We start from the raw sequence: 57,671 nt of genomic DNA, 5'->3' as shown, positions 1-57,671 counted from the left end.
GTAGGTGAAGCTTTTTTGAGCGATCGCCTGCGAATGAGCAAACTATAGCAGTTCTCGTTTACATAAGGTACATCTGTAGGGGCACGGTACTGTCCTTACACCTCTCAATATAATGTTGTACTGCATCTGAATGGGAACCGCCATAACATAAAATCACCTGGGGATGATATTCATATCATCCCCATTTTTGCTATTTTATTCAGTAAACAGATCAAATTTGTTCAAAAAATTAGATATTCTTCTCGCTCTATAGGAAAATATGGTTCAGTTAAAAAATTTGTATGAGCGATCGCCTCGCTTTGAGACGTTGCAATACAACTTCTCTACACACATAAAATCTCCACAAACAATTCTTAACTGAACCGTATTGCTCTAATGGATCTTAATTTCTGCCCAAGCCATCTGGACTCCTCAACAAAAAAACATTCAGAGTTTGCACTGTCCCATAATCAGCAGGTGATGTGGTTGCTCTCACAGCAGAAATCTGAGAACAAGATTCACCATATCTTCTCTACTGTTCGGCTTTAGATATCGCCACTTGGCAGAAAGCATGACATTTCGTTGTGAGAGACATATAACTCTACTGCGAAACGCCCTACCTCTTCATCCTCTTATTTTGGCAACGGTATTGGCTCAGTAACACTTTTATTTGACTCGATAAGCTTCTACATAGTTTGCTGGAGAATAGTCAAACTCGCCTTTCCACCGCTCAATCAAGCGTTCGGCGAAGGTCTTACCAGAGACAGCAATTTCTTCAATGGGATCGAGGTACTTTAAGACAGTGGGTTGTTCGAGACCTGCATTAACCCGTGCTTGCAACCCTTCTTTAGCCAGCTTGACCATTTCTAAAGCTAGTTCTCTGACTGAATCATTACCATACTTCGCCTCCAATCCCTTATAGCAAACTTCTGCTTGTGCTTTTTGATAGTCCTCAATCGTTCGATTTTGAAACAGTTTCCACAAAGATTCAACAGATGGTTGATGATAAACCAATCCAGTCCAGAAAGCGCACGCACCAGGAACCAGTTCCAAAGGCAGTCCATCCATTGAACGAATTTCGATCGTATTTCGCAAGCGAATATCGGTGTAAATGGATGAAAAGTGAGCGCGCCAGTTATCAAATGTGGGCTTGGTTCCATCTTCAAAGCCATGTTCTAGTACAGATGCAAAAGTGCGTCCGTACATGGGTTGACAGACACCATTAACAACAGCGACCATCATCGGAATTTGAATTGCCCAATCAATATAATCATTAAAAGTCATAGAACCACTAAGGGCTGGGGGAAGACAACCGCAACGTGCCGGGTCCCATCTCAGCCAGTACCTTGACCGATGGGATAATGTACCGTCAGCCACTCCCTCTTCGATGGGAGAGTTAGCGAACAGCGCATTAGACACGGGAACCGCTGCTACTAGCGATCGCATTTTGCGATTCATGTCTTCTTCAGAAACATAATCAAAGGTCACTTGGGTAGATATACATCGTGCCATAACGCACTTTCCCAGAGAATCAATTCCCAAATTGTTGAGATAATCTAGAATCAATCCATAGCGATCGTTCGGTGACCATTTAGTATCTTCGAGCTTGTCAAAGGGCAACATACTGCCAGCAATCAGCACAGCACCTAACTCTCGCGTTACCTCTGCCATCTTCAAGACTTCTTGCTCGGTAGTCCGGACAAGGGTTTCTATATCTCCAATTGGAGGAGATGAGTATTCGATCGTTCCCGCCGCTTCTAAAGAAACTTTAGTCCCGTCTGCTCTTCGCAGACCGAAAATATGACCTCCATCGACAATCGGTATCCACCGATCGGTTTTGAGTAATGCTGACAAGATGGCGGATACTCCCGTAGTCCCCTTATAAGGAATAGAAAGTCCTGTGTCAGGATTGACTACTCCCAATTCCACCTCTATCCCGATTTTCTCGGTTGCTGTTTCGTCTTTAAAAAAGAATGGTAGGAGATCTTGACGAGTTAATAATTGTTCATTGTTCATTACTACTTCCTTGGAGTAAAGGACGATTTACTACTTCTATAACTGTTAATTTCTCAGCTTTTTGACCCGATTGGGCTAGGTAAATGCCCAACAAAACCACGAACAAAGCCAACCAGTTGAGAAGACTTAACTGTTCACCAAAGATCATCCATCCCATAATAGCGGTGAAGATAGGTTCGAGGAGTAAGAACAGAGAAATGAACCCAGAAGAAAACTTTTTGATCTGGTGGGCAAGAATCACTGAAGCGATCGCCTGGCAGAAAACAGCCAGAGAAATCACTGCCAACCAGCCTTGCATGGAAGAGGGAAAAAGTTTATCCTCGGTGAGCAATACCAGGGGAAATGTCCAACAACTCCTGATCAAGCAAGACCATAGGAGTATGCCACTTGCTGGGAACTTAGCTCTGAGTCGTTCTGTTGTCAGCATATTCGTTGCAAAGAACACAGCAGAAAGTAAGGCCCAACCATCACCAACGAGATTATCAGTACCCAATTGCCAATCTTCAAAACCAATTGCGATCGCTCCTCCTATGGCTAGAGTCAAACCAAGCAGAAATCGCTTATCAAAATAATGACCTAATACCAGCCATCCCCCAAAGGCGACGAAAACTGGGGTAAAGTTATGTAGTAGATTCGCATTAGCGACACCAGTTTGAGTCAAAGACCAGACCCAGGCAAGTTGACACAGTTCCGTTGCAGTCGCCGCTACAAATAAAAGTCCTAAATCGCTAAGTGTGTAGTTTTCCTGGGGCGCAACTGATTTCTTAGACAGTTTTAAGCGAAAAACTTCAATTCCTCTCCAAAATCCAAGGACGATAGTAGCTATCCAGAAGCGATTAAAGACGGTAGCATTGGGACCTAAATCTTGTTCGCTCAATTTGATCAAGATTGCCGCTAAGGAAAACATAAATACTGCGATAAATACTAAGATAGCCTCTATCAGAGTTGCAGTTTGCTGCTGTGTTTCTGGTTCGGCCGACTCTAATAAATCATCCATAATTATTTTTCTATGAACTACCTATACCAAATCGATGTTTCTAACTGGTAGCAAGTTTATATTACTCTTCCATCACGCTCATGAGAGAAAGCAATAGGGTTCAGTTAAGCCTACGTAGTGTCAGTATAGCTGTCGCCAGCAGTATTAGTACATAGATTATGAGAATAGCTAAAGTTTTTAGCGACTGACTATCTGTTGCGATGCCTACGACGAGCTTTGCTAACGTAGTAGGTTGGGTTGATTTCATAACTGATTGGCAAACGCGATCGCAAAAAGCATGGTTCATCTGTTCCCAAATACTTTCTCTTTGCTAATATCTAAATTTATTTAATTTAGATAAATACAAATTAAGTAGAACAGCGCAAATAAACAGTCTTATGTAACGAACAATAAAGTTACCTAAAACCCTCTTCACTTCTGTTTTCTGTTTTCTGTTTTCTGCCGTCTGCCTTACCTGAATGATAAATATTCATACAGACTTACTTATCAATGAATATAAAAATAAGTTTACTTATCTTTATATTTTCAAGAAAGATAACTTTTAATTACTCAGTATTAATGTAAAAACCTAAAAATAGCCGGAAAAACTTATAAAATTAATGTTGCTTTAGTTATGATATTTTTATTATATAAGTATTATTACTTAGAAAACACCTGATCAGTCAATTAGATGGCTAGTTGACTTTCAAATTGAAAAAACATATTCTATTCCTCAAGCAAGACTACCAATAACTAGACATTAAAGTCAGTTTTAGCTACTTGTGAACATTGACATAAACTAAAGGAATCAAATCATGAAAAACCGCAAGAAAAATGGACAATATACTGGCTCTTTACTCGGTTAATCAATCAGATTAACTCAATAAAAGTCAGTTTGAGCTTACTTGTAAACATTGACGGAAATTAAAGGAGTCAAATCATGAAAAACCGCAAGAAAAATGGACAATATACTGGTTCTTTACTTGGTTAATCAATCAGATTAACTCAACGAAAAGTCAGTTTGAGCTTACTTGTGAACATTGACGAAAATTAAAGGAGTCAAATCATGAAAAACCGCAAGAAAAATGGACAATATACTGGCTCTTTACTTGGTTAATTAATCAAGTAAACAGAACTTACAAGCATGTAATTTGTGATTCTAAGTGTAATAAAAGAGCATACCATCTTGCAAAGTACTCCAATTATTTCCCTTAGAAAGACAATAAAACATGTATGTAAGTTCTAGCTAATTTAAGTAGAGCTAATTATTCCAGCATATCTTACTTATACCAATTCTCTGTGAAGGTGCATATTATTTTTACCCCTCCTAACCTCTCGCCAGTCGCTACAACTTTGGAAACCAAAGCAACGTGCTGGCTCCTCAAACCATTGGGAAAGTGCCGGAGACGGTGGGTTTCTTTAGTATGTATCTTCATATAGAAAGGGTATTATTGTATTTATATGCTGGAATTGACCTAGAAAAATTGTATTTTCTTGTCACAAAGACTTAAAAATTTTCATAGTTTCATAGTTGCCAACAGTAATCATTCATTAAAATATGCAGGTGATATTATGAAGACAATACCTATCTATCCCAGTCTTTTTCGTCAACTTGGTGAACCCGAAGAAAGTACTTTTTACTTTGTCACTAATTCCCATCTCCTCGATGTATTTAAGATAGAGGAAAACAAAGGTTATAAAGATTTTAAAATGCTTAGTTACGATCCAGGTGATAGCTTCATCAAAATATTAAAAGAACAAATTAATGAACCTGCTCATATTCTTGTTATTACGCCAGATTGTTTATTTGAATCTGTACATCCAGATGATTTAGGTCAGCATCGTAAACTTTTAATTTTTGCCTGCAATTCTGCTCCAACTTCAATAGAAGCTGTTGAACACTTTTTAAGATGTGGCGAAAAAACAGATCCTGAAGAACAGGAAAAGATTTCAAGCCAATTTTTTGAACGGGGTGAAGCTGCTGAGATTTTAAAGCTGGTTGATGAAGAATATGGAACAGTAGCTGAATTTAATCATTTAAGCGATAACTATGGATGGCATGAGCAATTAGGTATGTTAGGTTGGGGAGAACAGCAAATCTTTCCATCAGGAGAAATAGCTTGTTTTCTTGTACCATTAAAAGGTATAAATAAGCTTCCTGAACTTCAATTTGAATTAAATGGAGAAATACCTCTAAAAGGCTTTCCAGTAGTTCACTCAGGGCCTCCATCTTTCCTGCGGGAAGACCAACAAAGAATTTATGAAAAACTTTCTAGTTTCAAGGATCATGCTGTCATTGCAACTATCAAGGATGGCATAATAGTTGGCATGAAAGCAACCCATCCATCTGTCCAACCAGCTTTAGAAATTCTCGAAGCTATGTTCATGGTGGATTCCAGATTTAGACAGATATTTGAGATTGGGTTTGCTATCAACCCATATATTGATATATTACCGCAAAACTCAGCCATGAATGAGGTTTTTGGTGGTGAAAAGGGTTGCGTTCATTTTGGTTTGGGAATGCTGCCTTACACTCAATATCATTTGGATCTCATCTGTCCAAATATTAAAGTGCTGGGCAATAATGATGAACTGCTCCTGGGTGGAAATTGGATCGGTAATCACAAAGATAAACAAAAGCAAACAAGAAAAATGGTGCCTCAAAGAGTAGCACAATGCCCGTGTATTGGATGAGAACTTTGCTCAGAATGATTGTGCGGGAAAATAAGAGGATTGATTAATGTCAAAGATTGCTATACATCCAGGGCGTTTGCAGCAATTTGGTAACACAGAAGAAAACACTTCATTTTGTGTTGTCACCAACTCTAGCTTATTAGACAAGATAAAAATTGATCCAGAAAAAGACTACAAAGACTACAAATTAATCTCCTATGATGCAGGGGATGATTTCTCAAAAATACTGCGCGAGCAAATACCTGAGCCAGCTCATATTCTTGTCATTGCACCAAATTGTTATTTCCGTTCACCAGAGCCAGAACATCTTGGCCCCCACAGAAAGCTCTGTATTATGGCTTGCAATTCTACTCCGACATCAGTGGAAGCAATTGAGCATTTCCTCAGATGTGGTGAAAACACAGACCCTTACGAACAAGAGGAAATTGCCGAGCAATTCTTTACCAAGGGTGAAGACGCAGGTCACTTCAAGTTTGTGGATGAGGAATATCAAACCGTTGCTGTATTTGAGCATTTAGATGATGGGTTACAGTGGCACGAACAAGTAGGGCGACTTGAATGGGGAGAACAACAGTTATTTCCCTCAGGAGAAATCAGTGTGTTGCCTGTAGATGTTTTTGCTCTAAACCTCAATGTCAAACTTAATATCAACGGGAAATTGGCATTTAAAGGGATTCCTGTACTGCACTCAGGTACACCTTCATTTCTACCAGAGGATCAAGAACGAATTTTTCAAGCGCTGTATACAATGCGAGATGATGCTGTGATTGCAACTTTGCAGGATGGCATTATCACTCACATAGAAGCATCTAGTCCATCTGTCCAACCTGCTGTAGATATCTTGCAAGCCATGTATGAAGTGGATTCTAGATACAGAATCATTATCGAGATTGGTTTTGCAGTGAATCACCATTTAAAGCTATTTCCTGGAAATTCGGCGATGAATGAGGTCTACGCTAATACTAATGGAACTGTCCATTTTGGGATGGGACTGATTCCTCACACTCAATATCATTTAGACATCATCTGTCCATCCATAAAAGTGTATTCTCAAAATGACGAATTGGTATTTGGAGGAATACGGTAAATTAGGTTGGAAATTACAGATTATGGATAATTTCCAACAGAACCGTCTAATTGTTATTAAGTTGATTTATGAGTTTTTTGAGATAGTAGTTAACGTATAAAATACAACAATTAATTTGGTATATAACTCCAGAAGAATAAGGTACTTGAACTGCTAACAACCATAATTTTTGTATGGTGCGATCGCATTCCTCGGACGCTTTTATCAAAATCACTTCCGAAAAATCTATTAACTATTGTCAGTAAATTCCAATCTCTTAACAAAAACTAGGTGAAGGCTACTAACTCTTGGATCGTCCGACCTAAATCAAAACATCAATCCCCCTTTCTGCGTCTATTTTGTATTCCTTATGCTGGTGGTAGTGCTTCCATCTTTCACCGTTGGTCAAGCCAATTACCACCAGATATCGAAGTTTGCTCGATACAACTTCCTGGTCGGGAAAAGCGCCTGAAGGAGCCACCATTTACTGAACTATTGCCTCTAATTCAAAGTCTGGCTCCTGTCTTGCTTCCTTATCTAGATATACCCTTCGCCATCTTCGGTCACAGTACGGGAGCTATAGTCAGCTTTGAATTAGTCCGTCAACTCCGCCGCCAAAAAGCACCTAACCCTGTTCATCTGTTTGTTTCAGCTCGTCGCGCTCCCCAATTACCTTCAACGGAATCACCCATTCATCAACTGCCTGAAGCCGCTTTTATAGAAAAATTGCGTCGTTACCAGGGTACACCAGACGCAATACTGAAAAATCCAGAGCTTATGGAAATCTTTTTGCCTACCCTACGAGCCGATTTAGCTATTAATGAAACCTATATCTACAGCAGTGAACCTCCTGTTGACTGTCCTATATCTGCGTTCGGAGGTTTGCAGGATATGGAGGTGAGTCGTGACGACCTCGCTGCTTGGCGTTACCAAACTAATAGCACTTTCAGCCTCCGGATGTTTCCTGGCAATCACTTCTTTCTTCATGGTGAGCATCATGCGCTGCTGTCCTCTATATCCCAAGACTTAAACTCAGCTTTATCTATTTAAATAATGTGACGATCGGAGTCAATTTATTATGTCCAAATCACAATCTCTTACGGAAGCAGAACGGCATCAGTTGTTGGTTGAGTGGAATGACACCAAAGCAGATTATCCCCAGGAGAAATGTATCCATCAGTTGTTTGAGGAACAGGTGGAGCGGACTCCCAATGCATTGGCAACAGTGTTTAAAGACCAACATTTGACTTATCAACAGTTAAATGAAAGAGCAAATCAGTTAGCAAATTACCTGCAAAAACTGGGTGTAAGGCCAGAAGTGTTGGTAGGGATTTGTGTTGATCGCTCCCTAGAAATGATAGTGGGAATCCTTGGCATTCTTAAGGCTGGCGGTGCTTACGTCCCTCTAGATCCAGAATACCCACAAGAACGTTTAGCTTTCATGCTGGAGGATATGCAAGCATCGGTGTTGTTGACTCAGCAGCACTTAGTTGAACATCTTCCCTCACACCAAGCAAAAGTTATCTGTCTGGACACTGACTGGCAAGTCATTGCCACAGAGAGTAAAACCCTACCCTTGAGTTCAGTGCGCTCAGACAATCTGGTTTATGCAATGTACACCTCAGGTTCCACAGGAAAGCCGAAGGGTGTTCTCGTTCAGCATCAAGGATTGTGCAGTGTCATCCTGACATCGGTTGAAGCTTTCGGGATGAATGATAGTGACAGAGTTTTACAGTTTGCCACCTTCAGCTTTGATGTTTCTGTATGGGAAATCTTCTCTGCCTTGGTCAGTGGAGCCACCTTATACTTGATCGATCGGGAGACAATGCTCTCAGATCAGCAGTTGCTTCAACTCATCCGCAACCAGCAGATGACTACAGTCTTCCTTTTACCTTCAGTCCTCAAGCGACTTCCTTCACAAAACTTGCCAGCCTTACGCAGGGTAATTACAGGTGGAGAAGGATTTTCTGAAGATTTTATCACCCGTTGGGCTAAGGGACGCCACTTCTTCTATGTCTATGGGCCGACAGAGGCAACTATCCTTCAGTCTTTTATTGACTGTAGTCAAGTCTGTCCCCAAAAAGCGTTACTCGGTCGGCCAATTGCCAACTTCCAATATTATGTACTAGATACCGAGCTAAAACCTGTACCAGTTGGAGTGATTGGAGAACTCCATATTGGTGGTGTCGGTTTAGCCAGAGGTTATCTGAATCAACCGGAACTCAGCGAACAAAAGTTTATTCCCAATCCCTTTAGTCACGAAGAGGGAGCGCGTCTTTACAAAACTGGTGATTTGGTTCGCTATCAGAGCGATGGTAACTTGGAATTTTTGGGTCGCAGCGATCATCAGCTAAAAATCCGAGGCTTTCGCATTGAACTGGGAGAAATTGAGGTCGCCTTGGCTCAACATCCAGAAGTACGGGAAACTGTGCTTATGGGCCGCGAGGATATACCAGGTGACAAGCGCTTAGTGGCTTATGTAGTTCCTGTTAGCAAGCAAGCTGTAAGTGTCAATCAACTACAAAATTTTTTGCGGCAGAAATTGCCGGAATACATGATTCCATCTGCTTTTGTGATGTTGGATGAGTTACCGTTAATGCCCAATAAAAAGGTCAATCGTCAAGCGCTTCCCGCACCTACTCAAGCAAGACCTGAACTTGAAGAACCCTTTGTGGCTCCTCGTACCCTGGTTGAAGAATTAATAGCTGGGATTTGGGGGGAAATTTTAAATCTGGAAAAGGTTGGTGTTGACGATGACTTCTTTGAGTTGGGAGGACATTCTCTATTAGCTTCCCAAGCGATCGCTCGGATGTGCGAAGCTTTTGAGATGGACATTCCTCAGCGAACTTTGTTTGAAACTCCTACTGTTGCTGACCTGGCTGCGGTAATTACAAAAAAACAAGCTGGAAAAAACTGAAGATTTATTTGATATTTCCACAAATGAGGTCAAATATATGGTTACAACACAAGTTAGTTCCTTCTACCTAACAGACGAAGAAAAGACTTTTTTCAATGAAAACGGCTATGTCGGCCCTTTCAAGGTCTACGAACCTGAGGAGATGAAAGAAATCTGGAAGAGAGCAAGAGTGGATCTTCTGGATACCAGCCGTGCGCCATTCCCAAACAGTAAACTTAATTATGACAGGCACTTAGATGTCTCAGATTTGAGTAAGTTGATTATCCGACCAGAAATTGTCCATCGACTCCAAAGCATTCTCGGGCCAAATGTCCTGTGCTGGCGATCGGAATTTTTTCAAAAGAATAGCGGCGACGGAGGAACTGGTTGGCATCAAGTTGAACTTTATGGTGTTGGTGAGAAAAATCAACCTGAGTTAATGCCGGTCGAGAGATATGAAAATAGACCTATTGAACTGGCAGCGTGGGTTGCAATGACTGATGTCCCAAGGGAAATGGGTCCTCTGAAATTCATCCCAGGTTCACACAAAAAGTGGTATTTCGATGAACTAGGCGATATAACCCATCATCCTGAAAACATTAACAAGGATGGATGGTTTTATGGATACAATTACAACGAATTGAGACTTGACCCCAACTGGGAACCAGACAAGTCAGAAACTGCTGTAGTCGAGATGAAAGCAGGAGAAGTTGTCTTATTTACATCCAAATGCGTGCATGGCTCGTTGCCAAATCAGGCAAGGAAGAGTCGAGTCGGCTATGCCATTCGATATGTTCCTACAAGTGTGATAGTTTACCCAGATGTCACCACGTTTACTGAATTTGGTGAAACTTTAACAACTGAGAAAACAGGTTGTGTTTTGGTTGGAGGAGAAGATAAGTACAAACACAACAATACCAAAACAGAAAATGCTCTTGGTGAGTCATTCGTTCCTCTACTGTAATGGCAAGATGAAGCTGTCCCTCTTCAATGTGAAGAGAGAGAAACTTGAACTTGAGTCAAAGACCGGGAAAGGTTTGTTGAACTCAGGTTAAATTAATACTTAGAATTCCATGTTAGTAAGCTTATAATTTTGGCTCTTCATTACTTCTTATGCTAAATACGTCTGTAAATAAGCTTAAAACCCTTACGGAACAATAATAACAGCCGTTAATCTTAGCGTTTTAGGCTTGATTCGGGAATTGAAGCTATAACTCCTTGTAAGGTTTAATTTTCAAGGCAGGTGACAGACTTTAATTAAAAGTCCAGCATAAGACGTACTGAAGAACCATAATTTTAAAACTATCAAAGTTTCTGAACCTATAAATTCTACAACAAACCTTGTTTTTTCAACTTAGCTAGTGCATCTTCAGCAGCAGCTTTTTCTGCATCTTTTTTATTGCGTCCCTTACCTTCTCCGTAAATTTTTTCATCTACCAATACTTTTGCGATGAATTCTGGCGCATGAGAAGGGCCTCCTATTTGTTCTGTAAAATATTTGGGTGGATTTGGAGTAACGTTGCGTTGTACCCATTCTTGAAAGCGATTTTTTGAGTCTACATTAGAACGAGATACAATTATATGCTTAGGATCTACAGAATCAAATAGTGGTTCTATAATTGCACGAACTGTTTCAATATTGGACTCATTATCTAAATAGTAAGCACCAAGAACTGCTTCAAAAGTACTACTGAGCAAATTAGGATTTTGGTAGCCTCCATCTCGAATAGCGCCTTTTCCTAACCGCATTCTAAAGTCTAAACCTACCTCCTCAGCGAACTTTGCTAATTGCTTTTCATCTACCAGCGCCGAACGCCGCCGGGTTAATTCATCTTCTCCCATTTCTGCATGACGACCATAGAGATATTCGCCACTTAAGAAATTCAGCAAAGCATCACCGAGAAATTCTAGGCGTTCATTGTGTTCGCCTTCTCCGGGGTTTTCATGGACGTAAGAACGGTGGGTAAGCGCACGGCGTAGGAGCTTTTCATTATGGAATATTAGAAGTTTGTGCATTTTATCTTATATTTTGTTGCAGAAATTCACTGTTGGGAGAGTTTACAAGTGTTGTTTTGTTCAGACATGAAAAAACCGCAAATCGCGGTGCTTGGGAAAACCCAGTTTTTTATTCAACTGGGTTTTTCAAAGCTATTTTAGGCAGCCAGTATATCTAACTCAGTTAAAAATAACTGCTGATTTTGCTTTTTGACTTTGCCATCTTTTACAGCAACATCAATAAACTGGCTAAAACTCTTAAATTTCTTGCCATCATCTGTAGAAATAGATAAGTATCCTTGATAGTTAGCACAACGTTGACGCATCAATTTATCAATGTGACCAAATACTGTAGGCTTACCTTGGCTTAAGGCAGTTTTGATAGCTTCAATTAAATACTCTATAGCCTCTTTGTAATTAATCTGAGACAAAATATCTGTGTTTTGAGGTTGATTCTTATTGCTATTGGCAACTAGCTGAGGTAATTCATCTACAAAGTGGAAGTTATCATTACCAACCAGTTTAATCAACTTTGGACTCTCACTACCTCGTTGAGCAAAGACAATGACTTTTTTACCCATAGCTTTGAGAATAGAAATTAATACAGCAAAATCCTTGTCTCCTGAGAATAGGATAATATTCTTTAGATAAGAATTAAAAGCAACTGCCTCATAACAGTCATCTTTAAGTCTTTTGTCTGCACTATTTTTTGAGGTGTCAGGAACATTAACACATCTAAAACCAAGCTCTTTTAGTTTATTTGAGGAAGCAACTTGGTCTTGACGCTGTGAATTGTAATAAATATTTTTGCAAGATACAGTCCCGTTATATTCTGCAAATTGCAGCACTAAACTAGCGAATTTTATGATTGAGGGAACGTTTTGAATATCACAAAAAATGCCAGTATAATCTTTTTTATGGCTTACTTGTTCTTTGGAGGGTAGATGATAGCTTGTCATTTGAGTATGTCCAGAGTTGGTTTAAAGAAACCGGACAGCTTCAAGAAATTACACATCTAGTATCAGCCTAGCTTTATGAAAGAGATTTATACTAAAAAAGTATTTCCCTTTTCATTACTAGGCTCTCTATTTACAAATTTAATTGATTTCTAGTCTAAGAAGGTAAAATCCCTGGCTTACTGCTAAGTATCGGGTTATTCATTCCGCCGAACATTCACGCAAACATATTGTTTTCCTTGCTGATAGTCTAATCAATCAATTGACTTGACATCAGGCTGAATGTTCAGCTGAAGGAATAACGCGATACTTAGCGGTAAGCTAGGGATTCTACGTTCTTAGACAACAATCAATAATTTGCACTTGTCGAATTTTGTTTTAGAGTGCATTTGTTTTGCTGCCGTTGTTATATATCTAACATGAGCTTAATCTGTGTGTCAAGAAGTTTAAAATCACTATAAGCCATAAAACTTACTCCTTAGCCTTATGACTGAATCATATAACAAAGATTAAAAATTCAGCTTTGGCGGAAACACTCTACTCAAATCGAGAAATAAATCAGGAAAACAAGGAAAAGTTATTACCTGAGTGGACAGGAAAATTCGCTTGTTTAAATAACCATATTTACCTTGATTATCCTGATATATTTCACTGTAACATTCCAAATAATTATCGAATAAATTGAATATCCAATAATCAGTAATATAGGACTTACGCAAGAGCTTTCTGAAACTCTTATTTCTCCGTGTCCTCTGCGCCCTCTGTGGTTCGTTTTTTCATGATTTTGCGTAAGTCCTGTAATATAGGAATCATATTTGATTTCTGAAAAAACTAAGAGATAATACTGAGGTGTGTATCTGTCTAAGAACGAACAATGATAAACCAGGATCTACAAGCCGCGATACCTTCGGTAAGCTTCGCTAACGCAGAACTACAAGAATTTATAGATGATCGCCCAGATGCGCGTCAGGCAAGGAAAGCTTTGGCAGTTAAACTGGTTTATCAAGGTTACAAGTATGAAGAAATTCAAACAATTTTAGATGTGTCACTTGGTTCGATAACAAGCTGGAAACAAGCTTACGAAGAATATGGAATTTCGGGGCTGCACCTGAACCACAAGGGAAGAAAAGGCTACTTAACTGCTCAACAATGAGAAGAAATCTTAAGTTGGTTGCAAACTCTCGTAGTGTTGGAGACTTGGCGAACTCGAATATAAATTGGCTTTTGAATACGATCTAACTTATGAATCAAAACGGAGCTATTACGATTTATTTGATGCGGCAGGAATTAGTTGGAAGAAAACTACGAGGATGCTGTTACTGCAAAAAAAAAGAGATTGAAACATTGTTGGCAAGGCATCGAGAGGAAATCGAAACAGGAAAGTTAAAAGTATTACTGCTTGATGAATGTCATTTAATGTGGTCATCTTCATGGAAAAAGCCCAATTCTCCAAGTCTGTGGTATTCATCCAGTGTGAAGCGTTTAGCCTGAGCAATATTCATAACCTTACCTTTCTATCATTGCCATAATACTTATTCTAAATGTGTCAGAAATTGGTATGCTAAAGGCCAAGACTCGCTATGAAAGCAAACAATGCCTGCGCCTACTATCAACCCCACGATCACTGCCTTTCCCTTGACAGCCGTAGTCGGTCAAGAAGCAATTAAATTAGCCTTGCTGTTAGCCGCAGTTGATCCTGGTTTGGGAGGAGTGGCGATCGCAGGTCGTCGCGGTACGGCAAAATCTGTAATGGCTCGTGCTATCCACGCTCTACTACCGCCGATTGAAGTTGTCAAAGGTTCAATCAGTAATTGTGACCCAAACCACCCAGAAGAATGGGACGATCAACTTTTGGCGGAGTACGCAGATAAAGATATTCAAGATGTTCCCGTCGAAATCATCCCAGCGCCTTTTTTGCAAATTCCTCTAGGTATCACTGAAGACAGACTCCTTGGCTCAGTGGATGTGGAAAAGTCGGTAAAGCAAGGTGATACTATTTTTCAGCCTGGATTACTTGCTACAGCAAACCGGGGTGTACTGTACGTAGATGAAATTAATTTATTAGATGACCAAATATCAAATCAGCTTTTAACAGTATTATCTGACGGACGTAACCAGATTGAACGGGAAGGGATTAGTTTTCAACATCCGTGTAAATCCCTGTTTCTTGCCACCTACAATCCAGAAGAAGGCGGATTACGCGAACATTTGCTAGATAGAATTGCGATCGCACTCTCTGCTGATGGTGTACTCGGCTTAGATCAAAGAGTAGAAGCAGTTGAACAAGCGATCGCTTATTCTAAATCTCCCCAAGACTTCCTCAAACAGTACAACGAAGATTTAGACTCACTCAAAACCCAAATCATCTTAGCGCGGGAATGGTTAAAAGAAGTAATCATCACCCACGAACAAATTGCTTACTTAGTAGATGAGTCCATTCGCGGAGGAGTTCAGGGACATCGCGCCGAGTTATTCGCCACGCGGGTTGCTAAAGCAGCGGCGGCTTTAGAGGGACGGACAACAGTTAATGCCGAAGATTTGCGCCGTGCAGTGGAACTGGTGATTGTACCACGCGCCACAGTTGTGCAGACACCACCACCAGATCAAGCACCACCACCGCCTCCACCGCCACCGCAACAGAATCAAGAAGAACCGCAGGACGAATCCGAAGAGGAAGAAGAGGAACAAGAAGAACAGGAAGAAAATCAAGAGCAAGAACCCCCCAGCATCCCAGAAGAATTTATCTTTGATCCAGAAGGGGTAATTCTTGATGACAACGTGTTGTATTTTACTCAAATGGCGAAGCGGCAAGGTAAATCTGGTAGTCGCAGTGTCATCTTTTCCGATGACAGGGGACGCTACATTAAACCAATGTTGCCCAAAGGAAAAGCGCGACGCATTGCAGTAGATGCCACCTTGAGAGCTGCGGCTCCTTATCAAAAAGCACGAAGAGAAAGACAACCAGATAGAAAAGTTATTGTCGAACAGCCTGATATTCGCTCGAAACGCCTGGTACGCAAAGCCGGGGCGTTAGTAGTATTTGTGGTAGATGCTTCTGGCTCAATGGCCTTGAATCGAATGCAATCAGCTAAAGGTGCGGTGATGCAACTGTTGACAGAAGCTTATCAAAACCGTGACCAAATAGCATTAATTCCCTTCCGAGGAGAACAAGCAGAGGTATTATTACCTCCAACACGTTCTATTGCTTTGGCGCGTAACCGTTTGGAAAGGTTGCCCTGTGGTGGGGGTTCGCCTTTAGCGCATGGTTTAACCCAAGCTGTGCGCGTCGGCTTAAATGCTCAGATGAGTGGAGATATTGGGCAAGTTGTCCTTGTAGCAATCACCGATGGACGGGGGAATATTCCCTTAGCGCGTTCTTTGGGTGAACAGCTAGAACCAGGAGAAAAGCCAGATATCAAAGGAGAATTATTAGAAATTGCTGCGAGAATTCGTGCTTTGGGGATGCAACTATTAGTAATTGATACAGAAAGTAAATTTGTGTCTACGGGTTTTGCTAAGGAATTATCGCAAACAGCAGGCGGTAAATACTATCATTTGCCGAAAGCGACAGACCAAGCTATTGCTGCTATGACCAAAGGTGCGATCGCTGATTTAAAATCTAGATAATTAGTTATTACTTATTTGTCATTTATTTGTCAGTTGCTTTTCTACTAACCACTGACCATTGACTAATGACATCAAGATCCAGTGGGCATTACTTGTGGTTGTAAATAGCAAATCAAATCTTGAATTCCCTTTTGCAGATAGCGCGTTACTGTCATTGGACTAGTACCAATGTTCTTAGCTGCATCCTTGCGAGAAAGCTCTTTCAAAAATACCATTTCAACTGCCATGCGGGGCTTTTCTTCCAACATATTGATTGCGCCTTGGAGTTGTTGGCGTTCTTCTTCTTGTTGCAGAAGCACATGAGAACGAGGACAAGGAAGTGCCTCACCTAAGGTTATTTGGCAATCAACATAGTTAACTGCGGTTGCATCTAAACTCAAGGGCATCCGGTTTTGAGCAGCTAACTTGGTTTCCTGCCACTCTTGTACAGATACCCGAAGTTGGCTGGCAATTTCAGCATCCTTGGGCGGGCGACCTAAAGAGATTGACAAGTCCTTGCGAATCTTTTGTCCTTCATTATATAATTCTTGCCAACGACGGGGAATTTTTAATAGAGTACTGCGATCGCGCAAAAAGTGCAGCATTTCACCGCGAATATATGGCACTGCAAAGGAACTAAAAGCATATCCTTGGCTAGGGTCGAAACGCTCAATAGCCCTAATCAAACCAAAATACCCAATTTGTTCTAAATCTTCATAAGGTTCATTACATTGATGGCTGAATTTATGAGCCATCTTCCGCACTAAGCCAGTATGTAACTGTACAAGTTTATTACGAAGTTTAATAGAAGGATTCTGGTGGTACAAGTGCAATAATTCTATACCATCAGTTCGTAAAGAGGACTCACTTGTTGCCATATACATTCCCTTGTTGTAACTCCTATTCCTGAGAAAATGGAGTTGCGTATATTTTCTTCTAAGCTGTTATTATTTTGCTGAGTCAGGGAAGAATAAGCCATCGTCGTTTCACTGAACTTGTTATGGGTCTAACTCCACAATTCAGTATTTGTACGCATGATTTTGCGAACCCCTCTGTTACAGGTGATTTTTGCTTTTTATATAACTCTTGAATGGTAAATAATCTTTAGCTTTTGCAACAAAAACTAGCTATTTATGCTTAAAAATGCATGACTGACCTAATAGTCATCTGTCATACTGAGCGCAAGTGGATCGGTAATGAATTAATCGCAAAATAGGTTGCAATCAAGGGTAAAGAGTATGCTATCAGTACTAAAGAGGCTGTGAAATCCTCAAAAACTGACGACTTTAATTTTCAACAACACAGCCGCCCTTCAGATTTGGCAACGACATTAAATCCTTGTCCGTGAACCGCAAAGATTGGTAAGAATAGGAATAAGCAGAACGTTTTCCTAAAAAACAGTTTTTCAATATGAGCAATACCAGTAATTTTCGTGAAGCTATACGTGAGGCTAAATCTCACGCCCTCGTTGGCCCAAACGTGATTGCCAACGCCCTCCCCTACGTCGGTGGTGGATTGGTGCTAACGGCATTAGGAACCTACGGGGGTTTAGGAGTTATCCGTACTAACCCCGAAATATTCTTTCCCACCTTCATTGGTGCGGTGATTTTGGAGTTAATTTTGTTCTTTGTTGCCCAAAATGTTGCCCAAAAAGGTAACAAGGGTCTTGCACTACCCCTGTTGGCAACCTACAGCCTGTTGTCTGGATATACTCTCAGTGGTTTGATATTTGTCGCTTTGAGATCCCAAGGTGTTGGCATTCAAGGCATTGGGTTGGCTGCCCTTGGTTGTGGTGTCACCTTTATTGCTGCCCGTCAAATTGGTTCAAATCTTTCTGAACAAGATGGCATGGCTTTGACGAAAACCATTAATCTTGGTGTCATTGCCTTGCTAGTTGTGTGCCTTGCCCAATTCGGGTTTGCCATGTTTGGTGTTTACACGCCAAATTGGTTAGAAATTGCCATCTCCGGTTTAGGAGTATTCCTGTTTGTTGGGGTTTCTGTTGTCGATTTCTACATCTTGCCCCGCACTTACAGCGATGATCAATATCTGCCTGCTGCTTTGTCGATGTACTTAACTTACATCAACTTGTTCGTCTTTATCTTGCGGTTGCTAATTGCCATCAATGGCCGTGATTAATTGTCTGTAGGCGCTAACAAAAGATAAAGTTTTATAAAGTAAAAACCGTGGTTAACTTTTTTGAGCAATCACGGTTTTTTCATCGTTTTAATAGTACAATATGTAGCAATAAAGTTCAGAATGAGCAACAAAACACTTGTAGAGACGGCGATTTATCGCGTCTTGAAAACCCAATATGGTTGCCAGTAGCCCTTAACTGAACCGTATTAGAATATGTAGATAAGTTCAGCCTCAAGTGAGTAAAACCATGCTAGAACTCTTAAAGATGAAACGCGAAGTAGAAAGGTTGTCTAATATCTTGACCAAGGCTGAAGGCTGTCTTTGACCTGTCAGAACTGAGTGCAAGAATTGAAGACTTAAATCAATTAATTTCTCAACCTACTTTCTGGCATAATTCTGTCACTTACTATCAGAAACTTCAAGAAATTGAATTTCTCAACGCTAAGAAGAAACAATATCAGCGATCGCACTTCATTCTAGAAGATATCAAGGCTGCACTAGAATTACTAGAATTATCTGCTGATGAGGAATTGCTGCAAGAGGCACAAACCAACCTTACCCAACTCCAGCAAGAACTTGAAATAGTAGAAATAGAACAATTCTTGTCCGATCCCTGCGACAAAAAGGGGGCATTCTTAGCAATTACGGCTGAGGTCGGAGGTATCGATGCCCAAGACTGGGCAGCTATGTTATTAGAGCTATACCATCGTTGGGCAGGAAATCATAATCATAAAGTATATCTAGTGCAAGAGTCAGCAGGTGATTTAGGAGGGGTTAAACATGCCATCCTAGAAATTACAGGGCGTTATGCTTATGGCTGACTAAAATCGGAACCAGGAACTCATGCAAACATAAAGCGAATTTCTTCTGTTCATGGCAATGGCAAACGGCATACTTGCCTAACCAGCGTAGAAGTCAGCCCGATTTTAGATGAGTCTATTGATTTTGAGATTCCAGAGAAGGATTTGGAAATTACTTTTTATCGCCATCGGGGGAATGTTAACCGAACAGAAACATGGGTAAAGATGGTTCACATTCCTACTGGGATTAGTGTATCTTGTAACCAAGAGCGTAGCCAGCTGCAAAACAAAGAGAAAGCCTTAGCTATTCTCAAGAGTAAACTGTTTGCGATGCCTACGACTGGCTACGCCTACGCACTAGCCCAAAATGTCCAGCTTGATGAAATTCAACCCCGACAGATAAAATCTTTATCCAGCAAGCTTATCCGAGAATATATCTTGCATCCTTACACCAAGGTGAAAGATTTACGTACCAATGTCGAAACATCTGCTGCGACAGAGGTATTAGACGGTAAGATTGATTTGTTTATCAAAGCCTATCTGCAACAATTAAATCACACTACTTCAGTGGGTAAAGAAGCACTTGATAATTTCAAGTAACTTTTGTAACTAGTGCAGAAAAAATTTGCCCAATTACAGCTAAAATCAAGAAACATCAGTAGAATAAAGAGCAATTTTTTAATCCAAAGCGCTCTATCTCTCATTAAACAAGCATTATGGATGTCCTAGAACTCAAACGCGAAATCGAAACGTTGTCTGGCCGCCTGGGTAAAACCCAGGACTATCTTTGACGTACCTGCACTGACAGCCAAAATTCAAGACCTCGAAAAAATATCATCACAGCCAGAGTTTTGGAATGAGCAAACCCAGGCACAACAAACGCTGCAAGAACTCAACGACCTGAAAGCGCACCTCCAGCAATACGATCGCTGGCACGCCAATTTAGAAGATACTAGGGCAGTTGTTGAGTTATTGGAGTTAGAAACCGATGAGGCACTACTTCAAGAAGCAGAATCTACCATCACCAAGCTGAATCGTGACCTAGATCAGTGGGAGTTACAACAGTTACTTTCTGGCCCCTATGATGCGGAAGGTGCTGTACTGACGATTAGTGCTGGTGCTGGTGGCACAGATGCTCAAGACTGGGCATTTATGCTGATGCGGATGTATACCCGTTGGGGCGAAGCTCACGGCTATAAGGTAACTTTAGCTGAAGAGTCGGAGGGTGATGAAGCCGGAATTAAATCGGCAACCCTAGAAATTACTGGTCGCTATGCTTATGGTTACTTGCGATCGGAAATGGGTACACATCGCTTAGTGCGGATTTCACCTTTTAATGCCAACGGTAAGCGACAAACCAGTTTTGCAGGGGTGGAAGTAATGCCACAAATTGATAACTCTGTGCAATTGGATATTCCAGACAAGGATTTGGAAATCACCACAACTCGCTCTGGTGGTAAAGGTGGGCAGAATGTCAACAAAGTAGAAACAGCGGTGCGGATTGTTCACCTTCCCACGGGTCTTGCCGTGCGCTGTACAGAAGAGCGATCGCAGCTGCAAAATAAAGAAAAAGCTCTAAATCGCCTCAAAGCAAAACTGTTGGTCATAGCTAAAGAGCAACGTGCCCAAGAAATTGCCGAAATTCGTGGCGATATGGTGGAAGCCTCTTGGGGAAACCAAATCCGTAACTATGTGTTTCACCCTTATCAAATGGTGAAAGATTTACGTACAAACACGGAAACAACAGCGATTGGTGATGTGATGAATGGCGAACTTGATACATTCATCCAAGCTTATCTGCGCCAAGAAAATAAACTAGTAGAAAACACTCCGGCATAAAGGCACTCATTACATAACACCCCGATTACTAAGGCGTTTCACTGAGAAACGCCTTAGCAATCTATGGGCGATCGCAATTCTATCCCAGACCAACTGTTACAGTTATAAAAGAGTCTGTAGACAAATAACTATGAGCAACTCACCTTCAACAGAACCTCAACCTAGCTACGTCAAACTCGCCATGCGAAACATGGTGCGCAAGGGTGGAACTTCTCTAAAGCATTTTGGATTGACTGCTGTAGGGCTTTTAGCTCTGCTTGTTGGTCTTGCTTACCTTACTCATTAACGACAAATCGTAAACCTCAGACAAGGAGACTGTGTGCCCCTGAGAGTTGAACTATATGTGGAGGAGTATTTTTATGAGTTGTCCCCGACAACATCTGTAAAAATTGACGAGTCTGATCACCGAATTACCCCTGAAAGTTGGGAAAACTGGTTTAATCACTGGTTGGAAATACTTCAGCCTCAGATTCCACCAGCGCCAAGTTATGAAATCGGCCTGCGTTTGACAGATGACTTACAAATTCAAGAACTGAATGCTCAATATCGTCAGCAAAATAAGCCGACAGATGTTTTAGCCTTTGCTGCTTTGGAGGTGGATTTTCCTCAAAGCAAAGAAATGCTTGCCTCTGTCCCCTTATACTTAGGTGATATTATTGTGTCTGTAGATACAGCACAACGCCAAGCTCAACAACAGGAACATAACTTACAAACCGAGCTAGCCTGGTTAGCTGCTCACGGTTTATTGCACCTGTTAGGCTGGGATCATCCTGATGAAAAAAGTTTGGAGCGAATGTTAAAACAGCAAGTGGGATTGCTGAATGCAATAGGTATTGCTATTGACATGGAATAGCAGTAGTTGAAGTATCTCTTAATGTCAATTTTGGGTAATACTTTTATAATACTTCTGTGGAAAATTGCCTAAAGATTGCCTCAAAGTTAATTCTGCCATTAAGATCGGCGAATATTCCCACTGTAGCAACTCTATTCTTGTGTTTTTAAGTCTATGTCCCAAAAAATTTCTCCATCACCAACGCCTACCTCGTTACAAACACTGGTGTCTAACGAACGGGAATTCTCCTGGAAAGTAGCCTCTAACTTATTTGTTAGTTTTAAATATGCCTGGGCTGGAATCAGCTATAGTTTTCAAACTCAACGTAATTTTCGCATTCATGTAAGTGTTTGTGCTTTGGCTATTGCTTTAAGCGTTTTTTTGCATCTGCAAGCGGTAGAAATAGCGGTAATTGGTATAACTAGTGGTTTAGTTTTGGCATTAGAGTTACTAAATACAGCGATCGAGTCCGTTGTGGACTTAACCGTTAAGCAGACATACCATGAGTTGGCCAAAATTGCTAAAGATTGTGCGGCTGGTGCAGTCCTCGTCTCTGCTTTCGTAGCGATGCTAGTAGCAGGTACGCTATTGCTTCCTCCTCTAGTAACGTTAATTATATCGGCTTTGTAGAGGTGATTTGCGTCGGCGAACATTTACCGCAGGCATCCCCAAGTGACTCACTAAGAGAATCACACTCTGTCCGAATCCCCTTTGCAGAATATATTTAAAATTTAAGTCGTGCGATGTCTACGACGGGCTACACCAACGCGCCAAGCATCCTGGCTAAAGGATTACTTAGTAATCTTGAGAAAGTGGCCGCAGAGTAGCCGCTTCATACTTACACGTCTACGCCAGCATTATTTTTACATCTAACGAACAAATAGCATGAGATACTTATCTATGCTTTTTGCAACTGATAAGTGGTAAAAACCAGGAGTGATAAGCTTTGATTATAGTTATAGACAATTACGATAGTTTTACATATAATTTAGTGCAGTATCTGGGAGAATTGGCATCAAAGTTCCCAGTGGCAGATGATATTAAAGTTTTTCGTAACGACAAGATATCCATAGATGAAATTCGGGCATTAAAGCCGGAAGCTGTGGTTATTTCTCCTGGGCCTGGTCGCCCGGAAGATGCCGGCATTTCTTTAGAATTGATTGAACAGCTAGGACAAGAGTTACCAATTTTGGGTGTCTGTTTGGGACATCAAAGCATTGGTCAAGTGTTCGGTGGTAAAATAATTCCTGCTCCAGAGTTGATGCATGGCAAAACCTCTCAGGTGTCTCACACTGGAGTGGGGGTTTTCCGGGGATTAGAAAATCCTCTAACTGCCACCAGGTATCATAGTTTGGTAATCGAACGTGAGACTTGTCCAGATGTGTTAGAAATCACCGCTTGGGTCGAAGATAACACCATTATGGGAGTGCGACACCGGAACTATCCTCACATTCAGGGCGTCCAGTTTCACCCAGAGAGTGTCCTGACATCTTCAGGAAAACAGTTATTGCGAAATTTTCTCCAACAGTTACAGTCAAGAGCATAATTAATGAAACGACGACAGTTGATGGGCTATGCTGGGGCGGGGTTGGTAACAGCTTTAGTTACTACCTTGGGTTCTGAATCTCAAGCTGACGCACAATCTAGCGGTTTATCAGTTAAGTGGTTGGGTCATACTTGCTTTCTTTTTACTGGTGGTGGTGCGAAAGTTCTTGTCAATCCATTTCGGTCGGTCGGTTGTACAGCTGGGTATCGTCCCCCAAAAGTTGCAGCTGATTTGGTACTGATTAGCAGCCAACTGCTAGATGAAGGTGCTGTGGATGTACTACCGGGAAATGCAAAACTCATCTATGAACCAGGAGTTTATGAGTTTAAAGGTATTAAATTCCAAGGAGTTGCCATAGACCACGATCGCAAAGGTGGTAAGCAGTTTGGCTCAAATACCGCTTGGAGTTGGAAGCAAGGCGGAATCAATATCCTACACTTAGGTGGAGCCGCTGCACCCATTTCCATTGAGCAAAAAATCTTGATGGGGCGTCCCGATGTGGCATTTATTCCAGTGGGAGGCAGTGCAAAAGCCTACAATGCTGAGGAAGCAAAGCAGGCTCTTCAAGTATTAAATCCCAAGTTAGTGATTCCGACTCATTACCGTACACAAGCGGCTGATGCTGCTAAATGCGATCTTTCGCCATTGGATAATTTTCTGACCCTGATGCAAGGTATGAAAGTGCGACGTAGCAGTGCAGATAGTATTTCTATTAGCCCTAAAGATTTGCCGGAGAATGGGGAAATTCAGGTTTTGAGTTACAAATTTTGAATAAAGGGGACTGGGGATTGGCGACTAGGAAAGAAGCAGAGGAAAGAAGCAGAGGAAGCAGGGGGAAAATAATGACTCCTGCCTCCATCTCCTGAATTCAGGATTCTGAATTCTGAATTCTGATTTTAGAACGTATACCACTCTCCGGTCAGCTTATCTGCATCGCTGATGGGAGTCTCAACTGCTGTCGTTTCATTTATAGTCCAAATGTTGTCTGTACCTGCTGTCTGATCGCGCCAGTAGATATCAGTCTTGCCATCGCCGTTGAAATCGCCAAGAGATGGTGTCAAGGCCGCGTTATTAGCTGGTAAGAAAGCTTCAGTTGCAACTGTTGTGCCATCCATCAACCAAGCTGTGTTCGCACCTGTGGTTCCATTGTGCCAGAAGATATCGGTCTTGCCATCACCGTTGAAGTCGCCAATTTTGGAAGTCCAGGATGAGTCAAGTGTAGCCAAAGCACCTTCTGTGACTAAGATACCATTCATTGTCCAAACCTTGTTCTCACCTGTTTGGGCGTTTCTCCACAGAATGTCTGTCTTAAAGTCGCCGTTGAAATCACCAAGGCTAGAAGTCCAGGCGGCATCTTGTGATTGTAGAGCAAATTCAGTCTTTTGCGTACCATCCATAAACCAAGCGGTGTTATCGCCTGTTGTGGCATTGCGCCAGAAGATATCGCTCTTGCCATTGCCGTCGAAATCAACAATGGTAGGAGTTAGTGCTGTGTCTGTAGGGTCTAGAACAGTTGCATTCAGAACAGTGGTGCCATCCATTTCCCAAATAGCATTCTCGCCAGTTGTGGCATTATGCCAGAAGATATCGGTTTTGCGATCGCCATTGAAATCTCCAATCTGAGGACTCCAGGCTGGATCGACGCTACTTAGAGCAGCCGCACTACCAACTCTAGTGCCATCCATCAGAACAATGCTATTCTCACCGGTTGTTTTATTGCGTAATAAGAAGTCGGTTTTGCCATCAGCATTGAAGTCAGCAATTTTGTAATCATAGGCAGATAGGTCAAATTGACCCAAAGAACCCTGTTCGATAACTTTTGTGCCATCCATCAACCGAATGATAATCTCACCTGTTGAAGAATTGACCCAAACTTTGTCTGTTTTACCATCACCGTTAAAGTCAGGAGTAATCGCCGCACTAGTTAAGTAAGGATTAGGATTGGGATTTGCTGACGTTTTAACAGGCGCAGTCACCGGTTGACTTTCTAGTGCTAGTGAAGAACTCTTATTTCCAAACCCCAAATCATAATTTAAACTCTTAAGAGAAGTTGTCAAGATTTCTGATTTTGCAAAAGAATCTGATGCTAATCGAGATGTATTCAAAGCTAAGGGTGAAGAGTTTTGACTTTCAGGCATGGTGAATTTTTATTATTGGCTGCCATATTTTTTTAACTTTTTTTGGCAATCTCTTTCTGTAACGAAATAACATTTACCTGGGTTTCAACATTTCTTTATAACTATTTTTTATTTATTAATGTCACTCTTTGAAGATAATTATCTGTTTTTTTAAACTATAACTCGGAAATTTTCAAGTTCTAGATAAGCAATTGTAAAATATGTTTTGTAATTTATATATGATTATTTATAGATAAAAAAAAGATTATTTTATCTATTTTCTTTGACATTTAAATGTTGTATCAAAAATCTGCTTGTATATTTAAGAGACTATTTATAAAGTAAATATGTAAGGATTCAGGTCAGAGGGTATTGACACATCTTCTCTCTAATTTTCGCATCCTTAATCCTGACTCCAGCATTATTGACTTGAAGACTTATTATCGTAGGTTTCGATATTTCCATAAAGTATTAAAAATACTTCACGAATTTCCTGAGCCTATTTTATTAACCCAGATTCTTGCCCAGATTACTTCTTTAGGACGTATTCATACCGTTTCCACAGGTATTGAACCCTCGTAAATTGGCTAAGGTATTGTATAGAGAAAATGCATTCTCCACTGCAATCGCACCCAATCAAAAAACAAACCCCGTGCTACAAGACGTAATACGGGGTGTTATTTGAGGTTTATTGGGAATGGGTTGTTAATCGAGTTCTTCGTACATTCATCCCTCTTTTAACGTGTCTTGTAGCTTGTGGTAGGTGTCTAGGGATAGGTGTGATAGCAGATAGGTTTAGGGCGTTCTTTACCTTCCGCAGGATTATTAAAGCGTTTCTCAATACTTAGCATATATGCAATAATTTTAAATCTTTTTTGGAGAGATTTTTAACTTGGTTGAAAATTTAACACCAAACTGCAATCCTAGTTCTAGTTCAGCTTCCCAGTTTAAGTTGTGCTTTTCACAAGCTTCAGAAAATTTTTCATAAACTGTACCAACTAGTTCACTTATGCTTTCAATCGCTTCATCACGATCTAATAAAAATGATGCTATTATAATCTCTTCTTTTATTAAAGAACTAGATTCTGATTCTTTAATTTTATCAACTAAAACTATATTTGGCTCTAAAGAAATTAATTTTAGTTTTTTAGATTCACTCATTACTTTTCCTACAAACTAATAATTGTTAACTTTTAAATTACGCTTAACTCACATGGATCATCTATCTTTATTTCACAAAATTCTACGTATTTTTGAGGATAATTCACATTTAAATGAATATCTTGTATGGCACTTGCTCCTAACAAACCTACAATATTATATTTACCATACAAATCTCCCATATTAATAATTGCAACTTTACTAGGTCCTAAAGATAGACTATTATCACTACTTCCAATTATTATGTTATCAACTTCTCCTTGTCTAACATCAGAACTTCCATTTGCTCCATGACATTTTACATTTTTTAAATTATTTACACCTAATAATTTTGCAAAATTCTCATTTATTACAGTTATTTCAGCTGCTGTATCTATTAGTAAATCGACAATTTGTCTAGTTTGTTTTCCCTGTATTCTAACTGGAATTACACAGAGTTTTATTGCATTAAAAGTAGGATCAGTTGCTAGATCATATTTAACAGAGTTTAATTTAATAGTTTCAGCTAAAGGATGTGCTACTGTCTTTTGTTCTATTTCTATTTCCATGATTTTTGCTTTAATTATCAACAACTTAGTTTTTTAAACTTGCTTTAATTTTTCATTCTCTATTAACTCTAACACTCTGTCAAAATAACATAGTAATATTGTTAAATATACATTATCTTTGTCATCATTTTCAATGATAATCTTTTCAGATTCATTATTAATTACTCCTGTAAAAAAAGTGTATATATCTCCACTCAATTGACTGATATTAGCAATTAATTTATCCAAATCTTTATCATAAAATAATACTTGTCCTTTGGATGGAAAACTATTTAAAAATTGCGTAACTTTAATGGTTATCCATTGATTAGGATATTCTTTTTTTATTTCTGAAATTGTTAAGTATTTTGGAGGTTCTTGTATAGCAAGAGTTTTGACAATAGATTTTTTGATAGCAGTGAAAAATGATTTTACACTTTCAGTATTTATGGTTTTGTATTTTGATTTCAACTTGTCTACTTCATGTAACAACTCATAATTTTCAGTAACTATGGTAAGAGTAATTATTTCAAAAATCAACTTCATAGTCGGCTTAAACACACTTATTTCATCTTGTTTTTTAATTTCAAAAGATTGAATGGCATTTTCAATAATCTTATCTGAATTAGTTACTATTATCTCTACTATTTTTTTCTGATGTTTATCCTTCTTTGGATTTTTTAGGAACTTATTTAATTCAGTTTTACTTGTAATAATAGGATATTGTTTTGAGTTTATTTGATACTCATTATAACTTTTTTTCGTTTGTTCTTTACCTATTTCTGCTGAATCATGATTCATATTTTAGATATCCCTATCAAACTAATACTTAGCTTAAATGCTTACAGTTTAATATTGTTACTATAAGTTTTAAACAGTAAATATATTGTATGTTTAAATATAAAAGTATTGAAAAAACAATATTTATAATTAAATACTTATTTTTGCGCTTCTCACTTTATTTGACAATAGTCTATGTCTATAATATTGTCAACTGCAATTATCCTGTAATATACAAAAATTTTTAAAGCCATTTGGTTTTTATTTAGAGTACACGTAGTAATTCTCACACGAAAAAAGCTGTAAAACAATGATTTTTATCAGCTATAACTGTTATCAGTTTTACAAACTTAAATGCAGGACGAATTATAATATGGTCTTACTAGCCGACTTCCATAATTCCAATGGATTTATAGAAACCTGTCAAATAGTAGAAGAATCGAAAGATTATCTATATAACACTACACACCGTAAAAACCTTATTCCAGATAAACACTATTGAATTTTTAACAAAGTTTGGGCGTTTAAGTCCCCTGCTTCAATATTCATAGCGGGACTTAAAAATTTTTGAGGCAGAAATAAGCCTCAAGTCCATGCAGGGTAAGGAAAATACACCAAAGGTTCAAAAAGACTTGAAACCTAGATATATCAAGAAACTAGGCAAAACGATTATCATGATTTCACAAGTTTATTGGATGATATTCGTAGTCTTTACTGAGACGACGATAGCGACCTAACCATGCAAGTGTACGTTCCACAACCCAACGTCGAAGCAATACTTTAAAGCCTGAAGTGTCATCAGAGCGTTTAACAACCTCCATTGCACAGCCAATAAAATACCTGGCCCAATCAACTAGTTTTCCAGTATATCCGGCATCTGCCCCAATTCAATGCAGCGTCAAAGTCTCTCTGTATATACGTTTGATAGTTTTTTGTAGCTATTTTTTGTCTAAGAGGGTGTTTATAAAATAATTATTAAGCAGTTGAGCGACTCTGATTACGGGCTAATCGACGTAACACTTAGATACGTCATAGCGGCGTATTGGGGAATTGTTATCCAAAATATTTCAATTTTTCCTAGTTCCCACAACATCTCTTGCTGTTTTTTATAAGGCATGTGTGCATAATTGTTTACCCATCCTAAAAACGCCTGTAATCTAACTCCTAAATCTTGCCCTGGAAAGATATCTGGCGACCATGAGGCTGTTTGTACATTTCTACAACACTCACACACGCAGGTATGACGTTGATATTTGACTATTTCAATGGGACGTTCTACAAGAAAATCAGTATGTGTAAACACCATTAACTCATCTTTCTTGGTTACGTAAGCGATCGCTTTTTTTATCATGGGTTGAGTAGACATATTTTTTACTGTGTGTTGTTAAATTTATGAAATACCAAAATTTAGATAAAATAAACGTTTAAAAATTATTGAACTTTCTGAATATCCTAAATCATTCGATAACAACAAGATTTACAACTTGTTTAAAAACTAGGAAATATGAGTATTTCGAGATAATTGATTATTCTCCAATGATTTATCACTTAAGTAGAAACAAATATTGGTTAGAATAACTTAGATTAGCAACTATTCAGAGGCATAATCTGTGCATACTCTGGTTGTCAAAAGTGTAAAATAACACAATACTTTCATAAATACATCAACTATGCAAGCAGAATATCGGCAACGTCGCGAGCAGTTAATGGCAAAAATTGGTGATGGGACAGCCATTTTTCGCAGTGCGCCAATGGCAGTGATGCACAACGATGTCGAGTATGTTTATCGCCAAGAAAGTGATTTTTTTTACTTGACTGGTTTTAATGAGCCACAAGCAGTAGCAGTGTTAGCGCCGCATCATTCAGAACATCGGTTTGTGCTATTTGTCCAACCGAAGGATCGCGAAAAGGAAGTATGGACTGGTTATCTTTGTGGGGTAGATGCAGCCAAGGAAATTTATGGTGCTGATGAAGCTTACCCGATTAGCGAGTTAGATGAAAAGTTGCCGCAGTATTTAGAAAAAGCCAGCCGGATTTACTATCACTTAGGACGCGATCGCAATTTTAACGACCAAATCCTGAAACATTACCAAAGTTTACTGCGGACTTATCCAAAGCGCGGTACAGGGCCGATCGCTATTGAAGATACTGGCCCTGTCCTCAACAGCATGAGATTGATTAAAAGTGAAGCTGAGGTGGAATTGATGCGTCAAGCAGCTGCGATCGCAACTGTTGCACACAATTATGCCCAAGAAATCGCCGCACCGGGACGTTATGAGTACGAAATCCAGGCGGAGATGGAACGCATCTTTCGAGTCCGAGGCGGAATGGGGCCTGCTTATCCTTCCATTGTGGCTTCTGGTGTAAATGCTTGCGTACTCCACTACATTGAAAATAATCGTCAAATGCAGGATGGAGAATTACTGCTAATTGATGCTGGTTGTGCTTATGGTTATTACAACTCTGACATTACCCGGACATTTCCCGTAGGTGGTAAATTTACGCCAGAACAAAAGACGCTGTATGAGATTGTTTTGGAGGCGCAAAAACAAGCGATCGCTCAAGTCCAACCAGGTAATCCCTTCAAATTAGTTCATGATACAGCAGTGCGCGTTCTCACAGAAGGTTTAGTCGAACTTGGCATTCTCAAGGGTGAAATTGATAAGTTAATTGAAGAAGAGAAATACAAGCCATATTATATGCATCGCACCAGTCATTGGTTAGGTTTAGATGTCCATGATGTCGGTGTTTATCAGCATGGTGAAGACAAGCCACAGATTTTACAACCAGGTCAAATTTTGACAGTGGAACCGGGACTATATATTGTGCCAGATACTAAACTAGCAGAAGACCAGCCACAGACCGATCCTCGATGGGTTGGGATTGGCATTCGGATTGAGGATGATGTGTTAGTTACACCTGGGGGACATGAGGTGTTAACTGCGGGGGTTCCCAAAGCTGTAGATGAAATCGAAAGATAAAAAATCGGGATGGTAAACATCATCCCTAAGAAAAGCCCTGGCGATTGAAATCGCGCGCCAGTTGCTCATGGGGGAAACCCCCAAGACCTCACTGGCTTGGCTATACAGACAAAACCCACCTCCGTGGGTTTAAGATTTAAAACCCTTGATTTTGTATTAGTCCACGGAGGTGGACAATGCTACTGTAGCCGCGACTTCCAGTCGCCCAATACTTTTAGGACTTACGCTTTAAAACTCCACTTCTAAAGGAAAAATTGCGGTGAAAGTAGAACCAACGCCTACCTGTGAGGCAAGATTAATTTGGCCTTGCAATAGTTTTACTAAACGCGAGACGATCGCTAACCCCAATCCTGTACTATCAGGAAGATAAGGGCGATCGCTAGAACTCACGCGAAAGTAAGGTTCAAATATCTGGTCTTGGTTTTCGGGTGCAATGCCTACTCCAGTGTCAGAAACTGCGATCGCCCATCTCTGCTTCTCCAATACCTGACACATGATGATAATAGTCCCCGACTCTGTATAACGAATCGCATTACTAAGAAGATTTGTAACAATTTGTTGCAATTGAAAAGAATCTGTGATTAATTTTTCAGGGATGCGATCGCAATCGACTACGATTTGTAAATTTTTTCCCGCAGCTAAGGGTTCCAACATTTCACACACATTACCGATTAATTCACGCACATCGGTAGGTGCTAATTGAAGTTTAATCTGACCAGCGTCATAGCGCGAAAGTTCTAGTACATCATTAATTAGATGAAGTAACTGTCTACCATTGCGTAGTACGCGTTCAATATGTTCTAGATTGGTAAAGCTGTCTTTAATCTCAGTCTTTCGTCGTTGCTGGCGTAAAAATAGATCCGAATAACCAATAATGGAAGTTAGAGGATGTTTCAATTCGTGGGCTAGTTGGGAAAGATACTCTTGATTAGCGCTAATTAGCCGCGTGAGTTCTTCATTATGGAGCGTTAGTGATGCTTGCAACTTCTGTAATTCCCGCAAGCGTTCCTCAACATAACTCTTAAAACATCGAGCGATCGCTTCGTCTATAATAGCGTCAATCAAACGCATGGAACGAATTATCTCTGAGGGGATTCCCTTTAATAAATCTTCTTGTAGAGCATCAAATATTACTGTTCGCAGCAGATGATATTCTCTAGCAATTTCTGCTGGATCAAAACCTTGTTCGGCTCGAATCGCTCCATGCTGAAAACTGGCAGTAACCATTGATTGAATATCATTCTCTTGAGATTTTGAAAGCACTGTCACCATAGCTTTCAAAACATCAGGAATGTGATCCTTTACCGCTGTATAAGATAGGTCATCAGCACTTTCAATCCGTCTATCCTTGCGAACTGCTAAAATCCATTTATCAAGGATGGTGTCTGTTTTTTCAGCCAGGAGTTGACTAAAATCCATTATGTTAAATTCAGCTAGGAGATAGATGAGTAAACTTCCATATGCAAATAGTTTAGCGACTAGAGTCGTGTTTTACCAAAATTAGTAATATCTTTCACCTACCAAAAGAAATAGATTTTACAGATTATGTTATGGGTGAAACGAGTATCCGTACATAGAGCTTAAAAAGTATAATATATATCTTAACGTCATCAATCTAAATCTAGCAGTTAACAGCCTTGTGACTTGATTGACAAAATTATTTAACTTACTGTGCAAGGATTTGATTCACAAGATAACCAAAATTATCAATTTTCTGGATTAGCGAAAAGTTAGGATAGGTAGTTGATTTAAGTAACAAAATAAACAACAACTATCAGAAGACAGATACTTTTACTGAAGTATCTATGTTAGATTATATATATCAATGTTATAATGCACATAACTTAGTATTTACTTAGAGTAAGTCAGCCTAATCCAACAGATCATAGTGCGTGATGTTGGAGCGGAGGAACCAAATTGTGGGGCGTATCTCATAGAAAGTGAGGAGTTAGGAATTAAATAAAATTTAGTAACTCATAACTCATAACTTTCTTTAGAAGGGCATCTCTCAGCCCTAGCCCGTCAGCTAACTTCGTAGGCATTGGGAGGAGACTGAAGAGACGGGATTTTTATAATCTTCCGATCTCATTCAGTGTCCAAGGCTGGTACTGCTCAAATTTTTGTACCTGCACTTAAACCTGTTGAGGTCGTAAATGATATTTCAACTAAACTTAGCAGCGATCGCAGCGATCGCTGGACAAGCCGCTTGGAAAAAGACAAAACCTGTCATCTTTAGAGATGTCTTCATATTACCTCTATTAGGCTTCTTGGGAATAATAGTGTTGTGGTGGATTATTGCACTTGCCAATCATGAATTGATGCCCACCCCACCAGAAGCGCTAATCGCGAATCTAGACTATATCTTAAATCCCTTCTACCAGAGAGGCCCAGGCAATTTAGGAGTTGGTTGGTTATTGATAGCAAGTCTGCGTCGGGTATTACTGGGCTTTTTGTTAGGTGCGGTAGTAGCGATTCCTCTGGGGTTTCTAATTGGAATGTCCAGACCGGCAATGCTAGCGTTTAATCCGATCGTGCAAATTTTTAAACCTGTATCGCCCTTAGCTTGGCTGCCCATCGCCTTAGCAATTTTCAATTTGGCAGATCCTTCCGCCATTTTTGTCATATTCATAACTTCCCTATGGCCGACAATTATTAATACCGCTTTAGGAGTTTCTAGCGTTCCCCAAGATTATTTAGATGTGGCACGAGTTTTAGAAATGCCGCGTTGGCGAAGGATTACAAAAATAATTTTGCCTGCAAGTTTGCCGTATATTTTTACCGGCTTACGAATTAGTTTGGGAATAGCTTGGTTGGTCATCGTCGCCGTAGAAATGCTCACAGGCGGTGTTGGTATCGGCTTTTTTGTCTGGGATGAATGGAGTCGCTTAAATCTAAGTTCAGTATTTTTAGCCGTTTTCATCATTGGCTTAACTGGGTTAATTTTAGATTACGCTGTGGGTAAAATCCAAGAATTTGTCACCCATCGCCCTACAACTTCCAACTAACAAAATTTAGCTGCATTCAAAACAGCAAAATGTCACAATACTCTGCACCTGGAGCGTGAGTAATTAATCACCAATGGAGCTACAAGAATGGGTGATAGTAACTGGACTCGACGAGATATTATCAAGGGAATAGGAGCAACAACGGCGGGAATGGCACTGTCCTCCTGTGGCATTTCAGGAGATAGATCCGCCAAAGGATTGACCGAAGAAGCTTTAGCTGTGCAACCAGTAGTTAAAAGTGGCGACCTAGAAAAATCCGATCTGACAGTTGGTTACGTTCCCGTTAATGATTGTGCGCCATTTGCGATCGCCTGGAAAAAAGGCTTCTTCCGCAAATATGGTTTGAACGTCACACTCAATCGCGAAGCCAGTTGGGCAACTTCCCGCGACGGTTTAATATTTGGTCGTTTGGATGCCTCACCCGTAGTATCCGGTGCCGTCACCAACGCCAGAATTGGTGCCGAAGGCGCACGCCATGCCCCCTTGTGTGCAGCCATGACCATTCATCGCCACGGTAACGCCATGACGATGAACAAAGCCATGTGGGATTTTGGGCTGCGTCCGTGGTACGAGTATCAAGAACAATATGGTGATGGCGCGCTAGAAGCCTTTGGGCGCGATTTTCGAGGCTACTTTGACAAGCAGCCGCCAGAAAACAGAGTTTGGGCGGTTGTTTTAAGTTCCGCCATTTACGAATACTTTATCCGTTACTTATCCGCCGCCGCAGGTGTTGATCCGCTTAAAGAGTTTCGCGTCATCATCGTTCCGCCCCCCCAAATGGTAACAAACGTGCGGATTGGTGCCATGCAAGCTTATATGGTTGCAGAACCCTGGAATACACGAGCAATAACAGGTAACGAAAACATCGGCTTTACCTTCGCACAAGGTAAAGAAGTCTGGTTGGGACACCCAGATCGTTTATTGGGAGTAATGGAATCTTTTATTGATAAATATCCCAAAACCTATCGTTCCCTAGTCAAGGCGATGATTGAAGCTTGCCAATATTGCAGCAAAGCAGAAAACCGCCAAGAAGTAGCTGAACTGCTAACAGAACGTTCCTTTACAGGTGCTAGACCCAAAAAGAAAGATGCCCCAATCGCGAAATTTACCAGTCCCGGAATTCTCGGCAACTACAACTATGGCGGCTTTGATGGCAAAGACCGCACCATCAAAGCTGCTGACACCACGATTTTCTTCGATATTCCTGACAACCTTCCCAAACAGCCAGGAGAACACTCCACATTCTTATGGAGATCCAGAAGCATCTGGTTAATGACACAAGCAGCGCGGTGGGGACAAATTCATGAATTCCCTAAAAATGCCGAAAAACTTGCCGAACAAGGTTGGAGAACAGATTTATATCGGGAGATAGCATCAGAAATGGGCATCCAATGTCCCAAGGATGATTACAAGGTCGAACTACCAGAAGTATTTATAGATAAGAAAGGCTTCGACCCCAGCGATCCGGTGGGTTATCTGAATAGCTTTGCCATCAGGGCTAACGCTCCCACTCGTTTTTTCATGTCTTAAATCCCAAGTTTAAATATTGATTGACTAAATTATTTCCGGAGCCTTTGATGATGGAATATACCTCATTACCGATTAATACTCAGAACAAAGTTCTGCCCCGCCCTGGATTTTTAGAAATTGAAAATTTAATCAAGTCTTATCCGACACCAGATAAAGATAACTTTGTGGTTTTAGATGGGGTTAATCTAACGATTGGTGAAGATGAATATATTTCTGTAATCGGTCACTCAGGTTGTGGGAAATCAACTCTACTAAAGATAGTAGCTGGTTTAGAAAAAGCCACTTCCGGCTCAGTCAGGCTAGATGGGAAAGAAATTCGTCAGCCGGGAGCCGAAAGGATGATGGTATTTCAGAACTATTCACTGTTACCTTGGTTAACAGTGCGAGAAAATATCCGTTTAGCCGTAGATGAAGTGTTAAAAAATGCTAATCGCGCTGAAAAAATCAGCATTGTAAATCAACACTTGGCAATGGTAAACTTGACGGCGGCGGCTGACAAATATCCCGATGAAATTTCTGGAGGTATGAAACAAAGAGTAGGTATTGCCAGAGCCTTAGCAATTCGTCCCAAAATGTTGCTAATGGATGAACCTTTTGGGGCGCTAGATGCATTAACTCGTGGTAAATTGCAGCGGCAGGTATTGGATATTTGGGAAAATAATCGTCAAGCAGTGATGATGATTACCCACGATGTAGACGAAGCAATTTATATGTCCGATCGCATCGTTTTGATGACCAATGGCCCATCTGCTAGTATTGGGGAGATTTTAGAAGTTCCTTTTGAGCATCCACGCGATCGCGCCGCCATGCGAAACTCAAAAGAATATTTTGAACTCCGCAACCACGCCTTAAATTTCCTCGATCGATATTTTGCCCAAGACGAGTAAATTAGATTATCATTTTTTTAGTGGGTAGCCTAATTCAAATTCATGAAAGCTGGATTTGGAACGGAGGAACCAATGTTTGGGGCGTATCTCATAGAAAGTGAGGAGTTAAGAGTTAGGAATTATTAATATTAACTCAGCACTCAGCACTCAGTACTGCTAAGAGAGAGACACCTTCCAGTCTTAGCCCGTCAGCTAACTCCGTAGGCAATGGAAGGAACCCCCAAGACTTTGGCTGTAATACAGTTATTATTGGGGTTTCCTTGACTAATTTAAGATTTTAAATTTTGGTTATCGTCACTCAATCTAAAATCCAAAATCCTTCGACTGAGGGACTTGTGCCGAGCGGAGCCGAGGTAAGCCGAAGTCCAAAATCTAAAATTGGTCGCCCTGCTTCTCATTGCTAATTCATTTCATTAGGAGAAGTAAAGCTGTGCAAATTAAGCCAATGCTAGCACGTCTGCAAAGTGCCACAGGCCGAGATGACTTAATTGAACAAATGGTACTATTGCCAGAACCAAACAAACCTTTCTCTAAAAAACCTCAAAAGGCGAAAGCAGTTAATCTAATTGTTGCTTATGACGCATCTCCCAACAGTCATACGGCCTTAGATATTGCCTTTTGGATTGCCCACCAAACGCGTTTGGCCACCAATACAGAAGTTACAGTTCAAGCCGTTTATGTAGTAGAAGATAATCAAAGCAATCAGTATCCAAATATCTTAAGCTTTCCCCAACAACAGTCTTCATTAGAATGTCAAGTTAGTGAAGTATCAAAGTCTGTCACACAGGTATTAACTCTACCTAAATTACAGACAGCGATCGCTCCCCTACAACAAGCAGATATAATTCTCTGGCAAGCCCGAAGTCTGGCTGAAGAATGGCAGGGTTCTTTCAAATCTCATTTACGGTTTGGCTCCATTGCCATAGAACTTAAGAAAGTTGTTGAATCAGAAACTGCCGATATTCTATTTTTAGGTTGCAACTCTGTCAATCATCCGATGATTGAGGCTCTAGGTTCTAATTTTCCCTGTGCTGTTTTAGGTATTCCCAGTTGTATTGATGAATAATCGCTGTTTAAAATTTCAGTAATTTTTATCAAATTGTGGTCAGAAAAAAGTCACCTATTTGTAGGTGACTTTTTTCGCTAGCAAGTAAACAATTCAACTTCGGGAGATTAGGGTGTGGAAAACTGGCAAGCAATCCTCAGTATAGTCACATTTATTGGTGTTATTGTCTTGGTCATGACGGAATGGGTACATCTCACCATTGCGGCATTACTGGGAGCATTGTTATTAGTTTTTAGCAACGTCATGACTTTACAAGAAGCTGTTGGTTACATCGGCAACAGTCATGGAACACTCGGTTTATTCTTTGGAGTTATGGTGTTAGTACGGGCTTTTGAACCTACCAAGATATTTGATTATTTAGCTACTCAAATGGTACTCATAGCTAGAGGACAAGGCAAACGTCTACTACTTGGTATTGTGGCTATTGTGACACCGATCTGTGCAGTCTTACCAAATGCCACAACAGTCATGTTGCTAGCACCTTTAATTCCACCAATGGCGAAGGAAGTTGGGATAAATTTCGTACCATTGTTGATTTTAATGGTATTTGTTGCTAATAGTGCTGGATTGCTAACTTTAGTTGGAGATCCCGCGACATTTATTGTTGGTGATGCTGTGAATATCAGCTTTACAGATTATTTGTTGGAATTAAGTTTAGGAGGAGTAATTGCCATTGTCATAGTGATTGCAACACTACCATTTTTATTCCGTAAAATTTGGAATACACAATTAGATAATCTTGAAGAACTGCCACACCCCCAAATAAATCATCCACGAGCTTTAAGCCTTGGTGCAGTTATTGTATTTTTCGTTCTGATATTTTTTGTGATTGGAGAAACTTTACCTGTTCCCATCTCGCCTGCTGCCGCAGCTTTATTAGGAGCAGCTTTAGCTTTGCTTTTATCTCACCATAGCAATATAGATTCAGTTAACAACATTTTACGAGATGTAGACTGGAGTACATTAATATTTTTTATGAGCATTTTTGTGCTAATTGGGGGGCTAGAAAAAACAGGTGTAATTAATGGCTTATCAGGAATATTGGCAGTAATTTTAGGAAAAAATATTATGCTAGGTTCCCTAGTTTTATTATTTTTTGTGGGTCTATTGTCCAGCGTAGTGCCAAATATTCCTTTAGTGGTGGGGATGGTGCCTTTACTCAAACAATACATTGTTACTGTCGGATTAGCACCCGCCGAAGTTCTTGCACAAGATTTTCAAGGACAGTTTCCGCCAGAAGTATTACCACTGTTTTATGCAATGATGTTTGGTGCAACTTTGGGAGGTAATGGCACACTTGTGGGTGCATCATCTAACATCGTAGCCGCCGGAATTTCTGAGCAGCATGGACGGCGCATCTCGTTTAAAACTTTTCTACACTACGGTATTCCGGTGATGCTATTACAACTAGTAGCTTCGGCTTTGTACATATTGGTTCGCTTTTTGCTCTAAGTCTAATTTATGTCGAAATACTGCCTCCTGCTTTAAATTTTTCTTCCTATTAAGTATCTACGTATAAATAAATTTAAAGTTTGTAGTTAGGACTTTAGTCCTGATAATCCTTGCTCTGAGCGATAAATTGCTCACTACAAACTAGGAGTTTATTTTATATTGAATTATGTCTACCTACTTACCACTTGTCATGCTGAGAAATAAGTTGGTGTGGCATCTGGAAAATATTATTTAGGATTTCATTTTACAAATAATATAGTTCAAATAAAGTTACATCATTGAATAAGCAATTAATAATTAAAAATGAGCAGTATATAATTAATCTTATGTGCCAATTAAATTATTTTTTTTATCAATAGACAGTAAAAGTTATATCTTCCGCTGGATATAGCTTTCAGCCCTTGGAGAGATGCTTTAAACAGTTAAATTCTACGATTCTGAGCTAAAGAGTTAGGTATTGCCATAGGTACAAACATAATAAATACTAAGAGTTGCTTCTCAAGAAATTCTTAATTCCCCCAAATTTAAACTTAGTAGGTAGAAGGAAATCCAATGTTCCAAAATACGGAAATCATGGTGGGACTCTATAAACCACTATTGTGGTTAGCACAGGTTCCATTAGAACGCTCTAACGTCACACCAGAACAGGCGTCAGTTCTCATTTCGGGGCCGCGCTTTTTTGTGGCTTTAATCTCCGGCGTGATTCTTGCCTTTGCTTTCCAATTAGTTCTAACTAATCTCTCCCTTGCAGCCGGTATTTCCTACCTGGGGCACTCATCTGACTCGGATTCAGATAATGGGGAAGTCGGAAGTTTGGGCGGCAGCATTCGCAAAATTGGCACAGCAGTAGGGATTTGGACATTAATCACTGTGACTGTAGCCTTATTAATCGCTTCTTATCTAGCAGTAAAATTGAGCCTTGTAATCTCAGATCGGGGATTGGGAGCAACTCTCGGTTTGGTGATTTGGGGTGCTTACTTTTTGCTTCTAGTTTGGGTAAGTTCCACCACCGTAGGCTCCTTAATTGGCTCAGTTGTCAATACGGCAACATCTGGCTTTCAGGCGATTATGGGGACTGCGACTGCCGCACTAGGTGCGAAAGCTGTGAATAGCCAAGTGGTAGCTACAGCTGAAGCCGCCGCCGCCGCTGTCCGTCGAGAACTCGGAAGCGCCATCGATCCCGTAAGTATCCGGGAAAACATTGAAGATTACTTAGAAAAGATCCGTCCTCCAGAACTCGATGTATCGAAGATTCGGAGTGATTTTGAAAATTTACTCAACGATCCGCAATTAAAAGCGATCGCGGGGACTCCAGATATCCGCAACATCGACCGCCAAAAGTTTATCGAGTTAGTCAGCAGCCGCACCGATCTTTCCAAAAAAGACGTTAGTCGCATTGCTGATACCTTGTATAAAGTTTGGCAGCAAGTGGTAAGTCAGCAACCACCCACCGAAGACCGTTTGGGTGAGTTGATGGATTATCTGAAATCACTTCCACCAGGACAAAGCAAAACAGACGAACTCAACGCCAAGTTGGAACGGTTATTAGCAGAAAAGGGTGGTTCCAAAGAATCTGACCAAAAAACTGCTACCGGCCCAATTCAAAGTACACTCCAGCAAGGATTATCTGCTTTAACCGGCATTGTGTTGGGACGCACAGATTTGTCTGATTTGGATGTGGAAAAAATCTTGGGTAGTCTCACTTCTGCTAAAGATAAAGTCACCGAACAAGCAGATAAGTTAGGCTTGCCAACACCATCACAACCCTATAGCCCAATTCGGTCTGATGTCGAAAACTACCTGTACAATACTTATGCTTGGCAACTGAGTCCAGAAAGAATTTCCCAGGAATTTCATGATGTTATCTACGATCCAGCCGCCGATCCTGGAATTGTCCGTAGGGAACTAGAACGACTATCCCGCAATGATTTCGTCAAAATTTTGCAACAACGAGGATTGCTGACTCAAGGTCAAATTCAACGCATTGCCAATCAGCTAGAAACTGTCCGCCAAGAAGTGCTAGTAACAGTCAGAGCTATTGAAGAAAGAGATATAGTTCAAGACTTGCAACGCGCAGTAGAAAGTTATCTGCTCGTTACTCCCAAAGCAGATTTGACACCTGAAGGCATCGAGCAGAATTTTAAACCACTGTTGGAAGACTCAGAGGCAGATTATGAAACCCTGACATTGCGACTAGCACACCTTGACCGCCAAGAAATTCGGCAGATATTGCTACAACGTAATGATGTCCAGTTATATGAAGTAGATAGCATTGTCGATGAGTTGGAAAAACAACGCGATCGCGTCTTGGTAGAATCCAAAGGATTAGCAGAACAGGCACAATATCAAGCAGAAACCCTGTGGCTGAATGTAGAATCATATCTGCGTAACACAGGCAAATCAGAACTGAATCCTGATGGCATCCGCGCCGACTTCAAAAAGCTACTAGAAGATCCGCAAGCTGGAATTAGCTCAATTCGGGCGCGCTTGTCTCGCTTTGACCGCGATACCTTAGTGCAATTGTTGAGTCAACGGGAAGACTTGAGTGAAGATCAAGTTAATCAAATCATCAATGCTACTGAAGAGTCGTGGTACAGTATTCGCCACACACCCCAAGCTGTAGTCGATAAAGCTAAAGAGCAATATGATTCTGTGACGACAACGATCGCAGATTATCTCCGAAATACTGGTAAACAAGAACTCAATCCTGAAGGTATTCAGCGAGATTTGACCAAATTGTTTGAAAATCCCAAAGAGGGAGCCGTCGCACTGCGTCGTCGGTTGTCGCAGGTAGACCGGGATACACTGGTGAAATTGCTCAGTCAACGCCAAGACTTGAGTGAAGAACAAGTCAATGAAATCATTGATTCCACCCAGACTTCGATTCGTAACTTTGTGCGTGCGCCTCGTCGCCTAGCTAGCCGTACACAACAAAGAGCAGAAACATTCAAAGCTTATCTGGAAGATTATCTGCGCCAAACTGGTAAAGAAGAACTCAATCCTGAAGGTATCAAACGCGACTTGCAATTATTGTTGCACGATCCGCGAGTCGGAGTAGAAAGTTTTGGCGATCGCCTTTCCCAGTTTGACCGTGATACCATCATTGCCCTGCTGAAAATTCGGGAAGATATTTCTGATGAAGAAGCAGCACGGATTGCCGATAATATGGTGTCCGTAAGGGATCAATTTGTCGAACAAGTACGAAGCATTCAACGGGGCATTCAAGATGCAATTGACGGGGTTTTCGCCCGCATTCGTAACTATCTCAACTCCCTGGATCGCCCAGAACTTAACTATGATAGTATTAAGCGCGATATTCGCACAGTTTTTGACGATCCCCAGGCTGGTTTCGATGCCCTGCGCGATCGCTTGTCCTCCTTTGACCGTGATACCCTAGTGGCAATCATGAGTTCTCGTGAGGACATCTCCGAAGAAGATGCCAACCGAATCATCGACCAAATTGAACGGGCACGCAACACAGTATTACAACGTGCAGAACGCATACAGCACGAAGCCCAACGCCGCCTAGAACAGGTAAAGCATCAAGCACAGCGGCAAGCAGAAGAAACCCGCAAAGCCGCAGCTACAGCAGCGTGGTGGCTGTTTGCCACAGCATTCGTCTCCGCGATTTTCTCTGCATTAGGAGGAGCGATCGCTGTAGTTTAACAAGTTGTCTCCGCTAACTTTTCAGCCTCCCATTCTGGGAGGCTTTTCTATTTTAAGGACGTAGAGAAGAAAGTAAAGAAAGAAATACGTATTGGCGAATTTTGTGTAATACCAATTGAAAAAAATACGACAAATAGACCATTTGCAGAGATGCGATTCATCGCGTCTTTAGCCAAAGATGTGTTGCAATCATTAATTGAATTGGTATAAGTATGTCTTTCAATATAGTTATATATGAATATCCTTTATTGATCTAATCTCAGCAATTAGATGGGTGAAAATAGAATTGGTTTAATGTTTTAATATTATTAGATAACTTGCAATCAAACCTCAGCCTATAATCAATAAATCACTCCGTCATTTTTGTAAGTTAATCACTATTACCTAAGTAGCAATCTCAAACAATGGAAAATACATTAATTGATAAAACCTTCCGTGACAGCAATGGCAAAATTGTTTTGGCTGAAATGCCAAACCCACCACTGATTCTTTGGATAGTAGCTAGTTTGCTAACCCTAGTTTTTACAAGTGGTAAAATCAATACAGTGTTAGACTTTTTGGCAAATGGCTCCTTGTTTACTTGGGCGTGGATGGAGCTATTTCAAGGCGTTAATTATTTTCGCAGAGCGCTAGGTCTTGCCGTATTGATTGCTATGATCGTATATAAAATTCAGTAAAACTAAATAATTAAGTAACAAATAATACTAACAGAAGAGGAGTTTCTCAACTCCTTTTTTTTGTCCAAAGTTCAAAATGTGAATAAAGTCATACTTAAATTATGACTTTATTACCCTGTGTTTTATTATTCAGCAACTTAAACTTAGAGCAATACAGCAAATCAATTAACTAGTGCAACAAACAAAACTTCCTGTAAAGTTAACAGGTAAGAATATCTGTTCACAAATTATTGATAAATGCTGTATAAAACTCAAAAAAATTAATTGATGGAGATTTGAAAATGAAACGTATTTTATTAGCTACATTACTTGCTCTCCCATTTGCAATTTCTTCCTTGCCGTCACAAGCATCAGCAGCAGAAATCATTGTCAGACCCAATGTTCATAGAACTGCTATTGTGCGTAAACCTGTTGTCGTTCGATATCAACGAAAGTTAATTCCTGCACATTGGGAAACAGTACGACGCGGTAACAGATGGGTTAAAGTTAGAGTTCCTGCTCGTTATGTAAATGTCAGAGTTTAATATCTAAATAGAGGCTAACAACTTTAGTTGTTAGCCTCTATTAGTTAAGATTTTGTTGCTGAATAAGACTTAGAAGTAAATACAAGTAGCTGACATAAGTCAATTTAATCAACATGAATATATATCAAAATTCTCAGTTTTTTAAAAAACTTTTGATATTTATACTAGGAATTAGTTTAGTAACAGCCTGTGATTCCATTCAGGCTGATGAAAAAAGTATAACTAAAGACAAAATCTTGACTGGTGATAATTATGGAGAACTATACGATCAAGGTAAATTACGTACTTACTATTTTTACACTCCAAAATCTTATAATCTAGACCGCTCGATGCCGCTAGTTTTAGTGTTTCATGGAGATGATGGTAATGGTCAGTCTATCAGTAATGTGACCCGCTTCAATGAATTAGCAGAGCAAAAAGGATTTATTGTTGTTTACCCAGATGGAATTGACCAAAAATGGAGTCTTAGAGGTAACGCTCAAGGAAAAGTAGATGATGTTTTGTTTGTCAGTGCTTTGATTAATCATCTTCAGCAGCAACTTAATATTGATAGTCATAAAGTTTATGCCACCGGTTTTTCTAGAGGTGGCATACTTACCCAAGCACTGGCTTGTAAGTTACCCGATAAAATTGCTGGTTTTGCATCAGTAGCTGGTTCCCTCCCAGTTAGACTCAAACCTAGCTGCCAGCCTCAAACTCCCATATCGATGTTAACGATCAACGGTACAAACGATCGCGACGTACTTTATGAAGGTGATGACCACACTCAACGAGGAGCGCTAGTTTCGATCTCAGACATGGTAGAGTTTTGGCGATCGCACAATCGATGTACCTTATCAAATGTATCTCCGAATTTTTCTGAAGATAAAGTGAAAACCGCTATCTACACGGGTTGTAGTGGCAACTCCGAAGTCTGGCAGCTAGCGGTAGTAAACGGTGGACATTTCTGGCCTGGTGGTTCTTCAACTGACGAGAATCTAAACAAATTCAATGCCAAGCTGGGGCTGAACGCCAGTGAAACAATTTGGGACTTTTTTCAGCGTCACAGTTTATGAGTAGCTAATTTTTCAAACACCATTTTCCTTAAACCATGCCAAGAGGCGTTTCCAACCATCCTGAGCTTCTTGCTCGCGGTAGGAAGGGCGATAATCGGCAAAAAATGCGTGGGGTGCATTGGGATAGACAATAATTTTAGATTTGCTGCTGCTCGACTTTAAGCAATCGCGCATCTGCTCTACTGTATCAAGAGTAATACCTGTATCCTTGCCACCATAGAGTCCGAGAATCGGGACTGTCAGTTTTGATGCAATATCAACGGGATACTTGGGCTGAAGTTCGGTAGCATCACCCACAAGTCGCCCATACCAAGCTACACCAGCCTTCACCTGGGGATTATGTGCAGCATATAACCAGGTAATACGACCGCCCCAACAGAAGCCTGTAATTCCCAACTTATCGCCATTACCCTTAGCTGACTTCTTTGCCCACTCTACCGTCGCATCAAGATCGGATAACACCTGAACATCTGGTACTTTGGCGACAATTGGACGAATTTCGTCTATATTGCTTAACTTCGAGACATCGCCTTGACGCACAAATAATTCGGGTGCGATCGCTAAATATCCCAACCGAGCAAAGCGACGAGTGATATCCTGGATATGCTCGTGTACACCAAAGATTTCCTGGATTACCAGAACAATTGGGAAATTATCACCAGTAGCTGGTGCTGCTCTATAGGCAGGAATTTCGCCATCTTTGACAGGAATTTTCACTGCACCAGCTACTAACCCCTTGGCATCAGTAGTGATGACTCCGGCAGAAATGGGTTGTACTGCGAGGGCAAAACCTGTCGCCACTGTCGCTGTTGCAATAAATTTGCGGCGCGTTATTTCTTTCATCATCTCTACGTTGAATTACTAAGTTCCTTTATATTTAGGTTACTGTATGGTCAAATGCGCGGAGGGGTAGGTGTACAAATTTCACATCCGAAAAAAAGTACTTCTATCTCAACACCAGCAAGTGTTTCACCCTACTAATTGTCCAAATTCATCCGCGCAATCGCTGAAATGCTTACAAGAATTCAGTTTCAGCCTTCAACCTTTCCCAATACTCTTCCCAAAGAAATTCTCTAATGCTATGATTGCTCTAGAATCGCGCAACCGCACCTTGAAAACTAAATATAGCTTGGCTTTCAGGCTCCCGCTATTGCAATTAATCAAAATCCCTATTAGGGATTGAAACTACAATCTTCAAGCGCTTGATGAACAGGTTGAACAGGATTGCAATTAATCAAAATCCCTATTAGGGATTGAAACTAATAACTTCAAGTTCCCTAGCTAAATCAGAACATTGCAATTAATCAAAATCCCTATTAGGGATTGAAACCCCTATATGTAGTGATTCACCGCTATGTATGGGGGAATTGCAATTAATCAAAATCCCTATTAGGGATTGAAACTTGGAATTTAATTAATGGAGAGCAGTGTAGAAAATGCAATTGCAATTAATCAAAATCCCTATTAGGGATTGAAACTTTCAATAATATCTGCATCAAAGCAGAGGTAAAATGATTGCAATTAATCAAAATCCCTATTAGGGATTAAAACCTTTTTTACCGCCTACCTACTTTCCAATCCTCTCCACCGGATAACTGAGTTAAATTTTCAGCAACAACTGTGGGTAACTCCTTAGCTGAATAGGAATAAGTTAGCGCCAAAAACTTCAATGCAGTCTGAATAATTTGGTTCCTATCCACTATTTCAGACAGTTGGAATTGATTATATACTCCATTCATTACTTCATCGCTGGCATCAGCGATCGCATCTTCAATCACTTCCTCTTCTATCAAACTCTCCCACTCACCTAAATTAATATAGTAAGATTTTTTATTATCTTTGATATTAAGACTTTTGATTTCTCGGATTGAATTACGAATAGAATTTGCCCATGAACCAGTTAATCGTTGTTCTACTTGGTTCTTAATCAAATGAATTAGCAGAATTCTTAAATAAGCTTGGATATTCCGCAGAATAGCTTGTTTACTCATGCCTTCTAATTCGTCTACAATCGCTAAGGCATCTGCATAACGTCCTTCCAAAATACTCTTTTTGAGGTCTATTAGTTCCTGCGTCACTTTTTCTCTGCCTACCTGCTTAAGTACTATATAAAAACAACCTATACTTTATTAATAGCAGAGTCTTTTAGAGGATGTTTGAAAAATCCTTTTCTTGGTAGTAAAACGTTCTAGATCCCCCTAAATCCCCCTTAAAAAAGGGGGACTTTGAAAGGTTTCGCCCCCCTTTTTAAGGGGGGTTGGAGGGATCAATAAGTGCCTAAAATCACAGCCAACCACTTTTCAAACAACCTCTTAGCTCGACTTTATCCATTTTTTGGCAACACTCAAGCTGACGCTGAAATCTTTGTGGGGCGGTAGTTTTACTTTTTTGATTTCACCGAGAATAAGTGACATCGAAAAAGCTTTTGCTAAAAAGCTAGGATTTTTGCCGTATCAAGAGAACCAAGCTCTGAATTTTGGATAAAGTCGAGCTTAGCTGCCATTAATAAAGTATAGGTTGTTCACTTATTCGCCTGTATCACTTGCAAACTCCCACCCGCATATAAAGTAGACTTAATCACTTCAAAGCCAGTCTTAGCTAACAACTCAGCTAAATTAGTTTTCAGCAATTCCCAAGCTGTTTCCGTCTCAAATAACAACAAAAACACTGATATCCCAGGCCAAAATATCGGATTTGTTGGAGCGTGAAAATCCACCAACGTAAACACTCCTCCTGGCTTCAGCACCCGATAAACTTCATTAATAATTTTTCGTAATTGCTGAGGCTGCATCTCGTGTAATGCAACGCTGGTATGCACCACATCAAATAGATTATCTGCAAATGGCATTTCCTCGGCAAAAGCTTCTACATAAGAAGCTTCCGGTACATTTAGCCGCGCCCGTTGCAAAGACTTTGGTGAAGCATCCAAACCTGTTACGTTTTGTGAATTTTTTACTAAAAACTCCGTCGTTTGACCACTACCACAACATAAATCTAAAACCTGAGAATCTGAGTGAATTGTTAAGCCTTGCAAAGCAAGTTGCCGAAAACGGGCTTCACCACCTACACTTAAGGCTGCTAAACGAGAGATACCATCATATAACCACTGATAGCGGTAACTCCAATCTCTTAAAATTGTTGCCATTGCATATTTCCTTGCTATTAAGCTTTATATTTAATAAAGATATATTGTTAACATTAGTAAAAAACCTGAAAAGATTGGGGGAAAGTAACTGCTATGGGTCGTGTAGGCGTCTTATTACTCAATCTCGGTGGCCCTGATAAGCTAGAAGATGTAGGGCCGTTTTTGTACAATCTATTTTCCGATCCGGAAATTATTCGCCTACCATTTCGCTGGTTGCAAAAGCCCCTAGCCTGGTTTATTGCCACGCGGCGAACCAGAACATCTCAAGAAAATTATAAGCAAATCGGTGGTGGTTCACCATTGCGGCGGATTACAGAAGCCCAAGGGGAAGCTTTAAAAGAACAGTTAGGTTTTTTGGGGCAAGAAGTTAATATTTACGTGGGAATGCGTTATTGGCATCCCTATACAGAAGAGGCGATCGCACAGATTACCCAAGATAAGGTAGAACACCTGGTAATATTACCACTATATCCCCAGTTTTCTATCAGTACCAGTGGTTCCAGCTTCCGGCTTTTAGACAAGCTTTGGCAAGAAGATCCAAAACTTCAACCGATTGATTACACCGTCATTCCTTCTTGGTATAAACAACCAGGCTATCTTCAAGCAATGGCGCAACTCATAGCCCAAGAACTTGAGCAATTCCCTAACCCGGATGATGTTCATATATTCTTCAGCGCTCACGGCGTTCCGAAAAGCTACGTTGAAGAAGCAGGCGACCCTTACCAGGCGGAAATTGAAGAATGTACTGCGTTGATTATGCAGACTCTCAATCGACCCAATGCTCACACTTTAGCTTACCAAAGTCGTGTCGGCCCAGTAGAATGGCTGCAACCCTATACTGAAGATGCCCTCAAAGAACTAGGCGCAGAAGGCGTGAAAGATTTGGTTGTCGTGCCAATCAGTTTTGTCTCAGAGCATATTGAGACACTACAAGAAATTGATATTGAGTATCGAGAAGTAGCCGAAGAAGCAGGAATTCACAACTTCCGCCGCGTACCGGCTCCTAATACCCATCCAGTATTTATTAATGCACTAGCCGAATTAGTGATTGATGCTCTGAGAAACCCCAGTTTCAAGCTTTCGCAAGCTGCTCAAATGAAAAAGATGGTAAAGATGTACCCTCAAGAGCGTTGGGAGTGGGGTCTGACAACTAGTGCTGAAGTATGGAATGGTCGGATTGCGATGCTGGGTTTTATTGCCTTAATCGTAGAGCTGATTACCGGTCACGGCTTCTTGCACATGATTGGGCTTTTGCAGTAAATGAAAAGAGTTAGGAGTTAGGAGTTAGGAGTTAGGAGTTAGGAGTTAGGAGTTAGGAGTTGGAAGTTGGAAGTTAGGAGTTGGGAGTTTTAAATTTTCTCGCTAACTTTTCACTCTTAACTTCTCACTTTTAACTCCTAACTTTTCTGTCGATACCAGTCATACCACTGCTTCGCACTACGAACTGCAAACCAGAGCAGTATTAAAGCAATTACTCCTCCTTGCCAAGGAGCATCAAAGGCAAATAGTACTAGAGCAATGCACAAAGTATCTTGAAGGAAGACTGCCCACAACGGTAAGCCACGTAACCGATAGAACCAACCAATTTGGACGAGTTGGAGTACCAAAGCTAATAAACCTCCAATTATGGCAATCAGCCAGTTTGGGGTTGCTGTTGCTGTAGCTACTCCTAACCCCATAATTGCGCCTACAAGGGGAGACATGAATAACTGAACGACTTGGAGCAATCTTTGCCCCCAGAGCTTTTTTGAGGCTAATAATTCAATTAATGACCAACTGGTGAGGCAACATAATAATATTGGTGGAGAAATGTGAGATAAAATTGGAACTTGTGACCACAAGTTGCTACCCTGCAATAATCCAATAATTAGCAAAGGTATGCCTATTCTCATTCCTGCTGCCGCAGAGGCAGAAAGTGTGGCTAGGATTTCAATCATCAAAGCACTCGTAATATTAATAAATAACTAAGTATTTGTTATGTATACTACCCAGTGCTAGCAATCATTCGAGCATCAAACAGATTGCAATATTAAATTTTGTTGGTATCTTTATATATTTTTTTTGATAATATCTGCGTATTTTTTGGGTAACAGGTTTGTAGTAAGCGCTTAAGCGCTTACTACAAGCAAATTAATCCTAAATACCTAATCGTTGGTAAACTTCTTCTAAATGCCGCAGATGTTGCTGGGGGTCGAAACAAACCTCTAGTTCTGCCAAAGACAATTTTTGGGTAACACGCGGATCTTTGCTAATCAAGTCTTGGAAGTTTCCTTCTGGCTGATTCCAAGCAGCATGAGCGCTTTCTTGAACGATCGCATAAGCCTCTTCTCGGCTGCTTCCCTTGTCTATCAAGGCAAGCAAAACTTTTTGGCTGAACACAACACCGCCGTAACAGTTGAGATTGCGTTTCATGTTCTCAGGATAGACCAACAGGTTTTTGACCAAATCGGTTATTTCTGACAACATAAAATGCGTCAAAGTACAAGCATCTGGCAAAATTACTCGTTCTACAGAACTGTGAGAAATGTCTCGCTCATGCCATAAAGCAACGTTTTCTAAAGCTGCACCAGCATGACTTCTGACGAGTCGTGCCATTCCCGTCAGTCGTTCCGAACGGATGGGGTTGCGCTTGTGTGGCATGGCTGAGGAGCCTTTTTGACCTTTGGCGAAAAATTCTTCAACTTCTAAAACGTCTGTTTTTTGGAGATTGCGAATTTCTACAGCAAAGCGTTCAATGGTTGCGGCTACTAAAGCTAATTGTTGCACGTAGTCGGCGTGGCGATCGCGGGAAATAACTTGGGTTGAGGCCGTATCGGGTTCGAGTCCGAGTTTTTGACAAGCGATCGCTTCTACACGCGGTTCAATATTGGCATAGGTTCCCACTGCACCAGAAATCTTACCGACAGCGATCGTTTTGCGGAGTATTCTCAGGCGTTCTTGGTGTCGCAACACTTCTGCTAACCAACCAGCTAGTTTAAAACCAAAAGTAATCGGTTCAGCGTGAATACCGTGCGATCGGCCAGCCATTACTGTATGACGATGTTCCCGTGCTTTTTGGCGAATTACCTGAATCAAATCTTCCAAACGTTGCAATAATAGATCCAGGCTGGCAACTAATTGCAGTGCTAAAGCTGTATCCAAAACATCCGAACTAGTTAAACCCAGGTGAATGTAGCGTCCGGCATCACCGACATATTCATTGACATTTGTCAAGAAAGCAATGACATCGTGGCGGACTACAGCCTCAATTTCTAGCACCCGCTTTGGATCAAAATCCGCCTTGGCCTTAATTTCTTCAACAGCCTCAGATGGAATGTAACCAAGTTCAGCTTGAGCCTCACAAACAGCAATTTCCACTTGCAGCCAAGTTTTTAGTTTATAGGTTTCACTCCACAGATTAGCCATTTCGGGCAAAGTATAACGCTCAATCACAGTTCGGCACAGAATACAACCGTCATATTTTACAGTCTAATTAATGTCTAATTAATGTAGATCGCTTTTTAACGCTACTTTTTGCTCAGGGACGGAACTAGTTTTTGAATCCGACATGATAATACTAATCCTGCCGTCAGCCTCTATATACGCGAACTTGACATCAGCTAAAAATTCTACACCTTGCTGACGTAACTTGCTCATCAACTCATCATCTGTAATTAACTTTCGTTGCAGATGGCGCTCAATCATCCGACCATTTTTTACCAGTAGCAACGGTGGCGGATTCAGGAAACGTTGGAACTGGGCAAGTTTGTAACCCAAACAGTTCAGCAAGTAACTCCAAAAATCCCTGTTCTTACCAGGATAGCGCCTTCAGTAATTGATGTGTAATTACTTGCCAATATAAATCTCCAGTAATCAAGGATTAAAATCGCTGATTGTTTCTTCTCTTTTTTAAGCGTTTAGGCTTCCTAAAATACTGAAAAAAGCGATTAATAAAGCGAGAATATGGCTTTTTATTAGTCGATGCTTGTTCTCTTGGAGCCTTGCCATTATAGTTTGTGTTATCAGATATATGTACAGCATTTTTAGTTGGAACTATGCCGCTGCCATGCCTTCGGGAATAAACTTGAGTAAATTCTGCACCGAAGAAAAGAATTTGTGCAGCATAGTTAACCCAAGCTAAAATCACCACCAGTGAGCCAGCAGCACCATATGTTGAGCCAAAGCTGCCATTACCTAAATATTGCCCTAATAAAAATCTCCCAATAGAAAACAAAACTGAGGTGAGAGCAGCTCCAACTAAAACATCACTCCATGCAATTTTGACATCTGGTAGAACTTTAAAAATTAGTCCGAACAACACTGTTGTGATTGCAAAAGAGATGATAAAATTGGCAATCTGCCAGATGAAATCGAAACCTGGTAACAAGTTACTAAAGTACGTTACTAATGTTGCTAATATCGTACTAATTACTAGAGAAACTAAAAGTAAAAAGCCAATTCCGATCACCATTGCAAAAGACAAAACGCGGAGGCGAATTATGTTATTTATGCCACGTCCAGGTTTGGGTTTCACTTCCCAAATTGTGTTCATAGCATCTTGCAACTCAGTAAATAAGCCTGTAGCACCCACTAGTAGAACTAGGACACTAATAATCGAAGCGATCGCTCCTGTCTTTGGTTGGTTAGCATTTTGGATGGCTGTTTCGAGAAACTTTGCGCCATCTACCCCGACTAAACCTTGAATTTGTCCGACAATTTGACCCCTTGCCGCTTCCTCTCCAAATACTGCACCTGCGATCGCAATTACAATAATTAGCAATGGTGCAATAGAAAAAATCGTGTAATAAGCTAACGCCGCCGCTAATCGTGAGGCTTTATCGTCACTCCATTCTTTGAATGTCTCTTGTAATAACTTCCAAATTTCTTGCAAATTCATCCAATCAGTCTCCTTCTAGGGGATGTTGCTTAGTCCCTGATATATTGGATACTGATTTACTGAGTTGTGACATCCTCCCAAGGGTATTTGTGAAGCGTTCTTGGGGAGGAATTTAGAATTTTATAGTGAGATGAAATACGACCGCGCCAATTAGCGATAATAAAAATGCGCTGATGTTGATCGTATAGCAAAGCAATTTTTACCTAGAAGCAATGACACAGACCGCAGCAATTACAGAAGCGATTACCACTCTTGAGGATGCAGAAAATCGATTTGGTTTTGTTCGTGTTGAAAACGAGCAATTTTTCTCAGAGTGGTATGAGGGATTGTCTGAAATTACGGAAGCGGAAAAAGCCTCTGTAGATGTCGTGCGGCGCAGGTATCTTTATCACCGTGCCGGAGGTGATTTACTAGAAGGGACGGTCATATTATTGTTGGTGTCACCAATACTTGCACTCTCTGGATTTTACGATCCTCCTTTCAGAATTAAGGCTGAATCATCCGTGGAACTAATGCTGAATGATGGCGAAGAGATACTGCGCGGACGGATTGATGTTTTAGTGTTACAAGACCAGTTATGGGTGATGGTGTTGGAGTCGAAAAAAACCACACTCTCAGTTTGGTCGGCTGTACCGCAAGCCCTAGCTTATATGATGGCTAACCCCAATCCCATTAAACCTGTGTTTGGGATGGTGACGAATGGAGACGATATTTTATTTGTCAAAGTGACGCAAACAAATACACCACAGTACGATTTGTCAAGAGTTTTTGCTCCGTTTGCATCCGCGAGAGAACTGTACGCCGTTTTGCAAATTCTCAAGCGTATTGGTCAGTTAATTTCTCCTGCGTTTTAGAGTCTGAAAAGCCCTGGCGACTAGAAGTCGCGGCTACACAAACGAAGTCCACCTCCGTGGACTAATAAAAATTAAGAGTTTTTAACCCACGTTCGCGTAGCGTTCCACAAGGAAAGGTAGGTTTTGTTTGTGTCGATGCAGTTTCATAACCGACGTTTCATTGCATTCTGTCGATTGTGCGATATTGAATTGCTTCCGCTACATGATTGGTTTTTAACTCATCTTCTCCTGCTAAATCTGCAATCGTCCGTGCTACTTTGAGAATGCGATCGCTTGCTCTTGCCGATAAACCTAATTTTCTAATTGCTGCTTCTAATAAATTGCGGCTAGCATCATCTAACTTACACCATTTCTGAAGATGACGACTTTGCAAATGGGCATTGCAACGCAGATTTGCTTCTCCTTGGAAACGGGTAATTGCGCGATCGCTTGCTTGTTGAACCCGTTCGCGTACTGATATTGATGTTTCTCCCGTCGGTTGTTGGGTGATTTCTTCTGGTTTCAAGCGATTCACCGCAACTTGTAAATCAATTCGATCCATCAATGGCCCAGAAAGTTTTGCCCAATATTGCTCGCGTTGGCGGGGAGAACAAGTACATTGTTGGATGGTATCGCCATAGTAACCACAAGGACAGGGATTAGTACTCGCCACTAAAGTAAACTGCGCGGGAAACATTACCGATAATTTGGTGCGGGAAATTGTCACATAGCCATCTTCTAAAGGTTGGCGCAGAAATTCTAAAACATCTCGTTTAAATTCTGTCAGCTCATCCAGGAACAGCACACCTCTGTGAGATAATGATATTTCTCCAGGACGAGGGAAGCTACCACCGCCAACCAGAGAAGGCCCGGATGCTGAGTGGTGGGGACTGCGAAAAGGGCGATCGCGTACCAATGAACCACGATTTTTCAATAAACCAGCTACCGAATGAATGCGAGTCACTTCCAAAGATTCGGCAAAGCTCAACGGTGGTAAAATTCCTGGTAAGCGCCTTGCTAGCATCGTCTTTCCACTACCAGGCGGCCCGACAAAAATGAGATTATGCCCACCAGCCGCAGCAATTTCTAAGGCACGACGCCCATGAGCTTGTCCTTTCACATCATGTAAATCTGCGTCAGGGTAGGATACCGTTGTTGTCTGTGTTGTACTATCTATCTGCACAGGTTTGTAACGCCCTGGATTATTTAAAAAATCCACCACCTCAGACAAATGCTTGCAGCCATAAACAGCCAAATCTTCAACCACTGCCGCTTCTTGGGCATTATCGGCAGGGAGAACTAAACCTGCAATTCCCATCTTTTGGGCTGCTGCTGCGATCGGTAATACACCTGCCACGGGACGCAAACTGCCATCCAAAGAGACTTCGCCCAAAAAGAGATAATCCCCCAACAAATCAGCGCTAACTTGCTCAGAAGCCGCCAAAATTCCCACACTGATAGGCAAATCGAAACAGGGGCCTTCTTTGCGTAAATCTGCCGGAGTTAAATTAATTACTATCTTTCGCATCGGAAAGGCAAAGCCAGTATTTTTCAGAGTTGCTTTGACTCTTTCTCTTGATTCTTGAATCGCTGAATCTGGCAGTCCTAAGACAACAATTCCCGGTAATCCCCCTGACACATCGACTTCCACGCCGACTTTGACGGCATCGATGCCCACAATTGATGCACTCCAGACTCTAGCAAGCATTGCTTATATAACAGTAAACCTTTAAAATCTCTAGCAGATGAGTTGGTAGATTGGCATTAGTAAAACCACATAGACGATTTTTCGGAATTACAGCAGTGTTCATCCACATCTGTCGTCCGGTAGCACATCTGTGCGCCTCTACAACTATCTTTTGTGGAGTGCAGAAAAGTCTTTTACAGCAATTTAAGAGGTAAAATAACTATTGGAAAAATTATTAAGAATATCAAATATTATTGATAATTGCACTGAACGCATTGGTCGATTTACCAGCTGGCTGGTACTAGTAATGATCGTACTTGGCGTGTGGAATGTTATCGGGCGATATCTCGGAAGAATTAGTGGTAACAACTTCACTTCCAACGCCTACATAGAATCTCAATGGTATATTTTTGATTTAGTTTTCTTGTTGGGAGCAGCTTACACCCTTAAGCACAACGAACACGTGCGGGTTGATATTTTTTACAGTAATTGGCCGCCTCGACGAAAAGCACTTGCAGACTTAGTAGGGACTATATTTTTCCTCATCCCCTTCTGTATCATTACGATCGCTTTTTCTTGGGATGCGGTTGTGGCTTCATGGCAAATCAAAGAAGCCTCATCCGATCCTGGAGGATTGCCTCGTTACCCCATTAAAGCGATGATTATTGTTGGCTTTGTGCTGCTGATTTTCCAGGGAATTTCTCAGGCAATCAAAAACTTGGCAATTCTTCAAGGCAGGGAGGAAAATCATGACACTGGCTTATGAATGGCTGGGGCCAGTGATGTTTGCTGCTGCTTTGGTGCTGCTGTCGCTGGGCTATCCGGTGGCTTTTTCTTTGGGTGGTGTGGCAATTTTATTTGGAATATTGGGAATCAGCTTAGGTGTATTTGACCCAGTGTTTCTGACTGCCATGCCACAGCGAATTTTTGGCATCATGGCAAACTATACCTTATTAGCTATCCCTTACTTCATCTTCATGGGGGCAATGCTAGAGAAATCGGGGATAGCAGAGAGACTCCTAGAAACGATGGGGATTTTGTTGGGACGCTTGCGTGGCGGACTGGCTTTAGCTGTGATTTTGGTGGGGGCGCTGTTAGCAGCAACTACTGGGGTGGTGGCGGCGACTGTAGTGGCGATGGGTTTGATTTCTCTGCCAATTATGCTCCGTTATGGTTACAGCAAAGAATTAGCTACTGGTGTGATAGCTGCATCAGGAACTTTGGGGCAAATTATCCCGCCGAGTGTGGTGTTGGTAGTGCTGGGCGATCAATTGGGTGTATCGGTGGGCGATTTGTTTCTGGGTTCAGTAATTCCCGGTTTGATGATGGCTGGTGCATTTGCCCTACACGTACTGATTGTGGCATTTTTGAAGCCAGATTTAGCACCAGCTTTACCTGCTGAGGTCAGAGATATTGGTGGTAAAGCTTTGGGAAGGCGGGTAATTCAAGTGATGATACCGCCTTTGATCCTGATTTTGTTGGTGCTGGGGAGTATATTTTTTGGCATTGCTACGCCGACAGAAGCAGGTGCAGTGGGTTGTGGTGGTGCGATCGCACTGGCGGCTGCAAATCGTAAACTTACCTTAGAATCTCTGCGTCAAGTTTGTGATGCTACTTTGCGAATCACCAGCATGGTAGTTTTTATCCTATTTGGCTCCACAGCTTTTAGTTTAGTCTTTCGGGGATTAAATGGCGATCGCTTCATGTTTGATGTTCTCGCCAACCTCCCCGGTGGTAAAACTGGCTTTTTAGTTGTCAGCATGGCGGTGGTATTTATCCTCGGCTTTTTCATTGACTTTTTCGAGATTGCCTTTATTGTCGTGCCGTTGTTTGTACCAGTTGCCCAAAACTTAGGTATTGATTTGATTTGGTATGGTGTAGTTTTGGGAGCAAATTTGCAAACTTCTTTCCTCACCCCTCCCTTTGGTTTTGCGCTGTTTTATCTGCGTGGTGTCGCGCCACCAGAAGTTACGACAAAGGATATTTATCGCGGTGTAATACCATTTATTTTGTTGCAACTATTGGTAGTGGTGTTAATTATTGTTTTCCCCAGAATTGTCAGTTTCTTACCTTCTTTGGCAAACTAGCGCTCTTTCATCACTCTCAGCATCACCTGACCACTTTTTAGCCATAGATTCTATTTTTGGTCTTCGCTATCCTTAAAGCCTTATAAAACTTAGATTTTGGCGTTTCACACTGTACATAAATTATTACCGTCAAAAACGTCTTAAATATATTCTGGGTAAAGGTTATGATGAATGCGATCGCAGAGCTTGTGAGAAATGCGGCAGTCGTTGATTGAATTCGGGCAGTCGTTGATTGAATTCGGGCAGTCGTTGATTGAATTCGGGCAGTCGTTGAT

The 57,671-nt window shown here is 40.8% G+C and carries 45 protein-coding genes, 7 pseudogenes, 1 CRISPR repeat array and 2 riboswitches; of the genes and pseudogenes, 29 read left to right on the top strand and 23 right to left on the bottom strand.

What is annotated here, in order from left to right; genetic code table 11:
• Positions 1 to 645: 645 nt before the first annotated feature.
• From ACM0OX_RS07350 to ACM0OX_RS07340, 3 genes are all read right to left on the bottom strand, one after another.
• Positions 646 to 1,995: a glutamate-cysteine ligase family protein gene (locus tag ACM0OX_RS07350; protein ID WP_414514289.1), complete on the bottom strand. Its 1,350-nt coding sequence runs from the start codon at positions 1,993 to 1,995 to the stop codon at positions 646 to 648.
• A complete protein-coding gene (locus tag ACM0OX_RS07345) occupies positions 1,985 to 2,992 on the bottom strand; it encodes a DMT family transporter (protein ID WP_414514288.1) in 1,008 nt (335 codons plus the stop codon). The genes ACM0OX_RS07350 and ACM0OX_RS07345 overlap by 11 nt, the downstream gene beginning before the upstream one ends.
• Positions 2,993 to 3,092: 100 nt before the next feature.
• Positions 3,093 to 3,278 carry a hypothetical protein gene (locus ACM0OX_RS07340; protein WP_414514286.1) on the bottom strand — a complete coding sequence of 62 codons (186 nt, stop codon included), beginning with the start codon at positions 3,276 to 3,278 and terminating at the stop codon, positions 3,093 to 3,095.
• Positions 3,279 to 4,543: 1,265 nt separating this feature from the next.
• Between ACM0OX_RS07340 and ACM0OX_RS07335 the strand changes: the two genes are divergently transcribed.
• The 5 genes from ACM0OX_RS07335 to ACM0OX_RS07315 all read left to right on the top strand — a co-directional run bounded on the left by ACM0OX_RS07335 (position 4,544) and on the right by ACM0OX_RS07315 (position 10,591).
• Positions 4,544 to 5,665 carry a hypothetical protein gene (locus ACM0OX_RS07335; RefSeq protein ID WP_414514284.1) on the top strand — a complete coding sequence of 374 codons (1,122 nt, stop codon included), beginning with the start codon at positions 4,544 to 4,546 and terminating at the stop codon, positions 5,663 to 5,665.
• Between the two features lie 46 nt (positions 5,666 to 5,711).
• Entirely contained in the window at positions 5,712 to 6,752 is a 1,041-nt protein-coding gene (locus ACM0OX_RS07330) for a hypothetical protein (RefSeq protein WP_414514282.1), read from the top strand.
• A 270-nt stretch (positions 6,753 to 7,022) separates the two neighbouring features.
• Positions 7,023 to 7,781, top strand: coding sequence for a thioesterase II family protein (locus ACM0OX_RS07325; RefSeq protein WP_414514280.1), 759 nt, complete (start codon positions 7,023 to 7,025; stop codon positions 7,779 to 7,781).
• A gap of 28 nt (positions 7,782 to 7,809) precedes the next feature.
• Positions 7,810 to 9,648, top strand: a complete 1,839-nt coding sequence (locus ACM0OX_RS07320; protein WP_414514278.1) for a non-ribosomal peptide synthetase — start codon at positions 7,810 to 7,812, stop codon at positions 9,646 to 9,648.
• A gap of 37 nt (positions 9,649 to 9,685) precedes the next feature.
• The gene (locus tag ACM0OX_RS07315; protein WP_414514276.1) at positions 9,686 to 10,591 is read left to right on the top strand and encodes a chlorinating enzyme; all 906 of its coding nucleotides are present in this window, start codon (positions 9,686 to 9,688) and stop codon (positions 10,589 to 10,591) included.
• A gap of 365 nt (positions 10,592 to 10,956) precedes the next feature.
• On the opposite strand, the gene rnc is transcribed toward ACM0OX_RS07315, so the two are convergent.
• The 3 genes and pseudogenes from rnc to ACM0OX_RS07300 all read right to left on the bottom strand — a co-directional run.
• The gene (gene rnc / locus ACM0OX_RS07310; RefSeq protein ID WP_414514274.1) at positions 10,957 to 11,643 is read right to left on the bottom strand and encodes a ribonuclease III; all 687 of its coding nucleotides are present in this window, start codon (positions 11,641 to 11,643) and stop codon (positions 10,957 to 10,959) included.
• 137 nt (positions 11,644 to 11,780) lie between these two features.
• Entirely contained in the window at positions 11,781 to 12,581 is an 801-nt protein-coding gene (locus tag ACM0OX_RS07305) for an NYN domain-containing protein (protein ID WP_414514272.1), read from the bottom strand.
• Between the two features lie 506 nt (positions 12,582 to 13,087).
• Positions 13,088 to 13,282: pseudogene (locus tag ACM0OX_RS07300) on the bottom strand (Uma2 family endonuclease); the annotation flags it as partial.
• A 215-nt stretch (positions 13,283 to 13,497) separates the two neighbouring features.
• Here ACM0OX_RS07300 and ACM0OX_RS07295 point away from each other — a divergent pair.
• Positions 13,498 to 14,000 (top strand): annotated as a pseudogene (locus ACM0OX_RS07295) (helix-turn-helix domain-containing protein); the annotation flags it as partial.
• Here the strand turns inward: ACM0OX_RS07295 and ACM0OX_RS07290 are convergent.
• Positions 13,991 to 14,080 (bottom strand): annotated as a pseudogene (locus tag ACM0OX_RS07290) (Uma2 family endonuclease); the annotation flags it as partial. The pseudogenes ACM0OX_RS07295 and ACM0OX_RS07290 sit on opposite strands and share 10 nt — an antisense overlap.
• A gap of 91 nt (positions 14,081 to 14,171) precedes the next feature.
• Between ACM0OX_RS07290 and bchD the strand changes: the two are divergent.
• A complete protein-coding gene (gene bchD / locus ACM0OX_RS07285; RefSeq protein ID WP_414514270.1) occupies positions 14,172 to 16,205 on the top strand; it encodes a magnesium chelatase ATPase subunit D in 2,034 nt (677 codons plus the stop codon).
• Positions 16,206 to 16,276: 71 nt separating this feature from the next.
• Here bchD and ACM0OX_RS07280 read toward each other — a convergent pair whose 3' ends face one another.
• The gene (locus ACM0OX_RS07280; protein WP_229498888.1) at positions 16,277 to 17,062 is read right to left on the bottom strand and encodes an RNA polymerase sigma factor SigF; all 786 of its coding nucleotides are present in this window, start codon (positions 17,060 to 17,062) and stop codon (positions 16,277 to 16,279) included.
• Positions 17,063 to 17,594: 532 nt separating this feature from the next.
• Between ACM0OX_RS07280 and ACM0OX_RS07275 the strand changes: the two genes are divergently transcribed.
• The 8 genes and pseudogenes from ACM0OX_RS07275 to ACM0OX_RS07240 all read left to right on the top strand — a co-directional run bounded on the left by ACM0OX_RS07275 (position 17,595) and on the right by ACM0OX_RS07240 (position 24,111).
• Positions 17,595 to 18,323 (top strand): Bax inhibitor-1 family protein, encoded by a 729-nt coding sequence (locus tag ACM0OX_RS07275; protein WP_414514268.1) that lies wholly within the window; start codon positions 17,595 to 17,597, stop codon positions 18,321 to 18,323.
• A 247-nt stretch (positions 18,324 to 18,570) separates the two neighbouring features.
• Positions 18,571 to 19,723, top strand: a pseudogene (locus ACM0OX_RS07270) (PCRF domain-containing protein).
• A gap of 116 nt (positions 19,724 to 19,839) precedes the next feature.
• Positions 19,840 to 20,962 (top strand): peptide chain release factor 2 gene (gene prfB, locus ACM0OX_RS07265; protein ID WP_414514266.1). Its coding sequence is split into 2 segments (ribosomal slippage): positions 19,840 to 19,911 and positions 19,913 to 20,962, totalling 1,122 coding nucleotides; the frame shifts between segments, so codons are not numbered across the junction.
• Between the two features lie 130 nt (positions 20,963 to 21,092).
• The gene (locus ACM0OX_RS07260; protein ID WP_094350437.1) at positions 21,093 to 21,248 is read left to right on the top strand and encodes a DUF3285 domain-containing protein; all 156 of its coding nucleotides are present in this window, start codon (positions 21,093 to 21,095) and stop codon (positions 21,246 to 21,248) included.
• A gap of 78 nt (positions 21,249 to 21,326) precedes the next feature.
• Entirely contained in the window at positions 21,327 to 21,815 is a 489-nt protein-coding gene (ybeY, locus tag ACM0OX_RS07255; protein WP_414514339.1) for an rRNA maturation RNase YbeY, read from the top strand.
• 153 nt (positions 21,816 to 21,968) lie between these two features.
• Positions 21,969 to 22,424: a diacylglycerol kinase family protein gene (locus ACM0OX_RS07250; RefSeq protein WP_414514264.1), complete on the top strand. Its 456-nt coding sequence runs from the start codon at positions 21,969 to 21,971 to the stop codon at positions 22,422 to 22,424.
• A gap of 316 nt (positions 22,425 to 22,740) precedes the next feature.
• Entirely contained in the window at positions 22,741 to 23,340 is a 600-nt protein-coding gene (locus tag ACM0OX_RS07245) for an anthranilate synthase component II (protein WP_414514262.1), read from the top strand.
• A gap of 3 nt (positions 23,341 to 23,343) precedes the next feature.
• Complete coding sequence (locus tag ACM0OX_RS07240; protein ID WP_414514260.1) at positions 23,344 to 24,111, top strand: MBL fold metallo-hydrolase; 768 nt, start codon at positions 23,344 to 23,346, stop codon at positions 24,109 to 24,111.
• A gap of 125 nt (positions 24,112 to 24,236) precedes the next feature.
• Here ACM0OX_RS07240 and ACM0OX_RS07235 read toward each other — a convergent pair whose 3' ends face one another.
• The 6 genes and pseudogenes from ACM0OX_RS07235 to ACM0OX_RS07210 form a co-directional block, all read right to left on the bottom strand.
• Positions 24,237 to 25,478 carry an FG-GAP repeat domain-containing protein gene (locus ACM0OX_RS07235; RefSeq protein WP_414514258.1) on the bottom strand — a complete coding sequence of 414 codons (1,242 nt, stop codon included), beginning with the start codon at positions 25,476 to 25,478 and terminating at the stop codon, positions 24,237 to 24,239.
• An 843-nt stretch (positions 25,479 to 26,321) separates the two neighbouring features.
• The gene (locus ACM0OX_RS07230) at positions 26,322 to 26,618 is read right to left on the bottom strand and encodes a hypothetical protein (RefSeq protein WP_414514256.1); all 297 of its coding nucleotides are present in this window, start codon (positions 26,616 to 26,618) and stop codon (positions 26,322 to 26,324) included.
• Positions 26,619 to 26,650: 32 nt separating this feature from the next.
• A complete protein-coding gene (locus tag ACM0OX_RS07225) occupies positions 26,651 to 27,166 on the bottom strand; it encodes a retropepsin-like aspartic protease (RefSeq protein WP_414514254.1) in 516 nt (171 codons plus the stop codon).
• A gap of 33 nt (positions 27,167 to 27,199) precedes the next feature.
• Positions 27,200 to 27,946 carry a hypothetical protein gene (locus ACM0OX_RS07220; RefSeq protein WP_414514252.1) on the bottom strand — a complete coding sequence of 249 codons (747 nt, stop codon included), beginning with the start codon at positions 27,944 to 27,946 and terminating at the stop codon, positions 27,200 to 27,202.
• Positions 27,947 to 28,605: 659 nt separating this feature from the next.
• Positions 28,606 to 28,806, bottom strand: a pseudogene (locus ACM0OX_RS07215) (transposase); the annotation flags it as partial.
• Positions 28,807 to 28,988: 182 nt separating this feature from the next.
• Positions 28,989 to 29,207 (bottom strand): annotated as a pseudogene (locus ACM0OX_RS07210) (IS66 family transposase); the annotation flags it as partial.
• 388 nt (positions 29,208 to 29,595) lie between these two features.
• On the opposite strand from ACM0OX_RS07210, the gene ACM0OX_RS07205 reads away from it, so the two are divergent.
• Positions 29,596 to 30,906 carry an aminopeptidase P N-terminal domain-containing protein gene (locus ACM0OX_RS07205; RefSeq protein WP_414514251.1) on the top strand — a complete coding sequence of 437 codons (1,311 nt, stop codon included), beginning with the start codon at positions 29,596 to 29,598 and terminating at the stop codon, positions 30,904 to 30,906.
• A 228-nt stretch (positions 30,907 to 31,134) separates the two neighbouring features.
• Here ACM0OX_RS07205 and ACM0OX_RS07200 read toward each other — a convergent pair whose 3' ends face one another.
• Positions 31,135 to 32,325, bottom strand: a complete 1,191-nt coding sequence (locus ACM0OX_RS07200; protein ID WP_414514249.1) for a sensor histidine kinase — start codon at positions 32,323 to 32,325, stop codon at positions 31,135 to 31,137.
• A gap of 438 nt (positions 32,326 to 32,763) precedes the next feature.
• Positions 32,764 to 32,962, top strand: a riboswitch (cyclic di-AMP (ydaO/yuaA leader).
• A gap of 97 nt (positions 32,963 to 33,059) precedes the next feature.
• On the opposite strand from ACM0OX_RS07200, the gene ntrB reads away from it, so the two are divergent.
• From ntrB to ACM0OX_RS07155, 9 genes are all read left to right on the top strand, one after another.
• On the top strand, positions 33,060 to 33,911 hold the full coding sequence (gene ntrB, locus ACM0OX_RS07195; RefSeq protein ID WP_414514248.1) for a nitrate ABC transporter permease: 852 nt from the start codon (positions 33,060 to 33,062) through the stop codon (positions 33,909 to 33,911).
• 87 nt (positions 33,912 to 33,998) lie between these two features.
• Positions 33,999 to 35,441, top strand: coding sequence for an ABC transporter substrate-binding protein (locus tag ACM0OX_RS07190; RefSeq protein ID WP_414514246.1), 1,443 nt, complete (start codon positions 33,999 to 34,001; stop codon positions 35,439 to 35,441).
• 50 nt (positions 35,442 to 35,491) lie between these two features.
• A complete protein-coding gene (locus ACM0OX_RS07185; protein ID WP_414514338.1) occupies positions 35,492 to 36,328 on the top strand; it encodes an ABC transporter ATP-binding protein in 837 nt (278 codons plus the stop codon).
• A gap of 16 nt (positions 36,329 to 36,344) precedes the next feature.
• A riboswitch (cyclic di-AMP (ydaO/yuaA leader) is annotated at positions 36,345 to 36,547 on the top strand.
• 226 nt (positions 36,548 to 36,773) lie between these two features.
• Positions 36,774 to 37,394, top strand: coding sequence for a universal stress protein (locus tag ACM0OX_RS07180; protein ID WP_414514337.1), 621 nt, complete (start codon positions 36,774 to 36,776; stop codon positions 37,392 to 37,394).
• 114 nt (positions 37,395 to 37,508) lie between these two features.
• Entirely contained in the window at positions 37,509 to 38,846 is a 1,338-nt protein-coding gene (locus ACM0OX_RS07175; protein ID WP_414514244.1) for an SLC13 family permease, read from the top strand.
• A gap of 552 nt (positions 38,847 to 39,398) precedes the next feature.
• Entirely contained in the window at positions 39,399 to 42,512 is a 3,114-nt protein-coding gene (locus ACM0OX_RS07170; protein WP_414514242.1) for an MFS transporter, read from the top strand.
• A 404-nt stretch (positions 42,513 to 42,916) separates the two neighbouring features.
• Complete coding sequence (locus ACM0OX_RS07165; protein ID WP_414514240.1) at positions 42,917 to 43,189, top strand: hypothetical protein; 273 nt, start codon at positions 42,917 to 42,919, stop codon at positions 43,187 to 43,189.
• 281 nt (positions 43,190 to 43,470) lie between these two features.
• Complete coding sequence (locus ACM0OX_RS07160; protein WP_414514238.1) at positions 43,471 to 43,713, top strand: hypothetical protein; 243 nt, start codon at positions 43,471 to 43,473, stop codon at positions 43,711 to 43,713.
• Between the two features lie 113 nt (positions 43,714 to 43,826).
• Positions 43,827 to 44,768: an alpha/beta hydrolase family esterase gene (locus ACM0OX_RS07155; RefSeq protein WP_414514236.1), complete on the top strand. Its 942-nt coding sequence runs from the start codon at positions 43,827 to 43,829 to the stop codon at positions 44,766 to 44,768.
• 12 nt (positions 44,769 to 44,780) lie between these two features.
• Here ACM0OX_RS07155 and ACM0OX_RS07150 read toward each other — a convergent pair whose 3' ends face one another.
• The 3 genes from ACM0OX_RS07150 to ACM0OX_RS07140 all read right to left on the bottom strand — a co-directional run bounded on the left by ACM0OX_RS07150 (position 44,781) and on the right by ACM0OX_RS07140 (position 47,913).
• Entirely contained in the window at positions 44,781 to 45,611 is an 831-nt protein-coding gene (locus ACM0OX_RS07150) for a dienelactone hydrolase family protein (protein WP_414514336.1), read from the bottom strand.
• Positions 45,612 to 45,917: 306 nt separating this feature from the next.
• A CRISPR array of direct repeats spans positions 45,918 to 46,319; the repeat unit is 37 nt; unit sequence ATTGCAATTAATCAAAATCCCTATTAGGGATTGAAAC.
• A gap of 5 nt (positions 46,320 to 46,324) precedes the next feature.
• Positions 46,325 to 46,846, bottom strand: coding sequence for a DUF29 family protein (locus tag ACM0OX_RS07145; RefSeq protein ID WP_414514234.1), 522 nt, complete (start codon positions 46,844 to 46,846; stop codon positions 46,325 to 46,327).
• A 443-nt stretch (positions 46,847 to 47,289) separates the two neighbouring features.
• The gene (locus ACM0OX_RS07140) at positions 47,290 to 47,913 is read right to left on the bottom strand and encodes a class I SAM-dependent methyltransferase (RefSeq protein ID WP_414514232.1); all 624 of its coding nucleotides are present in this window, start codon (positions 47,911 to 47,913) and stop codon (positions 47,290 to 47,292) included.
• A gap of 93 nt (positions 47,914 to 48,006) precedes the next feature.
• On the opposite strand from ACM0OX_RS07140, the gene hemH reads away from it, so the two are divergent.
• Entirely contained in the window at positions 48,007 to 49,173 is a 1,167-nt protein-coding gene (gene hemH, locus ACM0OX_RS07135) for a ferrochelatase (RefSeq protein WP_414514230.1), read from the top strand.
• A gap of 137 nt (positions 49,174 to 49,310) precedes the next feature.
• On the opposite strand, the gene ACM0OX_RS07130 is transcribed toward hemH, so the two are convergent.
• From ACM0OX_RS07130 to ACM0OX_RS07115, 4 genes and pseudogenes are all read right to left on the bottom strand, one after another.
• Complete coding sequence (locus tag ACM0OX_RS07130) at positions 49,311 to 49,850, bottom strand: DUF4126 domain-containing protein (RefSeq protein ID WP_335000279.1); 540 nt, start codon at positions 49,848 to 49,850, stop codon at positions 49,311 to 49,313.
• A gap of 199 nt (positions 49,851 to 50,049) precedes the next feature.
• Positions 50,050 to 51,345: an adenylosuccinate lyase gene (gene purB / locus ACM0OX_RS07125; protein ID WP_414514229.1), complete on the bottom strand. Its 1,296-nt coding sequence runs from the start codon at positions 51,343 to 51,345 to the stop codon at positions 50,050 to 50,052.
• A gap of 51 nt (positions 51,346 to 51,396) precedes the next feature.
• Positions 51,397 to 51,749: pseudogene (locus ACM0OX_RS07120) on the bottom strand (DUF421 domain-containing protein); the annotation flags it as partial.
• Between the two features lie 23 nt (positions 51,750 to 51,772).
• Entirely contained in the window at positions 51,773 to 52,789 is a 1,017-nt protein-coding gene (locus tag ACM0OX_RS07115) for a YihY/virulence factor BrkB family protein (protein WP_414514227.1), read from the bottom strand.
• Positions 52,790 to 53,001: 212 nt separating this feature from the next.
• Between ACM0OX_RS07115 and ACM0OX_RS07110 the strand changes: the two genes are divergently transcribed.
• A complete protein-coding gene (locus ACM0OX_RS07110; RefSeq protein ID WP_414514225.1) occupies positions 53,002 to 53,643 on the top strand; it encodes a type I restriction endonuclease in 642 nt (213 codons plus the stop codon).
• 157 nt (positions 53,644 to 53,800) lie between these two features.
• Here the strand turns inward: ACM0OX_RS07110 and ACM0OX_RS07105 are convergent, their stop codons facing one another.
• Positions 53,801 to 55,330 (bottom strand): YifB family Mg chelatase-like AAA ATPase, encoded by a 1,530-nt coding sequence (locus tag ACM0OX_RS07105; RefSeq protein WP_414514222.1) that lies wholly within the window; start codon positions 55,328 to 55,330, stop codon positions 53,801 to 53,803.
• Positions 55,331 to 55,532: 202 nt separating this feature from the next.
• Between ACM0OX_RS07105 and ACM0OX_RS07100 the strand changes: the two genes are divergently transcribed.
• Both ACM0OX_RS07100 and ACM0OX_RS07095 read left to right on the top strand, forming a co-directional pair.
• On the top strand, positions 55,533 to 56,075 hold the full coding sequence (locus ACM0OX_RS07100) for a TRAP transporter small permease subunit (protein WP_414514220.1): 543 nt from the start codon (positions 55,533 to 55,535) through the stop codon (positions 56,073 to 56,075).
• On the top strand, positions 56,059 to 57,396 hold the full coding sequence (locus ACM0OX_RS07095) for a TRAP transporter large permease (protein WP_414514217.1): 1,338 nt from the start codon (positions 56,059 to 56,061) through the stop codon (positions 57,394 to 57,396). Before ACM0OX_RS07100 ends, ACM0OX_RS07095 begins: the two co-directional genes overlap by 17 nt.
• Positions 57,397 to 57,671: the final 275 nt, after the last annotated feature.

This window comes from Nostoc sp. PCC 9305 (assembly GCF_963920915.1).
In the GTDB taxonomy this organism is placed as follows: Bacteria; Cyanobacteriota; Cyanobacteriia; order Cyanobacteriales; family Nostocaceae; genus Nostoc.
This window is presented reverse-complemented; position numbering and strand designations above follow the sequence as displayed.

Bases quoted from the DNA above. Each gene is read 5' to 3' on its own strand.
- bchD (WP_414514270.1), top strand. From the start codon at position 14,172: ATGCCTGCGCCTACTATCAACCCCACGATCACTGCCTTTCCCTTGACA.
- ACM0OX_RS07115 (WP_414514227.1), bottom strand. From the start codon at position 52,789: ATGAATTTGCAAGAAATTTGGAAGTTATTACAAGAGACATTCAAAGAA.
- ACM0OX_RS07155 (WP_414514236.1), top strand. From the start codon at position 43,827: ATGAATATATATCAAAATTCTCAGTTTTTTAAAAAACTTTTGATATTT.
- ACM0OX_RS07320 (WP_414514278.1), top strand. From the start codon at position 7,810: ATGTCCAAATCACAATCTCTTACGGAAGCAGAACGGCATCAGTTGTTG.
- ACM0OX_RS07330 (WP_414514282.1), top strand. From the start codon at position 5,712: ATGTCAAAGATTGCTATACATCCAGGGCGTTTGCAGCAATTTGGTAAC.
- ACM0OX_RS07095 (WP_414514217.1), top strand. From the start codon at position 56,059: ATGACACTGGCTTATGAATGGCTGGGGCCAGTGATGTTTGCTGCTGCT.
- ACM0OX_RS07180 (WP_414514337.1), top strand. From the start codon at position 36,774: ATGCTAGCACGTCTGCAAAGTGCCACAGGCCGAGATGACTTAATTGAA.
- ACM0OX_RS07275 (WP_414514268.1), top strand. From the start codon at position 17,595: ATGAGCAATACCAGTAATTTTCGTGAAGCTATACGTGAGGCTAAATCT.
- ACM0OX_RS07345 (WP_414514288.1), bottom strand. From the start codon at position 2,992: ATGGATGATTTATTAGAGTCGGCCGAACCAGAAACACAGCAGCAAACT.
- ACM0OX_RS07315 (WP_414514276.1), top strand. From the start codon at position 9,686: ATGGTTACAACACAAGTTAGTTCCTTCTACCTAACAGACGAAGAAAAG.
- ACM0OX_RS07225 (WP_414514254.1), bottom strand. From the start codon at position 27,166: ATGGAAATAGAAATAGAACAAAAGACAGTAGCACATCCTTTAGCTGAA.
- hemH (WP_414514230.1), top strand. From the start codon at position 48,007: ATGGGTCGTGTAGGCGTCTTATTACTCAATCTCGGTGGCCCTGATAAG.
- ACM0OX_RS07230 (WP_414514256.1), bottom strand. From the start codon at position 26,618: ATGAGTGAATCTAAAAAACTAAAATTAATTTCTTTAGAGCCAAATATA.
- ACM0OX_RS07165 (WP_414514240.1), top strand. From the start codon at position 42,917: ATGGAAAATACATTAATTGATAAAACCTTCCGTGACAGCAATGGCAAA.
- ACM0OX_RS07280 (WP_229498888.1), bottom strand. From the start codon at position 17,062: ATGGCAACAAGTGAGTCCTCTTTACGAACTGATGGTATAGAATTATTG.
- ACM0OX_RS07185 (WP_414514338.1), top strand. From the start codon at position 35,492: ATGGAATATACCTCATTACCGATTAATACTCAGAACAAAGTTCTGCCC.
- ACM0OX_RS07200 (WP_414514249.1), bottom strand. From the start codon at position 32,325: ATGGATTTTAGTCAACTCCTGGCTGAAAAAACAGACACCATCCTTGAT.
- ACM0OX_RS07250 (WP_414514264.1), top strand. From the start codon at position 21,969: ATGTCCCAAAAAATTTCTCCATCACCAACGCCTACCTCGTTACAAACA.
- ACM0OX_RS07305 (WP_414514272.1), bottom strand. From the start codon at position 12,581: ATGACAAGCTATCATCTACCCTCCAAAGAACAAGTAAGCCATAAAAAA.
- ACM0OX_RS07170 (WP_414514242.1), top strand. From the start codon at position 39,399: ATGTTCCAAAATACGGAAATCATGGTGGGACTCTATAAACCACTATTG.
- ACM0OX_RS07160 (WP_414514238.1), top strand. From the start codon at position 43,471: ATGAAACGTATTTTATTAGCTACATTACTTGCTCTCCCATTTGCAATT.
- ACM0OX_RS07105 (WP_414514222.1), bottom strand. From the start codon at position 55,330: ATGCTTGCTAGAGTCTGGAGTGCATCAATTGTGGGCATCGATGCCGTC.
- ACM0OX_RS07340 (WP_414514286.1), bottom strand. From the start codon at position 3,278: ATGAACCATGCTTTTTGCGATCGCGTTTGCCAATCAGTTATGAAATCA.
- ACM0OX_RS07240 (WP_414514260.1), top strand. From the start codon at position 23,344: ATGAAACGACGACAGTTGATGGGCTATGCTGGGGCGGGGTTGGTAACA.
- ACM0OX_RS07190 (WP_414514246.1), top strand. From the start codon at position 33,999: ATGGGTGATAGTAACTGGACTCGACGAGATATTATCAAGGGAATAGGA.
- ACM0OX_RS07220 (WP_414514252.1), bottom strand. From the start codon at position 27,946: ATGAATCATGATTCAGCAGAAATAGGTAAAGAACAAACGAAAAAAAGT.
- ACM0OX_RS07150 (WP_414514336.1), bottom strand. From the start codon at position 45,611: ATGAAAGAAATAACGCGCCGCAAATTTATTGCAACAGCGACAGTGGCG.
- ACM0OX_RS07205 (WP_414514251.1), top strand. From the start codon at position 29,596: ATGCAAGCAGAATATCGGCAACGTCGCGAGCAGTTAATGGCAAAAATT.
- ACM0OX_RS07140 (WP_414514232.1), bottom strand. From the start codon at position 47,913: ATGGCAACAATTTTAAGAGATTGGAGTTACCGCTATCAGTGGTTATAT.
- ACM0OX_RS07235 (WP_414514258.1), bottom strand. From the start codon at position 25,478: ATGCCTGAAAGTCAAAACTCTTCACCCTTAGCTTTGAATACATCTCGA.
- ACM0OX_RS07350 (WP_414514289.1), bottom strand. From the start codon at position 1,995: ATGAACAATGAACAATTATTAACTCGTCAAGATCTCCTACCATTCTTT.
- rnc (WP_414514274.1), bottom strand. From the start codon at position 11,643: ATGCACAAACTTCTAATATTCCATAATGAAAAGCTCCTACGCCGTGCG.
- ACM0OX_RS07110 (WP_414514225.1), top strand. From the start codon at position 53,002: ATGACACAGACCGCAGCAATTACAGAAGCGATTACCACTCTTGAGGAT.
- ntrB (WP_414514248.1), top strand. From the start codon at position 33,060: ATGATATTTCAACTAAACTTAGCAGCGATCGCAGCGATCGCTGGACAA.
- ACM0OX_RS07130 (WP_335000279.1), bottom strand. From the start codon at position 49,850: ATGATTGAAATCCTAGCCACACTTTCTGCCTCTGCGGCAGCAGGAATG.
- ACM0OX_RS07260 (WP_094350437.1), top strand. From the start codon at position 21,093: ATGAGCAACTCACCTTCAACAGAACCTCAACCTAGCTACGTCAAACTC.
- ACM0OX_RS07335 (WP_414514284.1), top strand. From the start codon at position 4,544: ATGAAGACAATACCTATCTATCCCAGTCTTTTTCGTCAACTTGGTGAA.